The 57,671-nt window shown below is 41.7% G+C and carries 52 protein-coding genes, 2 tRNA genes and 2 pseudogenes (1 of these 56 running past the window's edge); 45 read left to right on the forward strand and 11 right to left on the reverse strand.

Annotated elements, in window-relative coordinates; all coding sequences use genetic code 11:
• Positions 1–4 precede the first annotated feature (4 nt).
• Together NE671_RS03410 and NE671_RS03415 are read right to left on the reverse strand one after the other, a co-directional pair.
• Positions 5–77: transfer RNA gene (locus tag NE671_RS03410), tRNA-Gly, on the reverse strand.
• Positions 78–243: 166 nt separating this feature from the next.
• Positions 244–933, reverse strand: coding sequence for a lysozyme family protein (locus tag NE671_RS03415; RefSeq protein ID WP_044961647.1), 690 nt, complete (start codon positions 931–933; stop codon positions 244–246).
• Positions 934–1,095: 162 nt separating this feature from the next.
• Here NE671_RS03415 and NE671_RS03420 point away from each other — a divergent pair, with 162 nt between their 5' ends.
• Complete coding sequence (locus tag NE671_RS03420; RefSeq protein WP_015524358.1) at positions 1,096–2,175, forward strand: 3D domain-containing protein; 1,080 nt, start codon at positions 1,096–1,098, stop codon at positions 2,173–2,175.
• A gap of 104 nt (positions 2,176–2,279) precedes the next feature.
• On the opposite strand, the gene NE671_RS03425 is transcribed toward NE671_RS03420, so the two are convergent.
• Positions 2,280–2,352: transfer RNA gene (locus tag NE671_RS03425), tRNA-Phe, on the reverse strand.
• A gap of 130 nt (positions 2,353–2,482) precedes the next feature.
• Positions 2,483–3,667 (reverse strand): iron-containing alcohol dehydrogenase, encoded by a 1,185-nt coding sequence (locus tag NE671_RS03430; protein ID WP_256163679.1) that lies wholly within the window; start codon positions 3,665–3,667, stop codon positions 2,483–2,485.
• 311 nt (positions 3,668–3,978) lie between these two features.
• Between NE671_RS03430 and NE671_RS03435 the strand changes: the two genes are divergently transcribed.
• The 3 genes from NE671_RS03435 (at position 3,979) to NE671_RS03445 (ending at position 7,156) form a co-directional block, all read left to right on the forward strand.
• A complete protein-coding gene (locus NE671_RS03435) occupies positions 3,979–4,881 on the forward strand; it encodes an NAD(P)/FAD-dependent oxidoreductase (protein ID WP_173740236.1) in 903 nt (300 codons plus the stop codon).
• Between the two features lie 49 nt (positions 4,882–4,930).
• The gene (trxA, locus tag NE671_RS03440) at positions 4,931–5,230 is read left to right on the forward strand and encodes a thioredoxin (protein WP_021651804.1); all 300 of its coding nucleotides are present in this window, start codon (positions 4,931–4,933) and stop codon (positions 5,228–5,230) included.
• 102 nt (positions 5,231–5,332) lie between these two features.
• Positions 5,333–7,156: a DUF6020 family protein gene (locus NE671_RS03445; protein ID WP_173740235.1), complete on the forward strand. Its 1,824-nt coding sequence runs from the start codon at positions 5,333–5,335 to the stop codon at positions 7,154–7,156.
• Here the strand turns inward: NE671_RS03445 and NE671_RS03450 are convergent.
• Positions 7,153–7,833, reverse strand: a complete 681-nt coding sequence (locus NE671_RS03450; protein WP_021651802.1) for a Crp/Fnr family transcriptional regulator — start codon at positions 7,831–7,833, stop codon at positions 7,153–7,155. The two genes, NE671_RS03445 and NE671_RS03450, sit on opposite strands and share 4 nt — an antisense overlap.
• A gap of 376 nt (positions 7,834–8,209) precedes the next feature.
• On the opposite strand from NE671_RS03450, the gene NE671_RS03455 reads away from it, so the two are divergent.
• The 3 genes from NE671_RS03455 (at position 8,210) to trmL (ending at position 11,184) form a co-directional block, all read left to right on the forward strand.
• On the forward strand, positions 8,210–9,895 hold the full coding sequence (locus NE671_RS03455; RefSeq protein WP_110103448.1) for a B12-binding domain-containing radical SAM protein: 1,686 nt from the start codon (positions 8,210–8,212) through the stop codon (positions 9,893–9,895).
• A 104-nt stretch (positions 9,896–9,999) separates the two neighbouring features.
• Positions 10,000–10,611 (forward strand): AIR synthase-related protein, encoded by a 612-nt coding sequence (locus tag NE671_RS03460; protein ID WP_110103447.1) that lies wholly within the window; start codon positions 10,000–10,002, stop codon positions 10,609–10,611.
• A gap of 72 nt (positions 10,612–10,683) precedes the next feature.
• Positions 10,684–11,184, forward strand: a complete 501-nt coding sequence (gene trmL, locus NE671_RS03465; RefSeq protein WP_015524365.1) for a tRNA (uridine(34)/cytosine(34)/5-carboxymethylaminomethyluridine(34)-2'-O)-methyltransferase TrmL — start codon at positions 10,684–10,686, stop codon at positions 11,182–11,184.
• Positions 11,185–11,285: 101 nt separating this feature from the next.
• On the opposite strand, the gene NE671_RS03470 is transcribed toward trmL, so the two are convergent.
• From NE671_RS03470 to NE671_RS03480, 3 genes are read right to left on the reverse strand one after another with little or no spacing between them, the layout of a single operon-like run.
• The gene (locus NE671_RS03470; protein ID WP_173740049.1) at positions 11,286–12,695 is read right to left on the reverse strand and encodes a sensor histidine kinase; all 1,410 of its coding nucleotides are present in this window, start codon (positions 12,693–12,695) and stop codon (positions 11,286–11,288) included.
• Positions 12,692–13,393, reverse strand: a complete 702-nt coding sequence (locus NE671_RS03475; RefSeq protein ID WP_173740233.1) for a response regulator transcription factor — start codon at positions 13,391–13,393, stop codon at positions 12,692–12,694. Before NE671_RS03475 ends, NE671_RS03470 begins: the two co-directional genes overlap by 4 nt.
• Before the next feature lie 15 nt (positions 13,394–13,408).
• A complete protein-coding gene (locus tag NE671_RS03480) occupies positions 13,409–15,790 on the reverse strand; it encodes an endonuclease MutS2 (protein ID WP_092071449.1) in 2,382 nt (793 codons plus the stop codon).
• A gap of 307 nt (positions 15,791–16,097) precedes the next feature.
• Here NE671_RS03480 and NE671_RS03485 point away from each other — a divergent pair, with 307 nt between their 5' ends.
• The 11 genes from NE671_RS03485 to NE671_RS03535 all read left to right on the forward strand — a co-directional run bounded on the left by NE671_RS03485 (position 16,098) and on the right by NE671_RS03535 (position 27,029).
• Positions 16,098–17,045: a 3'-5' exoribonuclease YhaM family protein gene (locus NE671_RS03485; RefSeq protein ID WP_092071451.1), complete on the forward strand. Its 948-nt coding sequence runs from the start codon at positions 16,098–16,100 to the stop codon at positions 17,043–17,045.
• A 3-nt stretch (positions 17,046–17,048) separates the two neighbouring features.
• Positions 17,049–18,419 carry a 23S rRNA (uracil(1939)-C(5))-methyltransferase RlmD gene (gene rlmD, locus NE671_RS03490; RefSeq protein ID WP_173740232.1) on the forward strand — a complete coding sequence of 457 codons (1,371 nt, stop codon included), beginning with the start codon at positions 17,049–17,051 and terminating at the stop codon, positions 18,417–18,419.
• A gap of 238 nt (positions 18,420–18,657) precedes the next feature.
• Positions 18,658–18,858 carry a helix-turn-helix domain-containing protein gene (locus NE671_RS03495; RefSeq protein WP_117557952.1) on the forward strand — a complete coding sequence of 67 codons (201 nt, stop codon included), beginning with the start codon at positions 18,658–18,660 and terminating at the stop codon, positions 18,856–18,858.
• The gene (locus NE671_RS03500; RefSeq protein WP_117557950.1) at positions 18,855–19,853 is read left to right on the forward strand and encodes a ParB/RepB/Spo0J family partition protein; all 999 of its coding nucleotides are present in this window, start codon (positions 18,855–18,857) and stop codon (positions 19,851–19,853) included. The genes NE671_RS03495 and NE671_RS03500 overlap by 4 nt, the downstream gene beginning before the upstream one ends.
• Complete coding sequence (locus NE671_RS03505) at positions 19,834–20,253, forward strand: hypothetical protein (protein ID WP_117598315.1); 420 nt, start codon at positions 19,834–19,836, stop codon at positions 20,251–20,253. The genes NE671_RS03500 and NE671_RS03505 overlap by 20 nt, the downstream gene beginning before the upstream one ends.
• Before the next feature lie 2 nt (positions 20,254–20,255).
• Positions 20,256–21,734: a DEAD/DEAH box helicase gene (locus NE671_RS03510; protein WP_173740231.1), complete on the forward strand. Its 1,479-nt coding sequence runs from the start codon at positions 20,256–20,258 to the stop codon at positions 21,732–21,734.
• Positions 21,735–21,743: 9 nt separating this feature from the next.
• Positions 21,744–22,748, forward strand: a complete 1,005-nt coding sequence (locus tag NE671_RS03515) for a ParB N-terminal domain-containing protein (protein ID WP_117557944.1) — start codon at positions 21,744–21,746, stop codon at positions 22,746–22,748.
• Positions 22,749–22,849: 101 nt separating this feature from the next.
• Positions 22,850–24,868 (forward strand): radical SAM protein, encoded by a 2,019-nt coding sequence (locus tag NE671_RS03520; RefSeq protein ID WP_117557942.1) that lies wholly within the window; start codon positions 22,850–22,852, stop codon positions 24,866–24,868.
• A gap of 11 nt (positions 24,869–24,879) precedes the next feature.
• Positions 24,880–26,328 carry an ATP-binding protein gene (locus NE671_RS03525; protein WP_173740230.1) on the forward strand — a complete coding sequence of 483 codons (1,449 nt, stop codon included), beginning with the start codon at positions 24,880–24,882 and terminating at the stop codon, positions 26,326–26,328.
• Positions 26,329–26,450: 122 nt separating this feature from the next.
• Positions 26,451–26,711 carry a DUF6809 family protein gene (locus NE671_RS03530; protein ID WP_117598312.1) on the forward strand — a complete coding sequence of 87 codons (261 nt, stop codon included), beginning with the start codon at positions 26,451–26,453 and terminating at the stop codon, positions 26,709–26,711.
• 63 nt (positions 26,712–26,774) lie between these two features.
• The gene (locus NE671_RS03535) at positions 26,775–27,029 is read left to right on the forward strand and encodes a hypothetical protein (protein WP_118071690.1); all 255 of its coding nucleotides are present in this window, start codon (positions 26,775–26,777) and stop codon (positions 27,027–27,029) included.
• Positions 27,030–27,084: 55 nt separating this feature from the next.
• Here the strand turns inward: NE671_RS03535 and NE671_RS03540 are convergent, their stop codons facing one another.
• Positions 27,085–27,207, reverse strand: coding sequence for a hypothetical protein (locus tag NE671_RS03540; RefSeq protein WP_255820990.1), 123 nt, complete (start codon positions 27,205–27,207; stop codon positions 27,085–27,087).
• On the opposite strand from NE671_RS03540, the gene NE671_RS16000 reads away from it, so the two are divergent.
• Positions 27,175–27,603, forward strand: a complete 429-nt coding sequence (locus NE671_RS16000; RefSeq protein ID WP_242997051.1) for a DUF6040 family protein — start codon at positions 27,175–27,177, stop codon at positions 27,601–27,603. The genes NE671_RS03540 and NE671_RS16000 overlap by 33 nt on opposite strands.
• Positions 27,604–27,771: 168 nt before the next feature.
• Here the strand turns inward: NE671_RS16000 and NE671_RS03550 are convergent, their stop codons facing one another.
• Positions 27,772–28,554 carry a DegV family protein gene (locus tag NE671_RS03550; RefSeq protein WP_334292217.1) on the reverse strand — a complete coding sequence of 261 codons (783 nt, stop codon included), beginning with the start codon at positions 28,552–28,554 and terminating at the stop codon, positions 27,772–27,774.
• Between the two features lie 156 nt (positions 28,555–28,710).
• Between NE671_RS03550 and NE671_RS15905 the strand changes: the two genes are divergently transcribed.
• From NE671_RS15905 to NE671_RS03585, 7 genes are all read left to right on the forward strand, one after another.
• The gene (locus tag NE671_RS15905; protein WP_173740229.1) at positions 28,711–29,481 is read left to right on the forward strand and encodes a TetR/AcrR family transcriptional regulator; all 771 of its coding nucleotides are present in this window, start codon (positions 28,711–28,713) and stop codon (positions 29,479–29,481) included.
• A 170-nt stretch (positions 29,482–29,651) separates the two neighbouring features.
• Positions 29,652–30,059 (forward strand): IS200/IS605 family transposase, encoded by a 408-nt coding sequence (gene tnpA, locus NE671_RS03560; protein WP_118071958.1) that lies wholly within the window; start codon positions 29,652–29,654, stop codon positions 30,057–30,059.
• Positions 30,056–31,159, forward strand: a complete 1,104-nt coding sequence (locus NE671_RS03565) for an RNA-guided endonuclease TnpB family protein (protein ID WP_118071957.1) — start codon at positions 30,056–30,058, stop codon at positions 31,157–31,159. Before tnpA ends, NE671_RS03565 begins: the two co-directional genes overlap by 4 nt.
• Before the next feature lie 197 nt (positions 31,160–31,356).
• On the forward strand, positions 31,357–32,046 hold the full coding sequence (locus tag NE671_RS03570) for a response regulator transcription factor (RefSeq protein ID WP_118071956.1): 690 nt from the start codon (positions 31,357–31,359) through the stop codon (positions 32,044–32,046).
• Entirely contained in the window at positions 32,022–33,287 is a 1,266-nt protein-coding gene (locus NE671_RS03575; RefSeq protein WP_118071955.1) for a sensor histidine kinase, read from the forward strand. Before NE671_RS03570 ends, NE671_RS03575 begins: the two co-directional genes overlap by 25 nt.
• A 177-nt stretch (positions 33,288–33,464) precedes the next feature.
• Positions 33,465–34,139, forward strand: a complete 675-nt coding sequence (locus tag NE671_RS03580; RefSeq protein WP_118071954.1) for an ABC transporter ATP-binding protein — start codon at positions 33,465–33,467, stop codon at positions 34,137–34,139.
• Positions 34,136–36,580 (forward strand): ABC transporter permease, encoded by a 2,445-nt coding sequence (locus NE671_RS03585; protein ID WP_118752509.1) that lies wholly within the window; start codon positions 34,136–34,138, stop codon positions 36,578–36,580. Before NE671_RS03580 ends, NE671_RS03585 begins: the two co-directional genes overlap by 4 nt.
• On the opposite strand, the gene NE671_RS03590 is transcribed toward NE671_RS03585, so the two are convergent.
• Complete coding sequence (locus NE671_RS03590; protein ID WP_243269365.1) at positions 36,524–37,003, reverse strand: transposase; 480 nt, start codon at positions 37,001–37,003, stop codon at positions 36,524–36,526. The genes NE671_RS03585 and NE671_RS03590 overlap by 57 nt on opposite strands.
• Before the next feature lie 153 nt (positions 37,004–37,156).
• Between NE671_RS03590 and NE671_RS03595 the strand changes: the two genes are divergently transcribed.
• From NE671_RS03595 to NE671_RS03685, 19 genes and pseudogenes are all read left to right on the forward strand, one after another.
• Positions 37,157–38,839 (forward strand): recombinase family protein, encoded by a 1,683-nt coding sequence (locus NE671_RS03595; RefSeq protein WP_256163680.1) that lies wholly within the window; start codon positions 37,157–37,159, stop codon positions 38,837–38,839.
• 281 nt (positions 38,840–39,120) lie between these two features.
• Complete coding sequence (locus NE671_RS03600) at positions 39,121–39,834, forward strand: pentapeptide repeat-containing protein (RefSeq protein ID WP_243269331.1); 714 nt, start codon at positions 39,121–39,123, stop codon at positions 39,832–39,834.
• Positions 39,835–40,162: 328 nt separating this feature from the next.
• On the forward strand, positions 40,163–41,008 hold the full coding sequence (locus NE671_RS03605; RefSeq protein WP_173740228.1) for a MerR family transcriptional regulator: 846 nt from the start codon (positions 40,163–40,165) through the stop codon (positions 41,006–41,008).
• Positions 41,009–41,025: 17 nt separating this feature from the next.
• Complete coding sequence (locus tag NE671_RS03610; RefSeq protein ID WP_118752513.1) at positions 41,026–41,235, forward strand: hypothetical protein; 210 nt, start codon at positions 41,026–41,028, stop codon at positions 41,233–41,235.
• A gap of 221 nt (positions 41,236–41,456) precedes the next feature.
• A complete protein-coding gene (locus NE671_RS03615; protein WP_256163681.1) occupies positions 41,457–41,591 on the forward strand; it encodes a hypothetical protein in 135 nt (44 codons plus the stop codon).
• A 20-nt stretch (positions 41,592–41,611) separates the two neighbouring features.
• A complete protein-coding gene (locus NE671_RS03620) occupies positions 41,612–41,788 on the forward strand; it encodes a hypothetical protein (protein WP_173740227.1) in 177 nt (58 codons plus the stop codon).
• Between the two features lie 2 nt (positions 41,789–41,790).
• Positions 41,791–42,081: pseudogene (rhuM, locus tag NE671_RS03625) on the forward strand (RhuM family protein); the annotation flags it as partial.
• 359 nt (positions 42,082–42,440) lie between these two features.
• Positions 42,441–43,541: a glycerol dehydrogenase gene (locus NE671_RS03630; RefSeq protein ID WP_118752515.1), complete on the forward strand. Its 1,101-nt coding sequence runs from the start codon at positions 42,441–42,443 to the stop codon at positions 43,539–43,541.
• A 157-nt stretch (positions 43,542–43,698) separates the two neighbouring features.
• The gene (locus NE671_RS03635; protein ID WP_256163682.1) at positions 43,699–44,634 is read left to right on the forward strand and encodes a helix-turn-helix domain-containing protein; all 936 of its coding nucleotides are present in this window, start codon (positions 43,699–43,701) and stop codon (positions 44,632–44,634) included.
• A gap of 87 nt (positions 44,635–44,721) precedes the next feature.
• The gene (locus NE671_RS03640) at positions 44,722–45,234 is read left to right on the forward strand and encodes a hypothetical protein (protein ID WP_173739546.1); all 513 of its coding nucleotides are present in this window, start codon (positions 44,722–44,724) and stop codon (positions 45,232–45,234) included.
• A 319-nt stretch (positions 45,235–45,553) separates the two neighbouring features.
• Positions 45,554–46,843: an ABC transporter substrate-binding protein gene (locus NE671_RS03645; protein WP_015524390.1), complete on the forward strand. Its 1,290-nt coding sequence runs from the start codon at positions 45,554–45,556 to the stop codon at positions 46,841–46,843.
• A gap of 90 nt (positions 46,844–46,933) precedes the next feature.
• Positions 46,934–47,833: a carbohydrate ABC transporter permease gene (locus NE671_RS03650; RefSeq protein ID WP_173739121.1), complete on the forward strand. Its 900-nt coding sequence runs from the start codon at positions 46,934–46,936 to the stop codon at positions 47,831–47,833.
• Complete coding sequence (locus NE671_RS03655) at positions 47,826–48,656, forward strand: carbohydrate ABC transporter permease (protein WP_021651760.1); 831 nt, start codon at positions 47,826–47,828, stop codon at positions 48,654–48,656. The genes NE671_RS03650 and NE671_RS03655 overlap by 8 nt, the downstream gene beginning before the upstream one ends.
• Before the next feature lie 172 nt (positions 48,657–48,828).
• Positions 48,829–50,853 (forward strand): beta-galactosidase, encoded by a 2,025-nt coding sequence (locus NE671_RS03660; RefSeq protein ID WP_256163683.1) that lies wholly within the window; start codon positions 48,829–48,831, stop codon positions 50,851–50,853.
• An 89-nt stretch (positions 50,854–50,942) separates the two neighbouring features.
• Complete coding sequence (locus NE671_RS03665) at positions 50,943–52,058, forward strand: phosphotransferase enzyme family protein (RefSeq protein WP_015524392.1); 1,116 nt, start codon at positions 50,943–50,945, stop codon at positions 52,056–52,058.
• Positions 52,059–52,090: 32 nt separating this feature from the next.
• Complete coding sequence (gene gnpA, locus NE671_RS03670; protein ID WP_059085458.1) at positions 52,091–54,253, forward strand: 1,3-beta-galactosyl-N-acetylhexosamine phosphorylase; 2,163 nt, start codon at positions 52,091–52,093, stop codon at positions 54,251–54,253.
• A 336-nt stretch (positions 54,254–54,589) separates the two neighbouring features.
• A complete protein-coding gene (locus tag NE671_RS03675; RefSeq protein WP_173740221.1) occupies positions 54,590–55,450 on the forward strand; it encodes an alpha/beta hydrolase in 861 nt (286 codons plus the stop codon).
• A gap of 83 nt (positions 55,451–55,533) precedes the next feature.
• Positions 55,534–56,522: pseudogene (locus tag NE671_RS03680) on the forward strand (guanosine polyphosphate pyrophosphohydrolase).
• An 11-nt stretch (positions 56,523–56,533) separates the two neighbouring features.
• Positions 56,534–57,671, forward strand: partial view of an MATE family efflux transporter gene (locus NE671_RS03685; RefSeq protein ID WP_118752516.1) — the 5' portion only. 152 nt of this gene lie beyond the right edge of the window; only the first 1,138 of its 1,290 coding nucleotides appear in the window; it begins with the start codon at positions 56,534–56,536; its stop codon lies beyond the right edge, outside the window.

Genomic DNA, 57,671 nt, shown 5'->3' on the forward strand with positions numbered 1-57,671 from the left:
GAAGAGCGATAGACGGGGCTCGAACCCGCGGTCTCGACCTTGGCAAGGTCGCGCGTTACCAACTACGCCACTATCGCATATGTCTTATCGTTTCAAGTGTTTCCCTCAGCGACAAGACATATATTAGCATAGATTTTATATTCTGTCAAATGTTTTTTGGAATTTTTTTGAAATTATACACAACATATAAAGTTTATTCCAGACGTCTGAAATAGAACTTGTATATGACAATATTTCGGTGGTTTATGAGTTATTGTCTAAGTGGTAATAGCGCAAAACATGATCCGGATAGTATTGGTCACCATAGTCCCATGGACCGGCAGGATCATGAAGGGGATCATCTTCATCACGTTGTGTGCCGCCGCTTGCCATCTGAGCAAAGGCCTGAGCACTTTGGGCCGTCCACACAGTCTGACCGTTTTCTTCCAGATAAGCAAAATAGGAATCGGCTCCGAAATTGTATGCCTGCAGAGCCAGACGGATTTTGGAAAGATCAGTCGGACCGGTACAGACGGCCTTTTCCAGAGCATATTTCAGTTCCTGGATGCCACAGGAAATAGAGTAAGAAGGATCTGTGATACCATTGGGCTGCTGAGGATATCTGGTGTTGTAGGCTCCTTCTGAGGACTGCATGGGATCGGTACCCTGTCCGGAGCTTTCCTGCATCATCACAGCCAGGATCAGGTCTACATAGTCGGACATATCATATTGTGCTGCTTCGCTGGAAACCTCATCGCGATAAGCTTCACAGGCTGCATTGATCTGATGGGTTTCCTTCTGCCTGCCGGAAAATTTGGAAAAACGCAGAAGGATACAGCCCACGATCAGCAGAAAAAGACATGTCAGAAAGATCTTCTGCCTTCGCACCTGCTGTACACGGAGTTTGTGGCGCTGTTTTTTAGTAAGGGTTGGTTTCTTGTGTTTTGTATTCATATAAGTATTGTATCCGTTACGGATAGATTTGACCAGTTAAAAAATATGATCTTTTTGTTAAAAATTTCTGAAGACTGTCCTGTGAAATTGCAAAATATGATCTGATATGCTATGATAGTCGGGACAAACCGTAGAATGCCGGAATAAAGGAGGCAAGATTTCATGCGAAAAAAGCTTCTGGCAGTTATTTTATGTGCTTCTATGCTTTTCCCTGCATCCGTATCAGCAGAGGTACTGGGATATGAAGCAACATTGGATACATATACAAAGGAGAAAAAAACACCTCAGCAGTTTCAGATCGATGATGGGGCGGGAAATACAGTAAATGCTCTGGCGAAGAGTGATACGCTTTATGTTACAGCGAAAAATACGGAAATCCGGTCCAATCCGGGAGACAGTGGTACAGAGCTGCGTTCTGTGATCCTGGGAACGAAGCTTGAAAGAGTTGCAGTCTGTGACAATGGCTGGAGCAAGGTGACCTTCCAAAAGAAAGGTGAGGACAAGATCATCGGTTATGTTTCGGACAGCGTGCTCAGTGATACGGAGATCGTAAATAAATTTACAGATACAGTTACAGCGGCACAGGACAGTGATATCCTGGATTATCCCGGCAAGAAGGACGGAGAGGTTGTAGGAGAGGTCCTTCAGGATGATGAGCTGAAAAGAACAGGTACGGTAGATGCTATCTGGAGCAGGATCGTTTACACAGATGACAGTGGTTCAGATCACGTCGGCTATATTCCGACCAGCTGTCTGGAAGGTTATCAGGCTACGGAAGTGGCCAAGGCAGAGCAGGAAAAGAATACAAAAGCAGGATCCCTTACTAAGAGTTCCGGGGAGGGCGTTTTTGCGGATGCGGTGGATGGTGTAACTTCCACAGGTGGTTCCGGAAGTACCGCAGCTGGCGTACAGATCGGAACGCCGGTATCAGTATCTTCGGACGCGACATTGAAACCACTGGGAACATTCCGGATCACGCATTATTGTCCGTGTAGCATCTGCTGCGGACCATGGGCGAATGGAATTACTTCCACAGGAGTAACGGCCACTACCAACCGTACGATCGCAGTGGATCCGAGTCAGATCCCATACGGTTCCAAAGTAGTGATCAATGGACAGGTTTATGTTGCAGAGGACTGCGGAGGAGCGATCCGGACCAATTGCATTGATGTATATGTGGCAACACACTCCGAAGCAGAGCAGAAGGGCGTGTTTTATACAGAAGTTTATTTGCTTCAGTGATCAGAAAAAGACTGCTGTAGATTCCACAAGGGATTTGCAGCAGTTTTTTGTATAAAAAAACTCTGACCAGCAGAGGCTATTCTGCGATCAGAGTAAAAAAATAATGCCCAGAGCCGGAATCGAACCAGCGACACGAGGATTTTCAGTCCTCTGCTCTACCAACTGAGCTATCTGGGCATGTCTCTTTCGAGTACTTTGTTACTTTAACACATTTATGTAGAGAATGCAAGGAAAAAATAAAAAAAGCAGATGTTTTTCTGAAAAATCTGATTTTCAAAAAAACATCTGCAATATTATGGCTACAGATTTATCTGGCAGCAAGATAGATTTTTTCCATATCTTTCATGTTCAGCTGTTTGAACACACCGATGGTACGGGTGTCTTCAAAGCTGCATTTAAACGCTAGATCATGGATCTCCTTTTCTGTAAGATCAAGACCAAGCTCATGAAGGCTGGTAGGCATCTGGATGGAACGGAAATAATCTTCCATGGCTTCTATGCCGGCAAGAGCAGTTTTGTTGAAGTCGGTACTGCAGGGAATGTCAAAGATATTGACTGCAAACTGGGCAAAGCGTTCCGGATTTGCATCATAAACGTAACGTGCCCAGCTTCCCCACAAAGCGGCAAGACCGGCTCCGTGAGCCACATCGTAGGTGCCGCCCAGTTCATGCTCCAGCTGGTGACAGGCCCAGTCACCACCGCCGGTTCCGCAGCCGGTAAGTCCATTGTGGGAAAGACTGCCGGCCCACATGATCTCTGCCCGTGCAGTATAATTATCCGTCTCCTTCATCAGGATCCGGGAGTTATAGATCATGGTCTGCATCAGAGATTCGCTGATACTGTCGGTGATCTCCATGGTTTCGATATTTACAAAGTACCGTTCCATAGTATGCATCAGGATATCCACACAGCCGCTTTCGGTCTGATATTGCGGCAGGGTATAGGTGAGGCGGGGATTTAAAATAGCAAAACGTGGGCGGCACAGATCGTTGCGGGCACTACTTCGTTTCAGCCAGCCCTCTTCATTGGTGATCACACAGGATCCGCTCATTTCACTTCCGGAAGCTGCGATCGTCAGGATAACGCCTACAGGAAGACAGGCTTTTGGGGTTTCGGTGCGGAGAAAAAAATTCCATACATCTGTATCCGGATTGGCAAGTCCATAGCCGATGGCCTTGCAGGAATCAATAACGCTGCCACCGCCAACAGCCAAAAGAAAATCAACCTGTTCTTTGCGGCAAAGCTCAATACCCTCACGTACCTTGGAGAGACGGGGATTGGGAACCACACCGCCAAGAGTGACATAGGAAATTCCAGCTTCATCCAGAGAAGATCGGATCTCATCGATCAGACCGGAGCTTACTGCACTGTGGCTGCCATAATGGATCAGTACTTTGTTGCAGTTCTGCTCTTTTAGAACAGTGCCGATCTTAAGGTGTGTATCTTTTCCGAAAATAACCCGGGTAGGGGTAAAATATTCAAAATTTCTCATAGAGATTAGGCTCCTTTTTATGATTCATGATCTATTGATAAATATAACGAATCTGTTTCCTTACAGGTCAAGCAGATATTTATGATCCCGCAGGGGTATCATCTTGATTCATTTAATTGGTTAAAGTCGTTATAATAATAGCATAGAAGAGAAACAGACGCAAATAAAAGCTATTGAAAAAAAGGTGTAATTTTGGGGGAATGTGATATAATGACTTCTGTGAAGGAAAAGTGACCTGATCACAGAAACAGACTAATGCGAAGCGTATATTATAGAACAGATCCAAACGAAGAAGAAAGCAGGTGTCTGAAATGGAGAATATCATTATCATAGGAGCAGGTCCGGCTGGGATCTCGGCAGCACTTTATGCGGCAAGAGGAAATATGGATCCGCTGATCATAAATACAGGGATCGGTTCACTGGAAAAAGCGGAGAAGATCGAGAACTATTACGGACTGGAGCAGCCGCTGTCCGGCAGAGAGCTTTTCGAAAGAGGTCTTGCCCAGGCAAGAGCACTTGGAGTACGGATCCTGGATGACCAGGTTGTGGGAATGGGTGGTTTTGATACTTTTGAGGTGAAAACTACCGCAGGAGATTTTGAGGCACGCAGCGTGATCCTGGCAACCGGAAGCAGGAGAGCTTCTGCCAGGATTCCGGGAGTAAAGGAATTTGAGGGAAAAGGTGTCAGTTACTGCGCAGTATGTGACGCATTTTTTTACAGAGGAAAAGAAGTGGCAGTGCTTGGAAACAGTGATTTTGCTCTTCATGAAGCAGAAGAACTTTCCCATACCGCTTCCCGTGTGACGATCTTTACAGATGGAAAGAAACCGGAATTTTCAAGAGAAAATCCGCTTCCGGTTAACACCATGAAGATCCAGGCGATCGAAGGGGATGAGCGTGTTTCCGGCATCCGCCTAAAAAGTGATGTGTCCATGCAGGAAGCAGGTACCGGAGCAGATTCTTTTGTGCCGGCAGAGGGAGTCTTTGTAGCACTTGGTACAGCCGGAAGCTCGGAGATGGCCCGCCAGATCGGAGCGGAACTGAATGAAAAAGGAAATATTCGGGTCAATGAAGAGATGGAGACTACAGTTCCGGGACTGTATGCAGCGGGTGATTGCACCGGTGGACTTCTCCAGGTGGCAAAAGCTGTTCATGACGGTGCCCAGGCAGGACTTTCCGCCTGTCAGTATGTGCGGAAGCTTCTGAAGGCGTAAGCATAAGCTGATACTAAAAATAAATACAGGATCAAGGAGGAATTTTATCATGGCAAAAGTTTTTACAACAGACAATTTTGAAACAGAGGTATTAAAGGCAGAAAAGCCGGTACTGGTAGATTTTTGGGCAACCTGGTGCGGACCATGCAGACGTCAGGCTCCGGTCGTGGAAGAGCTTGCAGAAGCCGGATATGAGGTTGGCAAGGTTGACGTAGACAAAGAGCCATCACTGGCACAGCAGTACAAGATCATGAGTATCCCCACACTGTTGGTATTCAAAGAAGGAAAAGAGACCGCACGTTTTGTGGGACTGACATCAAAGACAGAGCTTGAGGCAGCGCTTCAGTAACCAAAACAGAAAACAGAAAAAACAGATACAGCTCTGGGAACCGAAACGGTTTCCGGAGCATTGTTGGTTTACTGAAAATTTTAGACAAGGGTTAATAAAAATATGGATGAGAAAATAATAAAAAAGAATGCAGTGCCTGTGATCGCGGCAATGATCACAGCGCTGGCCTTTTCTTTTACGGGCCTTCCAATGGATGGAAATACTTCTGTAGAAAAAATGAGCGATGTTTATAATGGATTGGGATGCACGAGCTTGCTTGCATGGATCCTGCTTCTTATTTTATACGTGAAAGGATGGGAGGGCTACCGGAAATACAGAAACTGGCAGGCACATGTTTTGGCAGTGATCTTTTCGGCGGGAATGCTTCTTGGAACTTCTTATTTTACAAATGGAAACTGGGATTTTCTGTTTGGCGCAAAGAAACAGATCCTGATCTCAGCCGGATGCTTTATAGGATTTTATATTATCTGTGATATGGGAATCACTTATTTCTGGAGGATTCCTGAGATGGAGTTTTTCCGAAAGGCCTGCGGGCGTATCCCGGCCAGAGAGGAAGAAGTAATGTGGTTCCGCCTGGCAAAGATATCTATGATCATTGGATGGACACCGTTTATCCTGGCATTTCTCCCAGGTTCGATCCCGGCAGATGGATTTCGGCAGCTGGATGTATTTTTGGGAGCTATGCCGCTGGACAATCATCATCCATGGGTCCTGACGATGATCATGGGTGGACTGCTGACACTTGGAAAAACTATCTGGTGTTATAATTTTGGAGTGTTTCTGATCATCATTGTGTTTACTTCTGTGGAAATCTGGTGTTACAGTGCGGTAGTCCGCTATCTGTACAGATGGAAGGCTCCAAAATGGATACTTTTTGGTACTGTTCTGCTGTTTGCATTTGTTCCCATATTTGGAAGCTATGCGCAGGCAGTGATCAAAGATGGATTATATACGGCAGTCATTACTTTGTATTTTGCAGTGTATATAGATATTTGTCATTCCTTTTCCAAGAGAAAGGCAGTATATTTATTTCTTCTGGGAATCAGTGTTTGTCTTACCCGAAATAATGGCATTCATCTAGTCCTGCCTTCTTTGATCCTTTTGTTTTTCTTCCTGGTAAAGGGCGCGAGGAAATATGCATTTATTGTGGCTGTCTGTGTTTTTGCCTGTTATCTGGGCGTAGAAAAGGGGGTAGCACCTGCCCTTGGCGTGGCACCTGGATCCCGATGTGAAATGCTTTCGGTACCGTTTCAGCAGACTGCCCGATATCTGAGAGAATATCCGGATGATGTAACCGCAAGTGAGAAGAAAGCGATCAACAGGATCCTGGATTATGATGTTCTTGCCGAGAAGTATAATCCGGAACTGTCGGATCCTGTGAAAATTACATTTAGGTTCAGAGATGATGATAATGATCCTAAATTGGATGGATACATGAAAGATTATTTTAAAGCCTGGTTTGCCATGTTCCGTCGTCATCCGGGAGTATATATCCAGGCGACATTGAATAATATCTACAGTTATAATGATCCGTTCCATATGGGAAGAGGACAGCAGGGCGTGTACCGGTTTTACATAGATAAACTGTATCAGAAAAAATCCGGGATCGATGTCAGCTATGTGGGCCCAAAAAAGATCCAGTATCTATTCAGGCTTTATGATGAATTATGGATGCGTGCACCTGGGCTGGGACTTATCTTAAGTGCAGGAACGTATACCTGGCTTACTCTGTTGCTGATGGGATATCTTCTGGTGAAGAAGCAATGGAAAAAACTCCTGATCTTTGCCATACCGGTGCTGAATATACTGATATGTCTTGTGTCTCCTGTAAATGGGATGATCCGTTATATGTGGCCGGTAATGACTATTATGCCGATGCTGTTCTGGTGGATCTTGCAGCCGGCACCTAAAACATCTTCAAATTAAAAAGTATTCATCATTTCATAAAGACGTCTTTTATCCAGAATGCGGATCGATCCCCGTGAGATCTGGATAGAGCCGTCTTTATTCATTTTTTTAAGGCTGCGGCTGACAGCTTCTCTGGCACTTCCGATGGAGCGGGCGATGGCTTCCTGTGTGAGAGCGAGCTCATCGGAACCGGTATCTGCAGCTTCATCCAGAAGAAAGGCTGCGATTCTCTGAGTCAGGGTCATAAAAAATGTCCGTTCGATTCCTGCGATCACATCTGAGAAATGTTCAGTTGTCCGTTTGTAGATGAAATTTTCCAGATAGATATTGTTTTTCATCAGCCGGGAAAAAGGAACTGCCGGAAGCAGAAGCAGATCACAGTCTGTTTCTGCATCGATCTGTACATCAAATGTAATGGCAGAAAGCATGCAGGAGGCGGAAAGAGTGCAGATGTCACTGTCCCTTAAACGGTAAAGGGTTGCTTCTTTTCCCTGAGCGGACAGTAGATAAACACGGAGAACTCCCTTCAGAAGAAAAAGAGTTCCCAGGCACTGGCGCTCTTCAGACTGTATGGCAGCACCTGCCGGGTAATGAAGCTCGCGAATGTTATCAAGAAGAAAATTCCGATCTTCTTCCGTCATATGTTCCCAGAAGGGAAACGCCTGAAAATAATTCAGACAGCTGTTTCGATCCATAAAAAGATTACTCCTTTATAAAAATATATAGTACTCATTTTAACGCTGTTTGGATGGAAATACAACAAAAACGGCATTTTTGCGGCAGGAGGGAAATCCCTGTTTGTTACTGTTCACTCCGTTCTCAGCAACACGCTTCGCGATGCACAGAATTTATGCTGATCGCATAAATTCGCGCGGTATGTCTCGGGTTTTCTGTGATCTTCGCTCACAAAAAACACCTCGCGGAATATTACCAGTGAACAGTAACCCCTGTTTTTCTATTTACATCCGGTGGCGGGAACGTTATAATCATAAAGCGAAAAGGATCAACAGAGAAATAATGAAAACTGCCGGGGAAAGAAATTATCCGACAGAAGTTAGGAGAATATAAAATTTGAAAATCTTACTTGCAGCATGCAATGCAAAATATATCCATTCCAATCTTGCGGTATATAACCTGAAATCCTGTTCCGGAGAATACAGCTCCAGGGTTGTGGTCAAAGAGTATACGATCAATCAGATCAGGGATGACATTTTAAAAGATATTTATCTGGAGCAGCCGGATGTGGTCTGCTTTTCCTGCTATATCTGGAATATTTCCTTTGTCAGGGAGCTGGTGCCGGATCTTAAGAAAATCCTTCCACAGGTGGAGTTTTGGGCAGGAGGCCCGGAGGTATCCTACGATGCGGTGGAATTTCTGAAAAAGAATCCTGCGTTTTTTGGAGTGATGGTGGGAGAAGGAGAGGAAACCTTCCATGAACTGGCAGGTTATTATATAGAAAGAAAACCGGAAACTTTGAGCGGGATCCGCGGAGTAGCTTTTCGTGATGAAAACAAAGGCAGGGATATTGTACACACGGGCTGGCGGGAATTGATGGATTTAAGTAAAGTTCCGTTTGCATACAGCAATCTTACAGAGTTTAAAAACCGCATTATTTATTATGAGAGCAGCAGGGGATGCCCCTTTTCCTGCAGCTACTGCCTTTCTTCCATAGATAAGAAGCTTCGGTTCCGTGATATTGAGCTTGTAAAAAAGGAATTGCAGTTTTTTATTGATAATAAAGTTCCTCAGGTCAAATTTGTGGATCGTACCTTCAACTGCAAGCATGACCATGCCATGGAGATCTGGAGGTATATTACGGAGAATGATAACGGGATCACCAATTTTCATTTTGAGATTTCAGCAGATCTTCTCCGTGCGGAGGAGCTGGCGCTGATGAAAACCATGCGTCCGGGCCTGATCCAGCTGGAGATTGGTGTACAGTCCACCAATCCTCAGACCATCAAAGCCATTCGTAGAACCATGGATTTTGAAAAGCTGAAAGGGATTGTAGAGCAGATCCACAGCTTTGGAAATATCCACCAGCATCTGGATCTGATCGCAGGACTTCCCTATGAGGGATACGACAGCTTCCACAAGTCCTTCTGCGATGTTTACGCACTGCGTCCGGAACAGTTTCAGCTTGGTTTTCTGAAGGTGCTGAAGGGCTCACACATGATGGAAATGACAGGGGAATATCAGATTCTTTACAAGGATCGGGAACCCTATGAGGTACTTTCCACAGCCTGGCTGACCTACGGGGAGATTTTAAGGCTGAAAATGGTGGAAAGTATGGTGGAAGTGTATTATAATAGTGGGCAGTTCAAAAATACCCTTGTATTTCTGGAGAAGTATTTTGACGATCCTTTCCGGATGTATGAGGCACTTGGCAGATTTTATGAGAAAAAAGGATACTCGGAGATCTCTCATTCCAGGATGAGGCGCTATGAGATCCTTATGGAGTTTGCCGGAGAACAGAAAGAGATCCCGTCGGAAGCACTTTCCGATGTAATGCTCCTGGATCTTTATCTTCGAGAGAATTTAAAGAGCAGGCCATCCTTTGCTTCAGACCAGAAGCCGTATGAGCGGCTGATCTGGGATTACCGGAAAGCGAAAAAAATCCCGAAAACCGCCCATATCGAGGTGTTCCGGGATGGAAAGAAGCTTCTTTTTGATTATACAGACAGGGATCCTTTGACCAACAATGCGCAATTAACGGATATTACAGATGAGGTGAATGATAATTATGGGAATGTTTGATCCGAAAAAAAGAAAAGTGATCACAGCGATCATCGCAGTTATTCTGGTACTGGCAATGGTAGTTCCGACTGTGCTTTCGCTGATCATTTATTAAGGCGGCAGTTATGAAACTTGGAAAAAAAGCACTGGAGGCGCTTCAGGCAGAGATAGACGGACGGCTTATGCCGGGAGACGAGCTGATCGTGGCAGGCCCTGTGGCAGCAGAAGGAACTGCATGGATCACAAAGAATTATCATGACAGGCTGCGGGAGTTTTTTGCAGAACGGTTTCTCGAGGATGCTGTAAAGCTTCCTGAGGTTTACGGAACAGGAACAGAGAATGATAAAATTTGGAAAATGGCGGAAGAATCCGGAGCCAGTGCCCGATATCGGATGGGAGAAGGCGGCTTTCTTGCTGCCCTCTGGAAAATGGCGGAGGCATCCGGAGTAGGTCTTAGTGCAGATCTTCGAAGTGTGCCCATCCGACAGGAAACCATAGAGATCTGTGAGATCCTTGATGTGAATCCGTACAAGCTGCTTTCCGGCGGAAGTATTCTTATGGGAATCCATGGCGGTGATGCGTTTGTGCAGCAGTTGCGGCGAGAGGGGATTATGGCAGCAGTGATCGGGCAGACCGATTCCGGAAATAACAGGCTTCTTTACAGCGGCGGAAATGCCAGATATCTGGAACGCCCGGCAGAAGATGAGACCAAAAAGCTTGGCTTTTTGATTTCATGAGCAAGCAGCGAAGCGGATTGCGAATGCATATTTTGTATATTTAATGCTATGTAGAAAAGAGGAAAAAAATAAATGGGAGTTTTGAATATTGTGCTCCATGAGCCGGAAATTCCGGCAAATACAGGAAATATCGGAAGAACCTGTGTGGCAACAGGAACCAGGCTGCATCTGATCGAACCGCTTGGTTTTCGCCTGAATGAAAAGGCCATCAAGCGTGCAGGTATGGATTATTGGGAACATCTGGATGTGACCAGATATCTAGACTATGAGGATTTTCTCAAAAAGAATCCGGGAGCAAAGATTTATTACGCAACCACCAAGGCACCTCAGACTTATACAGATGTGCAGTATGAGGATGACTGTTTCATTATGTTTGGCAAGGAGAGTGCGGGAATCCCGGAGGATATCCTGGTAAACAATCAGGAAACCTGCGTGCGGATTCCGATGATCGGAGATATCCGTTCCCTGAATTTAAGCAATTCAGTTGCCATTGTGCTTTATGAGGCGCTGCGACAGCATAATTTTACGCATATGAATCTGGAAGGCCATCTGAGAAATTACGATTGGAAATAAGCCTGCAAAGAGTAAATAAAAACCTCTGATCCGGAAATACTGTAGGAGATATTGAGAGATATTTCTTTTACAGCCTTCCGGATCAGAGGTTTTTTGATGTTTTATTTTGCTTTTTCCAGTGTAAAGATAAATTCTGTTCCAACACCTACGGTGCTGATCACATTGATATTCTGCTTATGAGCGTTGATAATCTCTTTTACAATGGCAAGGCCAAGCCCGGTACCCTTGCGGTCTTTTCCACGGGAGGCATCGATCTTATAGAAACGATCCCAGATCCTGGAAAGACTTTCCTTTGGAATTCCGCTTCCATGGTCTTTGACTGAGACAAAAACCTTGCCATGATTGACTGTGGTTTCCAGTGTGATAGAAGAATTGTCGCTGCTGAATTTTACCGCATTGTCCAATAAATTGTACAGTACCTGCTGGATCTGTTCCATATCTGCACGGACAAAAAGCTCTTTTCCCGCAAGGAGGAGCTCCAGACGGATGTTTCGTTCCGAACAGGTTCCCTCAAAGGTGGCGGCTGTGGTACGGATCGTTTCATTGATATCAAAACGTCGCATATGCATCATACGCTTTTTGACATCCAGTTCGTTTAAGGTAAGGAGACTTCGAGTAAGCTTCTCCAGACGGGTGGATTCAAAAGCAATGACTTTCAGATAACGTTCCTGCATTTCCGGTGGGATGGTACCGTCCAGCATGGCTTCCACATAGCCTTTGATGGAGGTCAGAGGCGAGCGGAAATCATGGGACACATTGGAAATGAATTGTCGTTGATACTCTCCGTTTTTGTTCAGCTTGTCTGCCATGTAATTCAGGGAGTGGGAAAGATATCCCATCTCATCTTCAGAATCTACGGGGATCGTGTAGGTAAGATTTCCGTTGGCAAATTCCAGGGCACCCTTTAAGATTTCTTTCAGAGGTTTGTGGACCCTGTAAAAATAGATCAGAAGAAAACTGAAAAACAGTGCATAGATCACAATAAAGATCAGGACCATAACCTCTACGATATTGCTGCGGCTTTCGTAGAGGTTTTTCATAGGGTAGTGGATCACCAGATAACCAGTCACCAGATCCGTATCTTTTATGGGAACGACTGTGCTTAGCTGTGTGGTTTTTAATGTCCCGTAAAACGTACCGGAGGAATAGCAGGTATCTTCGTAATCTTCCGGTCGGAAGTTCCTGACGGTGATATCACCGGAATCAGAGGACTGCTGGTTTGTGTTTATCAGAACGTTCCCATCTGTATCCATAACCCAGAAATCTGCATTTTGAAAGGCTGCTGCAGAGGAAAGAGCCAGGGTGAGGGATTCGTTTTTGGGGCTTTTTACAGCCTGACGAAGTTCATTTTTGGAAACCAGCTGGCTGGCAGTGCGGTAAAGGGACTCTCCGGTAGAGCGCTCCAGCCTTTTTTCTACCAGGTAGGAGCCACCGGAGGAAAGCAGCAGAAAGCAGATTCCGCCCAGCATAAAGTACAGGATCAGCAGTTTAGTATAAAGATGCTGTTTCATGAATCCTTTACCTCAAATTTGTAACCGATCCCCCAGACTGTGGAAAGAGCCCAGTTTGGGTTATCCTTGATCTTCTCACGTAGACGTTTGATGTGAACGTCTACGGTTCTGGTATCGCCAATGTATTCATAGCCCCAGATGTGATCCAGAAGCTGTTCTCTTGTGAAAACCTGATTGGGAGAAGCTGCCAGGAAATAGAGAAGCTCCAGCTCCTTTGGCGGCATATCGATCTGGTGTCCCATATAAGTTACAGAATAGTTGGTCAGGTTGATCACCAGATCCGGATAGGAAACACATTTTTCCTTTGGCGCGGTAGACGGAGATTTTACATGAAATCTGCGCAGTACCGCACGGACACGTGCCACCAGCTCTTTGGAGTCAAAAGGCTTGATGATGTAATCATCCGCTCCAAGTTCCAGTCCCAGGACTTTGTCAAAGGTTTCTCCCTTGGCGGAAAGCATAATGATCGGTACATCGGAGGTGTGACGGATCTCACGGCATACCTGGTATCCGTCAATGCCCGGAAGCATGAGATCCAGAAGGATCAGATCCGGGTGAAAAATATGGAACTGCTTCAGGGCTTCCTCGCCGTCATTTACGATCTTAGTCTCAAAGCATTCTTTTGTGAGATAGAGAGCAACCAGCTCTGCAATGTTGTTGTCATCGTCAACAATGAGGATTTTCTGTTTTGTAGCCATGGCTTCAGCTCCTTTTTATTTCTTGAATTCTACAATGGTCACGCCGGCATCGCCTTCTCCGAATTCGCCGAGACGGAAGGAAGCTACGTGCTTTTGGCGCTTCAGGTAATTGTGGACACCTTTGCGGAGGGCGCCGGTACCTTTTCCGTGAACGATACGGACGGATTTCATGTGTGCGATATAGGCGTCATCCAGATATTTATCCAGCTCTGCAACTGCCTCATCTACGGTTTTTCCCAGAAGATTGATCTCTGTGGAAATGCTGGCTGCCTTGGACATACGGATCTTTCCGGCGCCGGTACGCTGCATGGACGGAGTGGTGATCACCGGCTCGTCCACAAGCTCCAGATCGGAGATATGAACCTTGGAACGGATGATACCCATCTGCACAAAGAGATATCCTTTGGAATCCGGATGACTGGAAACTGTTCCTTTCAGATTCAGGCTGAGCACCTTTACGGTATCGCCAAGAGAAAGATCGGATGGCTTCAGCTGTTTCTTTGGCTTTTGCTTCTGCTGTCTGGAAGACATTCCATTTTCGGCTTTTGACATACGTTTTTTCAGGTTCTGGCGCTCTTTTTCCACGGAAGCGGTATCTACGTGATCCTTCTGGAATTTATGGAAAAGCTTCATGGTCTGATCTGCGTATTCCTTGGTATCGCGGAGGATCGCATGTGCCTGTTCATTGGCTTCTCTGAGAATCCGCTCTTTACGTTCATCCAGTTTTTCTTCTTTTTCCTGAAGGGATTTTTTCAGCTCTTCTACCTGCTCTTTGTAACGGGCAATTTCAGCACGCTCGTTTTCGATGGTGACACGGCTCTGCTCCAGGGATGTCAGAACATCTTCAAAAGATTCATCCTGCTCGCTGATCTGTTCCTTTGCTTTGTCGATGATGAAATCCGGAAGCCCCAGCTTGGAAGAAATGGCAAATGCGTTACTTTTTCCCGGAACACCGATCAGAAGGCGATAGGTCGGACGTAAGGTTTCCACATCGAATTCACAGCAGGCATTTTCCACACCTGGAGTGGAGAGGGCATAGATCTTCAGTTCGCTGTAATGGGTGGTTGCCATGGTACGGATACCCTGCTCGTGAAGATGTGACAGGATCGCAATGGCAAGAGCGGCACCCTCGGTAGGGTCCGTACCTGCACCAAGCTCATCGAAGAGGACCAGGGAATCCTGATCTGCGGATTTCAGGAAGGAAACCACGTTTGTCATATGAGAGGAGAAGGTACTTAAGGACTGTTCAATGCTCTGCTCATCTCCGATATCAGCATAAACCTCGCGGAAAAGTGCAAGTTCGGAACGATCCAGCGCCGGGATATGGAGACCCGACTGTCCCATCATGGTAAGAAGACCTACGGTTTTCAGAGAAACAGTTTTACCACCGGTGTTTGGTCCGGTGACAACCAGGAGGTCAAAATCATCCCCGAGACGGATGTCAATAGGAACGGCTTTTTTCTTATCGATCAGTGGATGACGGGCCTGGCGAAGCCGGATCCGGCCTTCTGTGTTGAAAACAGGTTCACTGGCGTTCATGTCCATGGCAAGTGCGGCACGGGCAAAAATAAAGTCCAGCTGTACCATGATGGAAAGATCTGCGTGAATAGCCTCCAGCTCAGCAGCTACCTGCTGGCTTAAGGATGCAAGGATCACTTCGATCTCTTTCTGCTCTTTCAGCTCCAGCTCGCGGATGTCGTTGTTCAGCTTGACAACAGCCATAGGCTCAATGAAAAGAGTGGAACCTGTGGCGGACTGGTCGTGGATCATACCGGGAACCTGGCCTTTATATTCAGCTTTTACCGGGATACAGTAGCGACCGTCGCGCATGGTGATAACGGAATCCTGAAGATAATTCCTGGCACTTCCTGCAACCAGAGAAGAAAGCTGGGTGTGTATCCGGTCGTTGGTGGCTTTGATGCTGCGGCGGATCTGACGAAGCGTGCTGCTGGCATCGTCACTGATCTCATCCTCAGAAAGGATACAGCGGCGGATCTCTGTGCTAAGGGGTGTCAGAGGTTCCAGTGCCGCAAACATTCCGTCAAGGGAATCGGTCATTCCGTCATCACGGTCACTTCTGGAATAGGCCTTTACACGACCGGTATTCTCAAGAAGACTGCAGACAGAAAGCAGCTCCGGTGCATTCAGGGCGCTGCCAACAGTAAGACGTTTTAATGTGCCACGGATGTCCTTGACACTGCCGAAGGAAATGCCGCCTTTTTTGAACAGGCGTGCAAGGGCATCGTGTGTCTGCAGCTGCATGGACCGGATCTCTTCAATGTCTGTGGAAGGGGTAAGCTTCCGACAGAGATCCTTTCCCATGGGGGAGGAGGCCTTGTCTGTGAGCAGATCTATGATTTTATAGTATTCAAGTGCTTTGTATGCTTTTTTGTTCATTGTTGCTGTAGTTACTCCTTTTTGTTACTTCTGTTGATTCCGTGTTTTTCTGCGTAACACAGGATATGCAAAAAAACACTTCGTTTCCTATTTTACATGATTTCCATAGCAAAGGAAAGTAAAATGTGTTATGATACTGAATAAAGCCCGGAAGTAAGTGGAAACTGTGCAGAAATGCCAGAAAGCCTGGACCGGGATGCGGCCAAAGATCATAAAGAAAGTCTGGCTATGAATGCAAAGTGTGAAGCGGATGTGTTCGTGAGTATGTCTGCTTTGAAAGTAAAAAGAACAGAAAGGCAAGAATTTTATGCGTTTTTTAAATGAATTACATGAGGGAGACAGAGTAAACGGGATCTATCTCTGCAAACAGAAACAGGCAGCTACAACGAAGAATGGCAAGCCCTATGAGAATCTGATCCTTCAGGATAAAACAGGTGTGATCGATGGTAAGATCTGGGATCCCAATTCTCTGGGAATTGATGAGTTTGATGCGTTGGATTACATTGAGATCATGGGAGATGTGACAAGCTTTGCAGGCGCCATGCAGCTGAATATCAAGAGAGCACGCAAGGCAGGAGAAGGGGAGTATGATCCGGCAGATTATCTTCCTACCAGTGAGAACAGTGTGGATGATATGCAGAGCCAGCTGCGAGAGCTTATCAACAGTGTGAAGAATCCCTATCTTTCCCAGCTTCTGAAGAAGCTTTTTGTAGAAGATCAGGAATTTATGAAGATATTTGAGGGACATTCTGCAGCCAAGACCGTACATCACGGCTTTATCGGCGGACTGATGGAACACACTCTTGGAGTGACACGTCTCTGTGATTACATGGCAAATGCATATCCGGTTTTAAACCGTGATCTTCTGATCACAACCGCACTTCTTCATGATGTGGGCAAAACGAAGGAGCTTTCTGCTTTTCCGATGAATGATTATACAGATGAGGGACAGCTTCTGGGACATATTGTGATCGGGGCACAGATGGTACATGATCTTGCAAAAGAGATCCCTGATTTTCCGGAGAAGCTTGAAAATCAGGTGATCCACTGTATTCTTGCACATCATGGTGAGCTGGAGTACGGTTCTCCCAAGAAACCGGCACTTGCGGAGGCAGTTGCCCTGAATCTGGCAGATAATACAGATGCAAGGATGGAGACACTGACAGAAATTTTCCACGCAGACAAAGGCAAAAAAGAATGGCTTGGTTTCAACCGGCTTTTTGAGTCCAATTTAAGAAGAACAGGAGATATTTAATACATGGAATTCCGTAAAAACGATATACTCACTTTAGATATAGAGGATTGCGGAGTTGACGGTGAAGGTATCGGGAAAGCCGATGGCTTCACCGTTTTTGTGAAAGACGCCGTGATCGGAGACCGGATCAAAGCCAAGATCATCAAGGCAAAAAAGAACTATGGCTATGGCCGCCTGATGGAGGTGATCACACCGTCTCCATACCGTGTGAAACCTGCCTGCTCTATTGCCCGCCAGTGCGGAGGATGCCAGCTTCAGGCATTATCCTACGAGCAGCAGCTGAAATTTAAAGAGAAAAAGGTTCGTGGACATCTGGAAAGAATCGGAGGTTTTCAGAATCTTGATATGGAATCGATCATGGGGATGGAAGACCCCTATCATTATCGAAACAAGGCACAGTTTCCGGTAGGAAAAAATAAAGACGGAAAGATCATCACAGGCTTTTATGCAGGAAGAACCCACTCCATCATTGATAACCGAGAATGTATTCTGGGAGTGAAACAGAATAAAGAGGTTTTGGACCGTGTGATCGGACACATGGAAAAATATCATGTACAGCCCTACGATGAGGCCACGGGAAAAGGTCTTGTACGTCATATTATGATTCGTTATGGCTTCCATACAGATGAGATGATGGTCTGTCTGATCTTAAATGGAGATAAGATCCCTGCAGAAAAGGCTCTTGTGGAATCACTCTGTGAAATTCCGGAAATGACCAGCATCACCATCAATGTCAATAAAAAACGAAACAATGTGATCCTGGGCGACCAGCTTCGCCTCCTTTGGGGACAGTCCTATATAACGGACAGCATCGGAGATATTTCCTATCAGATCTCTCCCCTGTCCTTTTTCCAGGTCAATCCCATCCAGACTGAAAAACTTTATGGAAAGGCTCTGGAGTACGCCGGCCTTACGGGAAATGAAACTGTCTGGGATCTGTACTGCGGAATCGGAACTATCTCCCTGTTCCTGGCCCAGAAAGCAAAATTCGTCCGCGGCGTGGAGATCGTACCACAGGCCATTGACAATGCAAGAGAGAATGCGAAGCTCAATGGCATTGAGAATGTAGAGTTTTTTGTCGGAAAAGCAGAGGAAGTGCTGCCGAGAGAGTATGAGAAGAATGGCGTTTATGCAGACGTTATCGTGGTAGACCCGCCACGGAAGGGCTGTGATGAGGTACTTCTGAATACGATCCTTAAGATGAAACCGGAGAGGGTTGTTTATGTGAGCTGTGATAGTGCTACGTTAGCCAGGGATCTGAAGGTGCTTTGTGCGGAGGATTATGAGTTGATGCGGGTTTCTACTACGGATATGTTTCCGCAGAGTACGCATGTCGAGACGGTCTGTTTACTCTCGAGAAAAGCCCCAGTTTAAGTGGGTTTCCGGCGATTATCGCAGGATATGAACCTGTGTTTTTAGCGAAAAATTATGAGAATATAGAATTTCCCCACAAGGGGTGTAAGTAAAATCCGCGGACAACTGCTTGTGCGCCGAAACTTTATCGGCATAAAGCGTGTCCGCGGATTTTACCATTTGTACAAGATATTCCATTGAAAGTGTTCCTCTAAAGGATTATAATAAATATGTTGTCATTGTAATATGGAGGAAGTATATGGAACTTTTAACAACAACCGAAATGGCAAAAAAGTGGGGGCTCTCCAGACGAAGAGTAACAACATACTGTACAAATGGGCGGATCGAAGGAGCGATTATGAAGGGAAATACATGGCTAATACCTGATAATGCGATAAAGCCTGAAGATCCCAGGCGTACAAGAAAAAATAGTGATGAGATAGAGGAGGGCGCTAAATGAGTTCATATACTGAGATTGATACAGCTTTATTAGATTTGGATTTTACAAATCCGCGTATACAAAATTATTTACAAAACTATCCGGAAGAAAGCAGATCAGGAGAATTACTTGCTATGCTGCTAGGAACTGGAACTGACAGTTGTGCAAGTTTAAAGGAGTCTATCAAGGAGCATGGTGGAATCATTAATCCAATTATTGTAAATCACTTTCCGGATGGCAGATACGTAGTTATCGAGGGTAACACTCGTCTGCAAATATATAGAGATTTTATTAGGGACAATGTGCCAGGAAATTGGAATAAAATCAGGGCTATCATCTATGAGAATCTCGAAAATAATGAAATGCACTCAATTCGGTTACAGGCACATTTGGTTGGACCAAGAGATTGGGATGCTTATGCCAAGGCGAAATATTTAACCTTTCTTTCGGACGAAGAGAAAATGCCTATGAAAGAACTTTTGGCGTATTGTGGTGGATCCTCAAAAGCATCAGAAATTCGCTACATGATTCAAGCATATAAAGATATGAGAGATATATATGCTCCACTATGTGAGGATGACACACAGTTCGATCAAAAGAAATTTTCCGGCTTTGTTGAATTACAAAAAAAGAATGTTGTGGAAAGTCTTCAGCTACATGGATATGACAAAACTGATTTTGCACAATGGATGGTAGATGAAAAATTCTCTCGATTAGAAGACGTGAGACGATTACCACAGATTCTGAATAGTAAAAGAGCAAGGCAGGCTTTTTTAAAGCATGACACGGCTGCGGCTAAGAAAATTTTAGAAGCTGAGGATATCACACCGGATTCTCTGAAAAATGTTACCTACGAGATGTTGGCCAATGAACTTTCAAAGAGAATGTTTGACATTACACATGTGGAGGTCCTTAAGCTAAAAACAGATGCTGAGTATGAGGAAAAATTAAACGCACTACGAAAAGTAGTTGAGACAGTGCAGAGCATAGTCTTAGATGAAATTGATGGTAACTGATATGGGAGAATCAAATAAGCATAAGGTTTTAGTTGAATACGCCTTAAGATTTATTAAAGATAGCGTTGGGGAGGAGTTGAGTTATTTTATCGAAACCGATATTAATGATGGACGACCGCTTCCTCAATTGACAATGGAAGGATACAGACCAGACGTATTTTTTGAATACAACGGTGTTATGTTTATAGGAGAGGCAAAAACAAGTGATGACATTTTGAGAGAACATAGTATAAATCAATATTACTCATACTTGAAAAAATGTTCATTAAACCAGGGACATGCAACATTTGTTTTGGCAGTTCCTCTTGAAGACCGGGCCAGGGCAAATAATATTCTTGGAAAAATCAAGAAAGAAATACCTGGGGATTATGAAGTAAAAGCGATTGGAATGATTGTATAGTTATGAAAAGTAACAAGTTAAAACGAGAGCCTAAATATATAGCCAAATTTAAGGCTTTTCCGTATCAGCAAGAAGCTGTAGATGCGGTGAAAGATTTAGAATATGCTGCGATTTTTCATGAGCAAGGATTGGGTAAAACTAAAATTGCCATTGATGTGCTTTTATATTGGCTGTCAGAGTGTTCGATGGATACTGCTTTAATTGTTACCAAAAAACAGCTGGTTGCAAACTGGGTTAACGAGTTTAAAGACCATACTTCGATAAAACCTGCAGTGTTAAATACAGATAAAAATAATAACTACCGAATTTTTTGTGGACCATACAGAGTGGTGTTGACAAATTTTGAGACTCTAGAAACAGAAAAACAACAATTCGAATTGTATTTGAAAGTTAGAAATGTCGGGATAATTATTGATGAGTCTGCAAAATTGAAGAATCCTAATTCAAAATTAACAAAGACCTATTTTGAGTTGGCTCCGTTGTTTCAGCGAAGAATTATAATGACAGGTACACCTGTAGCCAATAGACCATATGATATCTGGGCACAGATATATTTTTTGGACTTTGGAGAAAGTCTGGGGGCTGATTTTAACGAGTTTAAAAAGGAAACAGACCTTAGCAATAAACTTAGTAGAAATACTGATTTACAGGAAGAGTTTGAAGATAATATTTCCCAGATTTTTAATAGTATAAGTTCTTTTACAGTTCGCGAAACAAAAAATAGTGGAATCATTACACTGCCGGATAAAGTATATATACAGGAAGTTACAGAATTCAATCGTATGCAAGAGGAGTTGTACGAGCGGATAAGAACTGAATTATATGCTGAAGTGGTAAGAGATGGTGAAAGATATATTGATGATTCCTCTGCAATTGTCAAGCGTCTACTTCGCTTAATACAGGTTACATCAAATCCCAAATTGGTAGACGAGGAATGCGAAGCATCTGCAAAGGAGCCTTTGTTGGATGAACTTATTCAAAAAATATTGGCAAATGGTGAAAAATGTATTGTATGGAGTAATTTTATTGAGAATATAGATTACTTCACTAAAAAGTATCAGGATTTAGGTGCTGTAAAAATACATGGGAAAATGAATATGGATGCTAGAAATCGTTCTGTCCAAAAATTTCATGATGATGATATTCGTATTCTCTTTGCAACTCCAGCATCTGCAAAAGAAGGTCTGACACTAACAATGGCTAATCATGTTATTTTCTATGATAGAGGTTTCAGCCTAGATGATTATTTGCAGGCACAGGATAGAATACACCGCATTTCACAGAAAAAAACATGCTATGTTCATAATATTATTATTAAGGACAGTATAGATGAATGGGTTGACTTATTATTGAAAGCTAAGCAAAATGCAGCGGAATTATCACAGGGAGATATCAGCTTAGGAGATTATCAAGGCGTGGCTGATTATAGTTTTGGAGATATTGTAAAAAGCATTTTGGGATTTGAAGAAGTAGATGAATAAGGTGGCAGTATGGGAATAAGAGTTATTGGACAGAAAAAGTTTGAAGTTACCGAAACAGAATTATTACAACAAGATTTATTGTTTTACCTTGATAATCCTAGAGTATATTCGGTATTGCATGAAAATGGACACGATAATCCGACTCAGACAGAAATTGAAGAGATAATGTGTTCACTGGACCATGTTAAGAGTTTGAAGTCACAAATCATGCAAAATGGTGGCCTTATTGAGCCGCTGATAGTGGTCAAACGAAAAGATAGATATGTTGTGTTGGAGGGAAATAGCCGCCTGGCAGCATACAGAATCTTAGCAAAAAATGACCCGCTTAAATGGTCTAGAGTCTTGGTGCAGATATTACCAGAGGATATTTCTGACTCAGATATATTTACACTTCTCGGTACATTCCATTTAAATCCTAAAAAGGATTGGAGTAAATTTGAACAAGCCGCCTATATTTATAGACAAAAGAAGGAATTGGGATGTTCGGATTCCGCCTTGGGAAAACAAGTGGGTATTTCAGCGATAACTGTAAAAAAATACTGTGAGATATATGGCTTGATGGTAGAGCATAATGATACTCATCAATCTCATTGGAATATGTATGAGCAGTATGTACAGAACAAAGGCATTAAACAATATCGAAACACTTATCCAGAGATGGATTCGTTTTTCGCAAAGCAGGTAAAGACAGGGGAAATTGTCAGAGCTCAGGACGTAAGAGATATACTGGGAAAAATTGCTTCTGATGAGGGTAAAAGTTCAACGCATATAATGCAGGATTATATTAAAGGTGATATCGACTTAGAAGAGGCCCATGCACGTTTTGAGGCCACCGGAAGAAGCGGTGACAACTATGAAAAAGTAAAAAAATTTCAGAGATTAATTTCAGAAAAAGATTTTTGCGATGAGTTAAAAAAAGAGGCTGTTGGCAATAGTAAAGACATATTATTTTCATTGAGAAAAATTAATACAGCAGTAACTCAGTTAATGAAAGAAATTGATAAGAAAAAATAGTAGAGAAGTCAGGGATCGACAAATCAAAAGAAAATGGTTATAATGAAACCGTTCTGGTGATAGCGCTCCAGGACGGTTTCACTATGCGTAGGAGTTTAATCGTGGAAGATATATTGTTAATTGAACCGGCATACAAAAATAAATACCCACCAATCGGGCTAATGAAAATTGCGTATTTTCATCGTTATATCATGCACGATTATGTAAGATTCGCAAAGGGAAGATTACCGGAGGGACTAGAAAATAAAAAATGGGATAGAGTATATGTAACTACTCTTTTTACCTTCGAGTGGGAAAATACAAAAAAAGCATTACAATATGCGCTGTCTGTAGTAAAACCAGGCGGAAAGGTTTTTACGGGAGGTATCCTGGCAACACTGCGGCCGGAGTGGATTGCAAAGGAATTTCCTACTGTAATAAATAATACCGGACTTCTTAATCACGAAGGTACCCTTGGATTAAAAGGGGAGGAGTGTATCGACACACTTCCTTTGGATTACGGGATATTGGACGATATAAAGGATGAGTATAAATATCCTGCGGAGGATGCATACTTTACATATATGACTAGGGGCTGTGGTATGAACTGTACTTTTTGTGCGGTTAAAACATTGGAACCTACATATGAGCCATATGTATCTATTTCAGATAGTATTAAGAGAATTGATAAAGAGTTTGGACCAAAACGAGACCTTTTGTTGATGGATAATAATGTTTTGAGATCTCCCAAATTTGATCAAATAATTGATGAGATAAAAGCATTAGGATTTGAAAAAGGTGCAACATTTGTAAATCCGAAAACAGGAAAAACTGTTGTAAGACATGTTGATTTCAACCAGGGGTTAGATGCATTTTTACTTAATGAGCATAAAGCACAAAGGTTAGGAGAATTAGCAATAAAACCAGCACGTATCGCCTTTGATCATATTGAAGATGAAGATGTATATGTGCGCGCGATTACATTGTGTGCAAGGGCAGGGATTGATCATATGTCCAATTACCTTTTATACAATGGAGAGGATTTCACTGGTAAAGGGCACTCTTATCATGCGGATACACCAGAGGACTTATTCTATCGCATGCACCTGACTATGGAGCTTGGCGAAAATTTAACCGAGGAGCTGGGAAGAAAAATTGCTATTTTTTCGTTCCCTATGAGATATATTCCGCTAGATAATGATCAAAGAGGATTTATTGGTGCTAATTGGAATGCAAAATATCTTCGAGCTCTACAGTGCATGTTGATACCAACACAGGGAAAAGGTATCCAGGGAAGATCCTTCTTTGAGGCAGATTTTGGTAAGACAGCCGAAGACTTCGTGATGTATCTTGCAATGCCTGAAAGATTGTTAAATAAACGTGGTCATTTTGTAGAAAGAAAAGATGAGCCGAAATTTGAAAGAGAGATTCGGTATACACAGTGGTCTGAAAATAGACATCTTATCGACACCTGGATGAAGTATTATTCGATGTTCGAGAAGGATACAGTTCTGGAATATATTGGGTGTAATAGATTTAGCGTGGAAACGTTAGACAAAATTGAAAATGAAGAACTGAAAAAATTGTATTTTCTTTATCTTACGCCAAGTGCAACAATTCGAGTATTCTCGGATTGCACGGAGGATACAAAAAGAATAATTAGCACATTTATTTTAGAAGAACTCCCGTTTATGTATTCTCGTATCGTTGAAACGATACTGAGTTCGAAACCGGGATACAAAGTAATCGCCGGTATACTTGAAAATTTTGGGGAAAAAGTATGTACAGATTTGTTGAAAAAAATCGATCTGTTCAGCGGGCATGATAATGATAAATTAACGATGCTAATAAAGGCAAACAAATCCAAACGCTTAGTTGATTTTGATTTCTCATTATTACAGTTCATTCCATATTTTCACGTGAGTAATTTGCTTTCAAAACAAGAGGAGCAGATTATTATGAACAGCGCATACGAATTAAAAGAGGCGCCAATAAGAAAAATTCTATTATTACATTTGGATGAATTGAAAGATGTATTAATAAAGACAAATGGCGCTCAGCCTGGTGATACACAAATAATTTCTGTAATAGAAGAACAGATTAAAGAACTGTATCATCAGATAAGTATATTTGAATTATAGGAGACAGAATAGTGGAGCATCAGTTATTAATTGGAAAGTTCACACTAGAGTCCCTTACAAGCGGATTGTATGTATCTCCGTTAGACTTATATAGGGAGTATGTACAAAACGCAGCCGATTCAATTGACGAGGCTCTTGAGCAGGGGATTCTAAAGAAAGGAGAAGAAAAGATCTCAATTACGGTTTCAGAATCTGAAAGGATAATAAAGATTTCAGATAATGGAACTGGCGTTGGAGCAAATGATATTTACTCAAATCTTATAGATATAGGAAATTCCAAGAAAAGACATTCTAATAGTCGAGGCTTTAGGGGAATTGGAAGATTATCAGGATTAGGATATTGTCAGAAGTTGAAATTTTTGACATCTATCCATGGAGAAGAAAAGGCATCCTGTATTATATATGATGCTGAAAAATTAAAGTACTTACTCTCTCCACAAGTGGACAGTCGTGATTCGATTGATCAAGTTTTATCAAGTGTTCTCACAATTGAAGAAATACCCGAGCGTATTAATAAGCATTACTTTTCAGTTGAGCTTTACGGAGTAGTCCCAGAAAGTGATTTGCTGAATGATTCCGAGGTGGTCCCGTATTTACAACAGAATCTTCCGGTTCCGTTTTCTAGAGACTTTGTATGGGGCTCAATGATAAAACAAAAGTTGGTCCAGATGGAGGTTGAACTTGCGGAATATAATGTGGAGTTGAGAACAGACCGTACGGTAATAGATATTTGCAAACCGTACAAGAATAAAATACTTGCTGATAGGATAAGAAAAATAAATGATTCTATATCAGATATTAACTTCGTGCCCTTTTATTCTGGCGAAAAAGTTACGGCTATGCTTTGGTATGCGGAGACAAACTTTTTAGGAACCGTTTTGGATAAAGATATAAAGGGAATTAGGATCAGGCAAGGAAATATTCTTATTGGTGACGAGAATACATTAAGGAAATGTTATAAAGAGGAACGATTTAATAGCTGGATGGTTGGAGAGTTGCTTGTCTTTAATGAAGATATCATTCCGAATACAAGACGAGATGACTATGAAAAAAATAGTGCCTATAAAGAACTGCTTAGTCAGTTCACGGAATGGGCTAATGAAATGTCAAGGCAGATACGTCACCGATCTTACGAAAGAAGTTTAACTCAGAGCGATAAGAAATTTTTGTCTGATGAAAGTGTTACGGATGTAGATGGAGTGGACATTTCTCTTGGGACAGAATTAGATAGTTATGATATGGATGATTCTGATTCGGTTGCCAATACAGATCTGCTCAGTAAGTTATCACTGCTTATGGATATGGGAAAAAAGAAAACAAAATATAATGTTTTGAATCTTAATAGTAAGTTTACAGTCGACCAGAAGCAGACGCTAGAGCATGTTTTTGATGCATTGTATGCAAAATATACTAATGCCAAAGCTAATGATATTATCCAGACAATAATCGATTCGTTTTAATTCTAAAATTGACAAAAGAACATATGTTTGACCTAATAACATTAGGTTCGCTACCTAGGGTTTTTTATATTTTGTTAAACAGGCCGATCAATATTTATCCCGGTATTGGAGGTGTGATTGACATGGAATTGGAAGAATGCATCAAAGATAATTTTGATGAGTCACTTCGTGTGTATATTCAGTCTCAAGAATATACCCGACTTAAGCAGCAGGAAGATAGGCTGTTATCATATTTGCAAGCAGGGTTAAGTGATATGCAGAAGCAGCAACTTGGAGCATACATGGACGCAACTACGGAAGTACATAGTGCATTAGCGTCTCAGGATTACGTGAATGGAGTTGTTGATGGTATCGCTTTACGAGAGAAGGTAACAGCAAAATAGGTTGTAAGGATGACCAGCTTTGATTTCCCTTTGAGCTGGCCTTTTCTTTTGTAGGAGGCATTTATGGCAGCAGGATATAAAGCAGGCGATAAAGCCTATATTGTAGAAAGTAATAGGATAGTCCGGGAGTGTACGGTGGTGCGCCCGGCTGGAAATTTGATTATTATAAGATTTGAAAATGGCGGTGGGATCCAGGTAAACAAGAATAGGTTGTTTGCCACAAAAGAAGCTGCAGAGGAGAGCATATCAAAGGCCGAGCCAAAGCCGGTGGTAGCACAGCAGCGAGGGTATCGTTCACCTTATGATTATTGGCATTAAAATAAGCTAGTGAATTCCAGTTTGGTTTTCACTAGCTTTCTGTCTTTTCTGTATTCTATTTTTCATAGGCTTCTTCTCTGGAATAGCCTCGTTCAATACCAGCATCGTAAGATGCCTCGGCAAGACAGGCATATTCATCTGATAAATGATTGAGGAGACGGGTAAAGTATGCCTTCATGTGGTCCGGCAACTGCTCAATTTCTTCAAAATTCCATATATATGGTATGTGCGATTTTGTGACTGGCTGGTATATCCGACTTATGATAACGGATTCAATCAGAAAATAGCATATACAGGAAAAGAGGCATGGATTAACAGAATTCTGGCAATCGTAGCTGTACTTTTTATATTGGCAATTATGATAGTGATAATCGTGGAAGTAATAAAACGATACAAAAGAATGTGGGATGAAATTTCGCAAATGTTTTTAGTTGGAAGTCTTTCTGGGATAGCAGTACTTGGAGATATAATCAGAGGATATTTGCCTGTGAATTTGATATTGTTATTTGGATTTATCAATGTAGGAATCATGCTGCTACGAGTATATCTTCAAAAGAAATTTGATTATCTGTAAAATGAAATAAGGTGAAAAGGGGAAATCGGCTAATGCCGATTTCTACCTTATCTTTACCGAGGAAAAAAAGTGTGATTGTATTAGGTCCGACATGACTTCCGGTGCAGAAACCATAGGAAGTGTTGATAAAATCTTGTATTTTGATTTTTTATGTATTTGATTTGTTTTTTATCTGAAACTGATACCAATACCTACTGCACCGGGACCAGTATGAACACTGATACTGGCAGAAAGCGGACTGTAAAAAACGTCAGCTTCCGGAAATTTATTGTGGAGCAGAGTCAGCCATTCTTTCTGCTGTGTAGTTGTAAGTCCGGCACCGGCGGCTCCAATATGCAATTTCGACATATCTTGATGGACAAATCTTTTTTCAAGATCAGACTGAATTGCAAGAATCATTTTTTCTTCAGCTCTTTTCATAGAACCACGTGCTTTGGCATAAGAATCCAGCTTTTCGCCCTGGATTGTTAAAATCGGTTTTATGGATAGTACTGTTCCAATCAGAGCTGCCGCAGGGGTGATACGTCCTCCCTTTTTCAGGTATTCTAATGTATTTACAGTAATATAGATGCTTGAATTATAGGCATCAGATTCTAAGGCTGCTTTTATTTCCTTTGCAGAAGCTCCATTCAGGGACATTTCTCTTGCATGGAGCACTGATTCGTACATGGTAACGGAAATTCGATGATTATCAACAACTTCAATTTTTCCCTCATAATCCAGTGAATATCCTGTAGCAGCAGCACAAGAATTGGATAGACCACTTGACATTGGAATGTATACAAGCTCATCATATCCTTCGTCTAAGATTTGACTCCATAAATCCATTACATCACCAGGGGAGGGTTGAGAAGTGGTAATGTGTTTGCTGCTGGAAAGCGCATGGAAAAATTCGGCTTCTGTGATAGTGTCATTTTCATAAAAAGTTGTTTCATCAATAATTATAGGCATATGTACAACATATATTCCAAGTTTTTCGGCGATATTTTAGTAATACCACTGTTTGTGTCAGTCATGATGGCTGTTTTCATAGTGCTTTTCTCCTGATTATTAAAAATACTGTAACTGTTCAGAGCCAGCCTCCAAAATGCTACGCATTTCGTCGGTGTGGCGTATCCGCCAAATAAAATTTCAAAAACAGTTTTAAAAATGCAAGCATTTTATACCTGTTTTTTGAAATTTTGCTTGGCTCTGAACAGTTACAAAATACTAATAGTAAAATATTGGATTGTAAAAAAGAATAAAATACCTTATAATGATGTTACAGATTGTAACATTAAAAGAGAAACATTTCAATATCTACAAGAGAAATATTTCATCAGGAATGGAGTTATAGCGATGAAGAAAAGAATAAGTCAGACCAATATTCAGGTAAAACAGGATATGTACAAAGCACTGCTGCGGCTGATGGGAGATAAAGCATTTTCTTCCATTTCTGTTTCAGATATCACTTCAGAGGCGAATGTTTCCAGAATGTCGTTTTATAGAAATTATAATGCGATAGAGGATATCCTGACGGAACATTTAGTTGAGGTGGTGGAAGAATATAGAGCAAAAGAATCCGATACAGAAAGCAAAACGGTATTCTATGAGAAAAAATATATGCTGCGCTGCTTCAGATTCTTCTATTTGCATCGTGAATTTATAGACGCTCTGATTACAGCCGGAATGGGGGATTTATTTTTAGCAAAAATTACAGAGTATCTTATCCAGAAATGGATTGATGTAGAAAAAGGAACAAGAGAAGAAAATCTGAGAATCAGTGCGTTTGCCGGTGCTATTTATAATATGTATCGGGAATGGAGTAAGGGGGATTTTCTTGAATTGCCAGAGGATGTTGCAACAATTTTATATGATTTAAGAAAACAGACGGGCTAAACCCAGAATAGAGGCGATTATATGTTTAACATAATATAGCAAGAATTCTCCTTCCTCTACAGGTGGGGGATGAATTGCGCAAAAACAAAAAGAACACTTGTTCGATAAAACGATCTATGGTATAATAGAATCAGTCGAAAAGATAATTATTGGAGAAATGGCTGATTTGCATGAAAAAAATAGATCATAATGCGCATTCAGTATATCTGATGTATTATCATCTGATCATGGTGGTGAAATATCGAAGAAAAGTGATTGATAATCCGATTTCAGAAAGAGCAAAAGAGATATGGGAACATATTGCTCCAAGGTATGGGATAGTTCTGGAAGAATGGAATCATGACATTGATCATGTGCATGTAATGTTCCGTGCGCAGCCGAGAACAGAATTTAGTAAATTTATCAATGCTTATAAAAGTGCAAGTAGCAGACTGTTGAAAAAGGAGTATCCAGAGATCAGAGAAAAACTTTGGAAAGAAGCCTTTTGGAGTCAGAGTTTTTGCTTACTGACAGCTGGAGGCGCTCCGGTAGAAGTAATCCGTCAATATATTGAAAGCCAGGGAGAGAAAAAGTATTGAACATAGCATATCGTTTCCAAATTTATCCGACAGAAGAACAGAAGATACTTCTGGGCAAAACATTTGGCTGTTGTCGTTTCCTGTACAATCAAATGCTTAATGATAAGATCCAGGAGTATGAAAAGACGAAGAAAATGTTAAAAAATACACCGGCCATGTATAAAAAGGAATATCCATTTTTGAAAGAAGTAGATTCGCTGGCGCTGGCAAATGTCCAGCTTCATCTGGAAAAGGCATATAAGAATTTTTTTCGAGAACCCAAGATTGGATTTCCAAGGTTCAAATCAAAGCATCATTCCAGAAACAGCTATACAACGAATGTGGTCAATGGAAATATCCTGGTGGAAAGTAAGCGGATCAGACTTCCGAAATTAAAATGGGTTGCCATGAAAAAACACAGAGAGCCAGCAGAAGATTTTCGTCTGAAATCAGTGACAGTCAGTATGGAACCATCCGGAAAATACTTTGCAAGCCTGTTGTATGAAGGATACAGCTGTGAAAACCAAGCAGCTGAACCAGATTACAGTACTGCAACGATACTTGGAATAGATTATGCAATGCAGGGGATGGCAGTATTTTCAGAAAAGATTGAGATGGAAGAAGCAGGGTTTTTCAGAAAAAATGAAAAGAGGCTGGCGAGGGAGCAACGAAAGTTGTCAAGATGCGTACGGGGAAGTCATAATTACGAACTGCAGAAAAAGAAAGTTGCCAGATGTCATGAAAAGATACGGAATCAGCGAAGAGATTATCTGCACAAACTTAGTCGAAAGATTGCAGATAGTTTTGATGCAGTTGCAGTGGAAGATATCGATATGAAAGCGATGGGACAGTGCCTGCATTTCGGAAAAAGCGTACAGGATAATGGATATGGAATGTTCAGGGAAATGTTAGACTATAAACTGGCATGGAAAGGAAAGAAAATGGTAAAAGTAGACCGTTTTTTTCCTTCCAGTAAAAAATGCTGTAAATGTGGTAGGATAAAGAAAGAGCTGAAATTATCCGAAAGAGTCTATCACTGTGAGTGTGGAAATAAGATGGACAGAGATCGTAATGCAGCAATCAACATCCGTGAAGAGGCAAGAAGGATGTTGACAGCATAAACTGTCCGTATCCGGACAATAGAAAAACAAGAAAATATGCCCGTGTCCGGGCAAAAGAATCGTGGGGCACGCGAGGATAGCTTGTAGATACTTGGCTCAGTAGAGCCATTGAGCAAGAAGCCCCCACTTCAAAATCAGGGATTTAAGTGGTGGGAGCATGTCACGATGAATAGTTAATAAAGAGAGGTGCATATGCTATGCCAGGTATACTCGTGGTTGAAGATGATGAAAATCTAAATCGTGGAATTACATTTTCACTGAAAAAATCCGGATATGAGGTTTTTTCAGCAGAATCAGTGAAAAAAGCGAAAAGAATTGCAAGTGATAATAATGTGGATGTTACCATTTGTGATGTGAATCTTCCGGATGGGAATGGACTGGAATTTGTAAGGTGGATGAGATGCAATTATAATACATACATTATTTGTCTTACAGCACTAGATCAGGAGATGGATCAGGTTATGGGATATGAAGCAGGGGCAGATGATTATATTACAAAGCCGTTTAGTCTTTCGGTACTTCTTTTGAAAATAGAAGCATATTTCCGCCGCAGACAGGAGAAACCGGAAGCCGGAAAGATGATTTCAGGAGATATCGTATTTATCGCAGGAGAAATGAAAGTCCTGATAAAGAGTCGTGAAATCAGTCTGACAAAAACGGAGTTGAAAATGCTGACTTTTTTTCTTCAGAATCCGAAACAGATTCTTTCAAAAACACAAATATTGGAAAATGTGTTTGATCTGGAAGGGGATTTTGTGGATGAAAATACAATCGCTGTCAATATCAGAAGACTCCGTGAGAAAATCGAAGACAATCCGGCTGCACCGGTCTATATAAAGAATATCAGAGGTCTTGGGTATATATGGAATCAGGAGGTAAGGCAGTGACAAAGAGATATCGCAAGAAGATTACAGTAGTGCTCTCCTTGGTATTACCTGTCATATTATTGTTTGCAATATTAAATTGCTTTACCACGTATGTGTTTTATGAAGATTATAAATATAAAATGAATCTTATGACAGAGATTGCTGCAAAGGAAGAATTTTCCGGGCTGGATGCTGTTTCGGAATTGCTTAAGGATAAGGATATTGAAACTAACGAACAGGGAAGGCGATTATTGGAGCAATATGGATACTGGGGGAATAAAGGGAATGCATTTTATTCGCAATTCCGGCATCAGGTTATGGTGACCGGTGCTGTAAGCACTGTGATATGCGTGCTTCTTTTGACTTTTTTACTTTATTGGAAGAAAAAAGAAGATGCGTGTCATCAGAAAATTTTAGACCAGTTGGAAGAAATTCTGATCAGATTCCGTGAAAATAAATTTGATGATTTACTGAAAACGGAAAATCATGCAGAACTGGAAAAATTGAATGACCAGCTTGAAGCAATCGGACATCATATTCAGTTGATAAAGGAAGAAGCAAGGGCAGAAAAGGAGAACACGAAAGAAATGGTTTCTGATATTTCTCACCAGTTAAAGACACCGGTTGCAGCTTTGGATACATGTTTTAGTGTGCTGATGCAGAATGACTTAAGTGCCACAGAACAGGAGGAGTTTCGTATCCGTTGTCGGAGTGCTCTGGATGGACTGGAGACATTATTGCAGTCGCTTCTTGAAATATCCAAGATGGAAACTGGACTGATTCAGATTAATAAGAAAAAACTTCCGCTTATGGATACTGTCATATCTGCTGTGAACCGCACTTATCCTAAAGCGGATGAGAAAGAAATTGAATTCGTTTTTGACTATGAAAAAGAGCTGGAAACATGCACGATTATGCAGGATAAAAGGTGGCTTGGTGAAGCTGTGATCAACGTTCTGGATAATGCGGTCAAGTACAGTCCGGATGGTTCAAAAATATTTATCCGGTTACAAAAAAGAAACGATCTTGTAAGAATGGAAATTGAGGATCAGGGAATTGGTATTCCGCAGAATGAGTATCACAAAATTTTTCAACGATTTTACAGAGGAAGTTCCAAGGAGGTCATGGAAAAGAGTGGTACAGGAATCGGACTTTTTCTATCGAGAGAAATTATCGAAAAACACGCAGGTACGATTACGGTAACCTCCGGCAAAAAGAAAAAAGGAAGCACGTTTGTGATTCAATTACCATATGTTGGTTAAATTTTAAGTGAGCAGAAATCTTACAATTCTGTAAGATTTCTGCTCGTTTTTTGAAAGTGAAATGAAAGATTGTCCTGATACAATTTGGATGTAGGTTGAAAAATGACCAAATATATAAACAGGCAAAGAAAGCGTGCTGAAAAGGTACGCTTTACAGAATTAAAAAGGAGGCAACACATGAGTGTGATATTAGAAACCAAGCAGCTTTGTAAGTTTTATGGCGCAGGTGAGAATCAGGTCAAAGCGGTCAATCAGGTGGACATTCAGATTGGGCAGGGAGAATTTGTCGCAATTGTTGGAAAGTCAGGTTCCGGTAAAAGTACATTACTTCATATGCTTGGAGGGCTTGATACCCCGACAAAAGGCAGTGTTACTTTAGCAGGGAAAGATTTATACAGGATGAAGGAAGATGCCCTTGCTGTTTTCCGCAGAAGAAAAATCGGATTTGTTTTTCAGGCATTTAATCTGGTTTCATCTGTTAATGTCTGGGAAAATATTGTACTGCCACTGGGGCTGGATGGAAGAAAAGTGGATGAAGCGTATGTAAATGATATTATTGCAACTCTGGGGATTGAAAACCGGATTTATAATCTGCCAAATCAGTTATCCGGAGGACAGCAGCAGAGAGTAGCAATTGCAAGAGCACTGGTGAATCGTCCGGAAATTATATTTGCAGATGAGCCGACAGGAAATCTTGATTCTAAGACCAGTGATGAGGTAATCGCTCTGCTTAAGATGACAGCAAAAAAATATGGACAGACAATTGTAATGATTACCCATGATGACGAAATTGCACAGGTCGCTGACCGTATTCTGGTGATTGAGGACGGACAGGTGGTGGATTTCAGATGAAGACAATAAGCAGGATTGCATATAGCAATGACAAAAGGAACAGGACAAGAAGTATACTGATCATGATGGCAATCTGTCTGACCACGATGCTGCTTGTTATCATCAGTACTGTGGGAAATGGGGTAATTCATTTACAGAAAAGTCAGGCGGCAGGATCATATGGAAGCAATTATGGTCTGTTTGTTTCCGCAGACGGATCGCAGTTAAAAGAAGTAAACCGCCGTGCGGAAATAGATGCTACAGGCACTATGTGCACCGAAGGTATCATAAAAGGCAATGAAAAAGGCGGGTTTGTCTGCATGGATGAGACTGCAAGAAAAATGCTTCCTTATAATAAAGAATATGAGTTGAAGGAAGGAAAGTATCCGGAAAAAATGCAGGAAATTGCCGCAGGAAGAGCATTTTTTCGTGCAATGGGGTATGGTGATGTAAAGATCGGAGATACGGTTACACTGGATTACCGCGCAGGGATGCAGTCAGAATATAAGCCGGAAGAATTTGTTGTCAGCGGAATCCTATATGATCGGGATGAGTATACCATCGAGGCATCTTATGTTGCTTTCGGATCACAGGAGTTTTATGATGAGCACGCCGCAGAGAATGACAGACAGTATAATATTTATTTTACTTTAAATGATTCTGCAAATGTATCTATGAATAATATTGAGTCGGTTATAAAGCAGATTGCAGCAGCTTGTGGGATCGAAGAAAAAAACGTTATAGTCAATGATCTCTATTTGCAATGGGTCTTGCAGCCGAGTTATGAAACGATTGCGGTATGCGGGGTTTTGATTCTTGCAATTGTACTTTTCTCTGTTGTGGTCATTTATAATATTTTTCAGGTCGGTATTGCCAACAAGATACAGGAGTATGGAAAAATCAAGGCTCTGGGAGCGACAAAAAAGCAGATGAAACAACTGATCTTCAGAGAGGGTATGTTTTTGACAATTTCTTCAATACCAGTTGGATTGCTTCTTGGTTTTCTGATTGCAAAATGCGGTTTTAACTGGCTGGTAGAACAGGGAAACCTTGTATCAACCGGAACTGGCTCTATGGGAGTCCAAAATCAGCAGATGCCACTGTTTTCCCTGCCTGTTATGCTTCTATGTATTTTCGTGTCATTTTTTACCGTTGCTTTGGCGCTGCGTAAACCAATGAAAATTGTTTCACGGATTTCACCTATCGAAGCAACACGGTATTTAGAAAATGCAGAAACACACAAAAAAGGAAAACGAAATGGCAGAAAAAATGTCACCGTGTTTTCTATGGCAATGGCAAATATAACGGGTAATCCAAAAAGAACCATTGGTACCATCCTCACACTGGGGCTTTCCTGCGCATTGTTTGTGATTATCTCTAATTATGTAGGAAATATTGATACGGAGCATGAAGCACGTCTTTCCGTTAATCATGGACAATTTGAACTGCAGCTTGACTATTCTGCTGAGTACGATGAAAGATATCCGGAGAATAATCTGGATACGATTCTGACGGATAATCCATTGAATGATTCAATGATTGAAGAAATCAAAAGCATTCCAGGAGTGACAGATGTCATGACGAGAGAGATTGTCTCTGTAAATCTGAACGGAACAAGATTTCCGGCTGATATTGTGAGTAAAAATGATTTTGATTTTATGCGCCAAGACGGGGATATTGGCTCTATGGACTATGATCAGGCGGTAAAGAATGGTGAAATTTTCTTTGGTTGGTTGATGTGGATGGAACAAGATGGATATGCTCCGGGTGAATCCATTGCATTTGACTTTGAGAATGGAAGTGAAACCTATACCTATCAGGGAAAGATTGCAGGATCCTTTGTAAGCGCGGACACTTATCTTGTCATTCCGGAAGGTGTATACCGTTCCATGAATCCGAGGGGAACAGCCTATGGCTATCTGTGGGTGGACTGTGATAAAAAAGATGTTGCATCTGTGGAACAGAGTCTGAATACTTTGATTTCTAATACTTCGCATATAAAAATGGATACCTATCATGCACAGTTACAATCTGCAGAATTCACAGCTCGCATGATGAAGCTTGGCTGTTATCTGTTTATGGCGGTTGTAGGACTCATCGGTTTTATGAATATGGCAAACACCATAATCATGAATATTACGACAAAAAAGCAGGAATATGGTGTATTACAGGCTGTGGGTATGACAAATAAACAATTAAATTTATGTCTGCAGTTACAGGGAATGATGTTTACGGTTGGTACCATATGCGTAGCTTTGATCATTGGTCTGCCGCTCGGCTATGCACTTTTTTCCTATGCAAAACATAATGGAATATTTGGAATGAATATCTATCATGTTCCAATCGTACCAATTTTTATTATGATTTTTTTGGTCGGTCTGTTGCAGATTGTACTTTCCTGCGTTTTAAGCAGTAATCTGAAAAAGGAAACGCTGGTAGAAAGAATAAGGTATCAGGGATAGCAAATCCTCCAGTTCTTTCTGGGAGATTTCAAAGGGAAGATTTGTCATAAGTGCCAATTCTTTTCCGGAAGGAAGTATGGAGGTCATAATTCGCGTATGTGTACTTACTTTTTCTTTCATATGTTCGAAACGATCAGGATGTCTTTTCCTTATTTTCTCTAATTGCTGATGGGTATGCCGCAAAATAACGGCTTCGTCAGTGGATACCATATTGTTGCGCTCAAATTTATAATCATTGGAGGATAGACGGAATAAGTAATTGATCTTTTCCGTTTCCAGAAAGTCAACAAATTCTATGGATGGATACCCCCTGTCAAAAATGACTAATACCGGCTGTTTGATATTCATGCGCTTTAAATGATTCAGGTTTTTCTTGGCAAGCTCTGTCTCATTGGTAGAAATATGTGAAATCTCGATATCCAAGTAAAATTGATTCAAAATGTCGTACATGGCATGGCGGGATGAATCTACTTGGAAAAGCTGATGTCTGGGATAACTTAATGCGTATCAGAAATTCACAAGTTGCAACGGAATTGTTGGAAATTGCTTTGGGATGTTCTGAGGAGAGGAGGAAAAGTGAATAAAAAGATAAAATGTGATATCTATACCAGAGTATCCACAACCATGCAGGTAGATGGCTACAGTCTGGATGCTCAGAAAGAAAAACTCAAGAGATATGCGGAATTTCAGAACATGGAAATCGTAAATGAGTATTCCGATGAAGGTAAGTCTGGAAAAAGCGTAGAGGGCAGACCGGAATTTCAGAGAATGTTGGATAATATTGAGAATGGAACAGATGAGGTGCAGTTTGTACTGGTGTTCAAGCTTTCCAGATTTGGTCGTAATGCGGCAGATGTTTTAAATTCTTTGCAGAGGATGCAGGATTTTGGAGTGAATCTGATCTGTGTAGAAGATGGAATTGACAGCTCAAAAGATAGTGGAAAGCTGATGATTTCTGTTCTGTCTGCGGTGGCAGAGATCGAACGAGAGAATATCCTTGTTCAGACAATGGAAGGACGTAAGCAGAAAGCCAGGGAAGGAAAATGGAATGGTGGATTTGCTCCGTATGGTTATGAATTAGTAAATGGAGAATTGCAGATTGCAGAGGACGAAGCAGAGATTATTCGTCTGATCTATGACAAATTTATTCATACCAATATGGGAATCTCTGCGATTGCTGCATGGCTGAACCAGCATGGATACAAAAAGAAAAAACGACAGAATAATACACTGGACGCATTTGCCGCTTCATTTATAAAGGGCGTTCTGGATAATCCGGTATACTGTGGAAAGCTGGCTTATGGACGAAGGAAAAACGAGAAAGTTTCTGGTACAAGAAATGAATACCGCATTGTAAAGCAGGAAAATTATATGCTGCACGATGGTATCCATGAAGGGATTGTTTCAGAAACAGACTGGGAGCTGGCACATCAAAAACGGGAAAAAACAGGTGTGAAATATGAAAAGACACATAGTCTCGATCATGAGCATATTTTATCCGGAATATTGAGATGCCCATTATGTGGAAGTGGTATGTATGGAAACGTGAACCGAAAGAAAAAGAAAGACGGAACTTTATATAAGGATTATTTCTATTATGCCTGCAAACATCGTCGCCTGGTAGATGGTCATAAATGTGGATATCGTAAACAATGGAGTGAGGAGAAGATTAACAATGCAGTGGAAGAAGTTATTCGGAAGCTGGTGAAGAATCCTAAATTTGAAGAAGCAATTCTGAATAAAATCGGTTCAAGAATAGATACAGAAGAAATAGAAAAAGAGATTGAAAGACTGGAAAAACAGCACAGGCAGCTGACCGGAGCAAAAGCAAGACTTGGACAGCAGATGGACAGTCTGGATATTATGGATAAATTTTATGAAAAGAAATATCAGGATATGGAGACACGCTTATATCGTCTATATGATGAAATTGAAGGCGTGGAGAACAGTATAGAAGAAGTCAAGAATCGCCTGCTGAATATCCGGCAACAGAAAATATCAGAAGAAAACGTCTATCAATTTCTTTTATATTTTGATAAACTATATGATAAGTTCACCGACCTGGAGAAGAAAGAATTTCTTAACAGCTTTGTGGAACAGGTGGACATTTATGAGCAGGAGCAGCCAGATGGCAGATTCCTGAAGCACATAAAGTTCCGTTTTCCGGTGTATTTTGGAGACAGGGAAACACAGGAACTTTGTTGGGACAACAAAAGTACCGTTGAGACGGTCTGTTTGCTGTCAAGAAAAGATAAATAAAGGCTAAAAAGTGGCGTATTTCCGGGCTTTTTGTAAGGTTAGTATCATCGTAAGAAGCCTTGCGGAAAGCTCGGTTTTCTTGTATGGAAACATATCTACTTTTCGGTCTGACTGGAGAGAAATTGAGTAACCGGAGAATAGCGGTAGGGTTTAGGCTGTGGATTAGATGTCAGAGGTTGTGGCACCGGGATTGTTGCCAGAGCCGACCGCAGTTTAAGCCACTCGATACTAAGAGGCAGACTTGGCAGTGGAATAGATGATATGGAAGGAGGAAGATACCGTTGGGGAGAGCAAAGAAAAAAAGAGTAGCAAAAAGAAGAAAGCGTATGTTTAACAGAAACTCTATAAGAGCAAAAATGGGGAAACCTGTATTTTTCACTTTGACTCACTGCAATAAAAAGATGAGTGGTATCTCGAATAAATACAATTATAAAGCGAATATGCATAAGCTTTGCTTTGTAAGTGCACGTTTTTATAATGTAAAGTATCAGGCCTCTATTATGACTGATTGTAATTATCGAGATGCAAATATCATTGGAGTGGATTATTTCAATTGCAACATGCGTGAAACATCATTTAAAAATGCACGATTAAAGAATGTAGTATTTTTTAATTGTAATCTCAAAGGCGTGGATTTTGCAGGAACTCAATTTGATGATGTTACATTTATTAGTACAAATCTGCAGGAGCCAAAAAACCTTAATCTTGATAATCCGGGAATCAGAATTTTACGTACTTATAGGACGATTAATATTGATAGATTAGTTGAGGACAGATTATTAGTATTGGCGAAGAATAAGTCGATATTTAATGCTAAGGTACTTCATGTGAATAAGAATAAATTAAATCAATGGACGATTGGCTTAATTTATGACAAGTATGGTATCGATGGAATAGACACACTTAGTCGGATTCTATGCAAGAAAGAAAAGTGGAATAATATGTACACTGTCTTTTCGTATATGTTGCTAATTGAAAATTGGAATAAAAAATGATATAATAATTAAGTCCTGCTCCGGAACCAGTGATGGTGTATGCTAACTTGTATAAATGAGGACACATAACATTAGCAAGTATTCGAGGAGGGATGTCTATGATTAGTAATATCTTAACGGTTTTATCTTTTGTTGTATTATTGTTGAGCTCTATAATTGATTGTAACTTCCTATCCCGATTACTCGGGGTTTCGAGCAAATAATAAGTATTTTCACCCTCTTAGGCAGTTTTGTCTCGGAGGGATTTTTTTTACAAATAATTCACAAAAAAGTATTGCTTTGCCATCAGGGCAATGTTTTATAATGGATTGTGTCAGGAGGTGGTGTAGTGGGATACAAAGTTAAATGGGTAGAAGACCATCTTGGAATTTCGCGTAAGGCATTACGTAACTATGAAAGACTTGGTTTAATGCCACCAAATAAAGGTGGAAAATATCGAGATTATTCGGATGAAGATATTGACCGTATATGGAGTATAAAACTTCTTCAAGGTGTAGGGTACTCGTTAGCAGAAATTCGCGAGCTCATGGATAATCCAGAAGCAGATTTTTATAAATCAATCTCAGAGAAAGTTGTTGAGCTTGAAAGAAAACGAGATGACATTACAAATTTCATAGAATTTGCGAAAACCATCAAGCTTACAGGTCGAGTTCCAACCACTAAAGAAGTGGGTAGCATTAGGTATTCCGAGTTCATGGAGTATTCAAGGGAAAATTGGAACTTTTATATTGAACCAAAAGCGGCTTCCTATTTAGATGCAATGGAATTAACACAGAATGCTAATGAACAGGAACTTTCTGAAATTGATATTGACAGATTAGAGTCTCTTGCAAATTTGATGAGGGATTATAAGGAAATGCAATACACATATACGATAAATGCCTACTATCAAATATTATCAAGAATGAAGTCACTTGACTTTAACAGTGAAGCAGTACAGACTGTGGTTGAACAGTTGTTCTGTTTTCTTTCAGAGTGTGATACAGCTAAGGAAATTGGAGAAAAATACATACCTGTTTTCTTTTCAAAATTTACAGCACCATTTTTCTTAGAGGGAAGTGATATTGGAGAAATAAACATTGCTACATATGGAAGAGAAGGGGCTGAATTTATTGCAAGGGCTATAGCTTTCTTTGGAGGCTTTGATTCTCTAGATGATTTATACGAACTGTAAGGAATGGAGGAAAAGAAATGCTTGTTTTAGGAATTAACAAAATTTTGAATTGGTGTCAAATTATTTCCGGAGGCAGAACATATACTTGTCCGACGAAGCTGATTGACGGAAAGTTGGTTTTTCATTTCAAGAAAGAATGGCATAGTGTGGCAGAGTTTGTTTCTGACCATGCGGAGGAACTTGTTTCAGAAGGCGGTAAGATTTTCTCTCGCCCATTCAAAAAGTAGGAGGTAATTGTTATGAGATGTGCAAATTGTGGAAATGAAGATGAGAATACTCTATGGGACGAGGGAGGTACAATTTATTGTTCTCGCTGTACTCATAGAACGAGAACCTCTGATGGAGAAGAGGACTTGGTTGAATGCCCTCATTGTCATGAGATGAGAGATAGCAAGGCATATTATTGCAGACATTGTAATATGCCGTTCTAACAGAGGAAGGTGAAAAAATGACCAGAGATGAACTTAAAGAACAGATTGATGAGTTGATGAGAGAGTATGCTGATGAAGAAATTGATGGTGCTACATACTCACAAAGAATGAAGGAGTTAACCACAACAGCTCAGAATGAAAACGATGATTGATAGAAGGGAGAAAGTGTATTATGACAAAAAGTGAAGCAGAAATTTTTATTGATGAAATGGAATCAATAGGTGATGTTTGGACAGTGGAGCAGGTTATGGATGTGTATGGGAATGTCACATTAGAAATGGCTTTAAAAGATCGTAAGGCATCAGTGGGAACATTTATGAATATTATAAGTGCTGTAATTCAGAAATAACTCTTGATGTTATTATTTCTGTTGGCTATCGTGTAAAATCAAAACGAGGAATACAGTTCAGAATCTGGGTAACCGGGATTCTAAAAGAATACATGAGAAAAGGTTTTGTCTTAGATGACGATCGTTTGAAAAATCTGGGTGGTGGTGGATATTTCAAGGAATTATTGGAGAGAATCCGTGATATTCGTGATATTCGTGCATCCGAGAAAGTGTTTTATCGTCAGGTACTGGAAAGTTATGCAACGAGCATAGATTATGATCCGAAAGCGGAAATATCCATTGTATTTTTCAAAATGTAGTTGCCAAGAATTATGGAGCGATCTGCTTGATCAGTATGCCAAATATCATAAAACACTGCACTTTGATCAAATCAATTAAGTCCCCTGAAACATACCATGTTCCTTATACAGAAGTCGTAAGCTGTAAATTCCAAAACGATGCAAATTTGGGTGGGCACTGCAATGTTTTCTGACATATGCAGGATAGTAGATTGACTGGGAGAAAAAGAAAATTGCTTAACAGCTTTTCAGATCAGGTGATGCTGCATAAATCCTCAAATACTCCTTGCAATAAAAAAATACAGCAATTATAATATAAATACAAAAGCCGGATGCGGAGGCTGACTTCTGAAAACAAAGAAAGGAAGTATAAAATGGCGAAAATTTTAATCAGTCCGTCCAAATATTTACAGGGTGCGGGAGAAATGAAGAATCTTGGAACTTATGCTGCAAAGAGCGGAAAAAAAGCGTTGGTTCTGATCAGTAAAGGCGGATATAAAAGAATCGGTAAAACGATCGAAGAGAGCTTTGCTGAGAGTACCTGTGAGGTGGTTTTTGATTATTTTAACGGAGAATGCTGTAACAGTGAGATTGATCGTCTGGTAAAGATCGTAAAAGATGAGCAGTGTGATCTTACCATTGGTATTGGTGGAGGAAAGATCTTTGATACAGCGAAGGCAGTTGCATACTATGCGGGAACACCGGTATTTATCTGTCCGACGATCGCATCTACAGATGCCCCTTGCAGTGCTTTGTCTGTTATTTATACAGAAGAAGGAGTTTTTGAAAAATATCTGTTTCTTCCGGCGAATCCGAATCTTGTTCTGATGGATACAGATATCATCACCAAATCGCCGGTTCGTCTTACTGTGGCTGGTATGGGAGATGCACTGGCAACATATTTTGAGGCAAGGGCATGCAAGAGAAGCGGAGCAACTTCCTGTGCAGGAGGTAAGACAACAGAGGCTGCCATGGCACTGGCTGAACTTTGTTTTAATACCTTGATGGATGAGGGCGTAAAAGCTAAGATAGCTCTGGAAGCAGGCGTATGCACACCGGCAGTTGAGAAAGTGATTGAGTCTAATACACTTCTTTCTGGAATTGGTTTTGAAAGTGCAGGACTTGCAGGTGCACATGCGATCCATAACGGATTTACTGTACTGGAAGAATGCCATCATATGTATCATGGAGAAAAAGTTGCATTCGGAACCATCACACAGCTGGTACTGGAGAATATTCCCCAGGAAGATCTGGAAGAGATCATCTTATGGTGCATTGAAGTAGGACTTCCTGTTACTCTGGCAGAGCTTGGAGCTGGGAAGGTAACTGATGAGCAGCTTATGGAAGTTGCCACAACTGCATGTGCGGAGAATGATACACTTCACAACATGCCATTTGAAGTTACACCGGAAACTGTATTTGCAGCAATCAAAGCGGCAGATGCATATGGAAGATATTACCTGGATGAGGAATAAACAGATAAAAAGTAAATAGCTGATATAAAAATTGCAATCTGCAGAAACAAGAGTTATCAAGTATTGTTATCCTGCAGGTTGCTTTTTTTTATGTATGGCTGTAATATAACAGAAAGATCAGTAAATATTGGAACAGAAAACATACGGAGGAATATTTGTGGCAAAAAAACGAAAACCCAAAATGGAGCTTCGATATTATAAGATGCCGGAGGGGAGCCCCATCCTTGCATTGCTTGGACAGAAGTGGGTTCAGAATTATGGGAACGATATCGATTATCTCCATTTTCATAATTATCTGGAAATCGGATTCTGCTATGAAGGACAGGGATTTATGATACTTGGAGAGGATAAGGTACAGTTTCATGACCGGGAATTTACGGTGATCCCATCCAATTATCCACATACCACAAACAGTGATATTGGAACTATCAGCCGCTGGGAGTATCTTTTTATTGATGTAGAAGGATTCCTGGATAAATTTATTAATAATTCGGTAAAAAAAGAAAAAATCGTTCAGCGGATCAACTCCAGATCGCTTTTTCTGAATGAAAAAGAAAACCGATCCATGGCAGGTAAGATCCTTAAGATCCTGGATATCATGCGGGATGGAGAGGAATTTTATCTGGAAGAAGCTAAGGGAGTTTTGGCATCGCTTCTTGTGGAAATCGCAAGGATAAACCGGGATTCAAGCGAAGAACGTTACAGCGAAGGCAGAGGAAAAGTCATGGATATGATCTCCAGGTTCCAGGATTATATTTCTGATCATTACATGGAGGATCTTCGTATTGACGAACTGGCAGAATACTGTCATATCAGTGAAACTCATTTGCGCCGGATATTTACGACTTATATGAAGATGAGCCCGCTGGAATACATCAATACGATCCGTATCCAGGCGGCCTGTGATTATCTGAAAAAAACAGATCAGCCAATTGCAGATATAGCACATAAGTGTGGTTTTACCACCAATTCCACATTTAACCGGAATTTTCGCCAGGTTACGGGAATGACACCTCTGGAGTGGAGAAAACGTCCGGAGAACTATGAACAGCAGCTTCTTAAGTTTGACATCCATTCAGAGGAAGGCTGGTAAAACAACAAAACCAGATCTGTGGATCTGTCACGACAGAATAGAAATATCAGACTGTATGCGGATCAGGCAGATAGAAAGAGGTAAGAAATGTACGATTACAGGATTGTGGAGCAGGTCTCCAGAAAAAAGAAACATATGTCAGGAGCTCTCAGAAAAGTAATGGTGATCTTTGCGGCAATTTTTGTACTGATGGGTATCACGATCTCTCAGGCATTCATGCTTCCGGGATTTCTTCTGGCGCTGCTTTACTTTGTTTATGACATATTTAGCCAGAGAGACTATGAATATATCATGGAAAACGGACAACTGACCATAGATGTAATCTATGGCAAAAAATATCGTAAAACAGCTCACGTGCTGAATCTTGAGGAGATGGAAGTGACTGCACCTCACTATCATGAAAAGGTGGCAAAATATAAAAAGAATGCCGGAACGGAGAAACTGAAAAAATACGATTATACCTCTTATGAAGATGATGTGCCTTACTATACCATGATCATTCAGGAAGATGGACGTAAAATAAAACTTCTTCTGGATCTGACAGAGGAAATGCTGCATACGATGAAAACGCAGTTTCCTGAAAGGGTTTATTTTGCATAATATACAGAAATGTTTGTGAAATATATATAAAAAACAATATGAAATTTTATGAAATAGAAACAAAAGCCTTCTTTTTTGACAAAAAATGTTCGCATAATGCCAAAAAAGAAGGCTTTTTTTGAAATTTTGACGAACGTAAAAAGAGAAAATCCTCAAAGTGCATATTTTTTGTAAAAATATAGCTGGATAATAGCGCACAATCAATAAAATGGTTGAAATTGCACATTATATGAACAATTCTGCAAACTATAGAGGAAATACGGATGCTATAATCTATTCATAAGCAAACGGGAAATGCTTAATAAAGGAGGAAAAGTAAATGAAGAAAAAATTACTCGCAGTATTAATGACAGGTATCATGGCAATGTCTTTTGCTGCAACTACTACAGCAGTATATGCAAAAGGTGATGACGATAACACCCTGACTGTATGGGCATGGGATCAGAACTTCAACATCAAGGCTATGAATATTGCAGGTGAGCAGTATGCAAAGGATCACGAAGGATTCAAGGTTGATGTAGTTGAGACATCTTCTGATGACTGCCAGACCAAACTTACAACAGCAGCAAACGCCGGAGATTACAGCACACTTCCGGACATCGTTCTGATGCAGGACAACAGCTATCAGAAATATCTGAAGAGTTATCCGGATGCTTTTACAGATCTGAAGGATATGGATATCAACTGGGATGATTTCGGAAAACTGAAACAGTCCTACTCCATGGTAGATGACACACATTACGGAGTTCCGTTTGATAACGGTGCAACAATTGCCTGCTATCGTACAGATATCCTGGAAGAAGCAGGATATACCATTGATGATCTTACAGATATCACATGGAGCAAATTCATGGAGATCGGAAAAGACGTTCACGAAAAAACAGGTAAATATCTCCTTACAAGTGAAGCAACAGGTGGCGATACTCTGATGATGATGATCCAGTCCTGTGGAGCAAACTTCGTAAATGATGACGGAGAGGCTTATATCGTTGGCAACGATGTAGCAGAGAAATGCGTAGATCTTTATGTGGATCTTGTAAAGAACAATGTTGTTAAATTAGTAAATAACTGGGATGAGTACATCTCCACAATCACAGGCGGAGAGGCTGCCGGTATCGTTAACGGTAACTGGATCACAGCTACACTGATGGGAACAGAGGATCAGAAGGGTCTGTGGCAGATCACAACAATGCCGAAAGTTGACGGCGTTGATACAGCTACAAACTATGCAAACAATGGCGGATCTTCCTGGTACATTACATCCAACTGCAAGAATGTAGAGCTTGCTGAGGACTTCCTTGCAAGCACATTTGGTTCCAGCACAGACTTCTATGATGCAATCCTTCCGGAAACAGGTGCAATTTCCTGCTACCTGCCGGCTGGTGAGTCTGAGGTTTACAATGAGCCAAGCGAGTTCTTCAATAACCAGCCGATCTTCTCAACAATTGTAGAGTACTCTTCACACATTCCGGAATTTACAAAAACTCCGTACCACTATGAGGCAAGAGAGTGCATCAACACAGCTGTTGTTAATATTGTAAACGGCGCAGATAAAGAATCTGCACTTCAGGAAGCACAGGATACACTGGCATTCAAGATGACAGAGTAAAGCTGAAATATTAATGAAATACAGGGCAGGGGACTGCATGCAGTCCCTTGTCTTATGTAAAGGTTTAGATGTTTGAAAGGAGGAGTTCCTGTGAATTCCAAAAAAAGTGGCATGTCTCTGGTAGCGAAACAAAGAGCGGCCGGCTGGATCTTTCTGGCACCGGCAACCATTATGATCGCTGTCATGAGTTTTTATCCGATGATCCGCGCATTTATCATTTCTTTACAGACAGGTGCCGGAGCAAACATGAGGTTTGCGGATCCGATCTTCAGTAACTATAAACGTATTATGATGGATAAGGTATTCCAGCAGTCCATTGTCAATACATTTCTGTATCTTATTATCCAGGTGCCGATCATGCTGATCCTTGCGATCCTGCTCGCACAGCTTCTGAATAACAAAGATCTGAAATTCAAAGGATTTTTCCGTACATGCGTATTCCTTCCATGTGCGACATCTCTTGTATCTTATTCCCTGATCTTCCGTTCCATGTTTGCAACAGATGGCCTGATCAACAGTATCCTGATCAAACTTGGAATTTTAACAACCGGTTATAACTTCCTTGGAAACTCCACAAGTGCAAAGATTGTTATTATCATCGCGCTGATCTGGAGATGGACTGGATATAACATGGTATTTTATCTTGCAGGACTTCAGAATATCGAATATTCCGTATATGAGGCAGCAAAGATTGATGGAGCCAACGGCTGGAAGACTTTCTGGAAAATTACAGTACCGCTTCTGAAACCGACAATTATCATGACATTTATTATGTCGATCAATGGTACACTGCAGTTGTTTGATGAGTCTGTCAACCTGACAAAAGGTGGCCCGGCGAACTCAACCATCACAATGTCCCATTATGTTTATAATACATGCTTCATCAACGTGCCAAACTTCGGATATGCGGCAGCAATGTCATTTATCATATTTATCATGGTAGCGATCCTGGCCTTTATCAATTTGAAAGTAGGTGATACACGTGACTGAGAAAAAGAATAAATCCGCAATTCAGAGAAGATTGATCCCTACATATATTTTTCTGATCATCGTATCATTTATCTCTGTATTTCCACTGTACTGGATGATCTCTGCGGCAACCAATACATCCACAGATGTATCCAGAGGCCGTATCCTTCCGGGTACATATTTTATGCAGAACTTTAAAAACCTGACTGCACAGCAGCCGCTGTGGAGAGCTCTTGGAAACTCTCTGTTTTATGCAGTTCTTACTACAGTGATCTGCCTTCTGATCTGTTCTATCGCAGGTTATGGCTTTGAGGTATATCATGACAGATGGAAAGACAGACTGTTTTCCACCCTGCTTCTTGCAATGATGGTTCCGCAGGTTGCAACGATGGTTCCTTTATTTAAGATGTTTTCAAAAGCCGGACTCTTAAATACAGCGGTAGGTTTTATCCTTCCGATCATTTCCACACCATTTATGATCATGATGTTCCGTCAGAATGCCAGAGCATTTCCTATCGATATCATTGAGGCAGCACGGATTGACGGATTAAGCGAGGTAAGGATCTTTTTCCAGATGTTTATCCCGACTATGAAATCTACTTATGCGGCGGCAGCAGTTATCACATTTATGAATGCATGGAATTCCTATCTGTGGCCGAAGGTAATCATGACAGATAATAAGGCGATGACCATGCCGATGTTGATCGCCAATCTGATCACAGGATATGTAACGGATTACGGCATGCTGATGTGCGGCGTATTATTCTGTTCCATTCCGACCATGATCGTATTCTTCGTATTACAGAAACAGTTCGCAGAGGGTATTACTGGAGCTGTAAAATAATTTTAAAACAAAAAGGATGCTGCTGAAATCTTTAGGTATATTGTATAATATGCTTTAACTGAATTATGCAGGATCCTTTTCTTGACCAGAGCAGTTGTCTGGTATAAAGCTTCGTAGCGAAGCGGATGCTTTTGTCCGCTTGATGCGAATCAAATCATAAGGAGATAAAAAAATGGCAGAGCAGATCAGATATGACCATTATCTGCACGGCGGCGATTACAACCCTGAGCAGTGGCTGGACAGACCGGATATTCTGAAAAAAGATATCGAATATTTCAAAAAAGCCCATATCAATACCGTTTCCATGGGAATGTTTTCCTGGGCGGTGCTGGAACCGGAAGAGGGAAGATATAACTTTGATTGGCTGGAAGAAGTGATCGATAATCTGTATAAAGAAGGAATTTATACGATACTTTCCACACCATCCGGAGCAAGACCGAAATGGATGGCAGATAAATATGAAGAAGTTCTTCGCATGGATCCGGATCGCACAAGAAGATTTTTCGGTGGAAGACATAATCACTGTTATACTTCTCCAGTATACAGGGAAAAAGTCTACAATATTAATAAGAAGCTTTCTGAACGTTTCGGAAAACATCCCGCAGTGCTTTTGTGGCATATTTCCAATGAATATGGCGGAGAATGCCACTGTCCTCTGTGCCGGGAAAAATTCCGGGAATGGCTGAAAGAAAAATACGGGACCATCGAAAATTTAAATTCCAGCTGGTGCACAACATTTTGGAGCCATACCTATAACAGCTTTGATCAGATCGAAAGTCCTTCGCCAAAGGGGGAAAATGCTCTTCATGCACTTACCTTGGACTGGAAACGTTTTGTTACAGACAGGACTGTGGATTTTATGAAGCATGAGATTTCTGCGATCCGTGCAGGTGGTTCCGAGCTTCCGGCAACTGCCAATCTGATGTATGACTACAACGGACTGGACTATAAAAAATTTAAGGATGTTATGGATATTGCATCCTGGGATAATTATCCAAGCTGGCATAAAAAAGACAATTATACCACAGCGTTGGACGGAGCCATGCAGCATGATCTTATGCGAAGCATCAAGAAAGCACCGTTTCTTCTGATGGAATCCTGTCCCTCTGCGACCAACTGGAAGCCTATCAACAAGCTGAAAAAACCAGGAATACATCTGGCTGCCTCTCTGCAGGCAGTTGCTCATGGTTCAGACAGTGTTCTGTATTTCCAGCTTCGTCAGAGCCAGGGAGCCTCTGAGAAATTCCATGGTGCGGTGATCGATCACTACGGTGGGGATGATACTCGTATTTTCCGCGAAGTGACAGAGGTAGGAGAAGCGTTGGAGCAGATCCGGGAAACTGCTGGAAGCGTGACGAAGTCTCCGGTGGCTGTACTCTATGACCGGGAAAATGACTGGGCGCTGAAGGATGCGCAGGGACCTCGAAACGAGGATATGCATTATCAGGAAAATGTACTGAAACAGTATCGTGCTCTCCGAAGAAAAGGCTATAATACAGATATCATCAATATGGAACATGATCTGTCCCGGTACCGTTTGGTAACGGCACCGATGGCCTACATGTTTTATCATGGATATGCCGAAAAGCTTCGCGTTTTTGCAAAAAACGGTGGTACTCTGGTAATTTCCTACTGGTCCGGACTTGTAGATGAAACAGATAAATGCTATCTGGAGGGAACCCCTCACGGGCTGATGGAAGCAGCCGGTATCCGTGCGGAAGAGATCGATGCACTTTATGACTGGGAAGAAAACGTAGGTATCCCGGAAACAGGAAATCATCTCAGAATTACAGAAAGCTATACCTGCAAAAATCTCTGTGAACTTGCAGAGGTTTCCGGTGCGGAAGTGCTGCTGCGTTATGGAAAAGATTTCTATCAGGGGTATCCGATGCTGACTCACAAGAAATATGGAAAAGGCCATGTTTACTATGTAGCGGCAGATATGGAAGCAGCCTTTTATGAGGATTTTCTGGGAAGGGCAGCAGAGGAAGCAGGCGTGAAGATGCCGCTTACATTTATACCGGAAGGTATTTCTGTGACAACCAGAGAAAATGAGGATACGGAATATCTGTTTATCCAGAACTTCGGAGAAAAGACAGAAACAGTTTCTGTCCCGGGGGATTACGAAGTTCTCTACGGATCAACGGATGAAAATATGGCTCCGCTTGCCACCAGGATCTTAAAGCGGAAAAAATAATCAAAGTAAAAAAATCACAGCAAAAGTATAAAGTATATTTGTTTTCGGACGGTATGCTTTTTACTGCTGTCTGGAAAAGAGAAGGTAAAATGGCAGGTACACCAAAAGAAGAGATAAAAAGAATAGCGGATCAGTTTGCATTTACCGGAGAACTGGTTTCCTGCGGCCCCTGCGGAAGCGGGCATATCAACGAAACCTATATGCTTAGATATCGGATCGGAGAGATGGGGTCCATTAAGGTGATCCTTCAGAAGATCAATCGGGAGATCTTTCAGAAACCGGAAGAACTGATGGAGAATATTGCCGGAGTCACCGGGCATCTGAAAAAGAAAGTTCTTCAGAAGGGAGGAGATCCGGAACGGGAGGTTCTGAACCTGATTCCGACAAAGGACGGGAAGGCATTCCTGACAGATGAAAACGGAGAATGCTGGAGAGCTTATATTTTTATTACCGATGCAGTAAGCTATGATCTGGCGGAAAAACCGGAGGATTTTTATGAAAGTGCAGTTGCATTTGGAAAATTCCAGGAAATGCTAGCAGATTACCCGGCAGAGACTCTGCATGAAACGATAAAGGATTTCCATGATACAAAGAAACGTTTTCAGACTTTGAAAAATGCCATAGAGAAGGACAGCCGCCATCGTGCCGCATCCGTAAAAGAAGAGATCGCATTTGCGTTTCAGCATGAGTATCTGGCAAATGTATTCGGTGAGCTTCTGGCAAAAGGTGAGGTGCCCCTTCGGGTAACACACAACGATACGAAGCTGAATAACGTTATGATCGACCTGGAAACAGGAAGGGGAATCTGTGTAGTGGACCTGGACACGGTTATGCCGGGACTTGCCATGAATGATTTTGGAGATTCCATTCGTTTCGGGGCCAGCACTGCATTGGAGGATGAGAAAGATTTAAGCAAAGTTTCCTGTGATATGGAGCTCTATGAAATCTATGTAAAAGGCTTTCTGGAAAGCTGTGGAGATAAGCTCAGTGCAAAAGAGATCGAGATGCTTCCCATGGGAGCTAAGGTGATGACTTATGAATGCGGCATTCGCTTTCTTACCGATTATCTGGAAGGAGATCATTATTTTAAGATCGACCGGGAAGAACATAATCTGGACCGCTGCCGCACACAGTTTAAGCTGGTGGCAGATATGGAACAGAAATGGGATACTATGCAGACGATCGTGAAAAAATATCAGAAATAAAAAACAGGGGTTTTTACAATGGAGGTAAAGCGATGAGCGAAACAAAAGGAAGAGTGACTATTCCGACAGATCTGGATGTGATTCCGGAGACACTGAAAATGCTGGACGAGTGGGGTGCAGATGCCATCCGTGACTGTGACGGAACGGAATTTCCGGCAGAGTTGAAGAAAACCGGTGCAAAGATTTATGCAACTTATTATACCACCAGAAAGGATAATGCCTGGGCAAAGGCCCATCCGGAAGAAATCCAGCAGATGTATATCATGACATCCTTTCACACGGCAGTGTCGGATACTCTGGAAATCCATCTGATGGATCATCTGTATCCGGATATGCTGGCGGTGAATACAAGAGATGATATCAGAAGATGGTGGGAAGTCATTGACCGGACTACAGGGGAAGCTGTCAGTACAGAGGAATGGTCATACGATGAAAAAAACGGAAATGTTGTGATCAGGCCGGCGAAAGAGTTTCATGAGTATACGGTAAGTTTTCTTGCATATATCATGTGGGATCCGGTACATATGTACAATGCAGTTGTCAATGACTGGAAGGATGTAGAGCCTCAGATCACTTTTGATGTGCGTCAGCCCGCAACACGTGCACATTCCATGGATCGCCTCCGCAGATTTCTGGATTCCCATGATTATGTGAATGTAGTACGATTTACTACCTTTTTTCACCAGTTCACACTGATCTTTGATGAGATGGCACGGGAAAAATATGTAGACTGGTTCGGGTATTCCGCTTCCGTGAGCCCCTATATCCTGGAACAGTTTGAGCAGGAAGTGGGATATAAGTTCCGTCCGGAGTTTATCATTGATCAGGGATATATGAACAACACTTATCGGATCCCATCAAAAGAGTTTAAAGATTTCCAGGCCTTCCAGAGACGGGAAGTGGCGAAGCTTGCAAAGGAAATGGTAGACATTGTCCATGAATACGGAAAAGAGGCCATGATGTTCATGGGCGATCACTGGATCGGTATGGAGCCCTTTATGGATGAGTTTGCTTCCATCGGGCTGGATGCGGTAGTGGGAAGCGTCGGAAACGGAGCGACCCTACGTTTGTTCAGTGATATTAAACATGTAAAATATACAGAGGGAAGATTTCTGCCGTACTTTTTCCCGGACACCTTCCATGAGGGCGGGGATCCTGTAAAAGAGGCAAAAGTAAACTGGGTGACTGCAAGAAGAGCTATCCTTCGAAGTCCGATCCAGAGAATTGGATACGGCGGTTATCTGAAACTGGCTCTGGAATTTCCGGATTTTGTACAGTATATCAAGGAAGTCTGCCAGGAATTCCGTGTGCTCTACGACAATATCCAGGGAACCACACCGTACTGCGTAAAACGTGTGGCTGTTTTAAATTGCTGGGGAAAAATGCGCTCCTGGGGCAACCATATGGTACATCATGCCATCTATTACAAGCAGAATTATTCCTATTTCGGAATTATCGAGGCATTAAGTGGTGCGCCTTTTGATGTGTCCTTTATCAGCTTTGATGATATCCGTCAGGATAAAGATCTGCTGAATGATTTTGATGTGATCATCAATGTAGGTGATGCGGACACTGCACAGTCCGGTGGTGAGAACTGGGCAGATCCGGAAATCCTTACAGCAGTGCGGAAATTTGTCTATAATGGCGGCGGATTTATTGGCGTCGGTGAACCGGCAGCTCATCAGTGGCAGGGAAAATTCTTCCAGCTGGATGACATCCTTGGTGTAGAGGAAGAAAGAGGATTTAATCTTAATACCGATAAATACAACTGGGAAGAGCATAAAGAGCATTTTATCCTGAAGGATACAGACGGAACCGTAGATTTCGGTGAGGGGAAAAAGAATATCTTCGCACTTCCGGATACGAAGATCCTTATCCAGAAGGACCAGGAAGTCCAGATGGCAGTAAAAACCTTCGGAAAAGGCAGAGGTGTTTACATCAGCGGACTTCCGTACAGCTTCTGCAACAGCCGTATCCTTTATCGTGCTGTGCTCTGGTCAGCAGCGGCAGAAAATGAGCTTTTCTGCTGGTTTTCTTCCAATTATAATGTGGAAGTACATGCTTATGTGAAAAATAAAAAGTATTGTGTGGTAAACAACACCTATGAGCCACAGGACACTACGGTTTACACAGGGGATGGAAAGAGCTTTGACCTTCATCTGGAAGCTAATGAGATCCGCTGGTATCAGATCTGAGAAAGCAGGATACAGGTTTACTGATAAAGAAAAGCTGTGAAATTGTCTGAGGGCGTTGACAGAGAAAAAACTTATAATATAATAAATCCATTCCAAAAGTAGGAAAACAAAGCTGTTGTAATAGAGAAAATCTATTATAACAGCTTTTTGTTATTGTTGACAAACAATTTTGCTTACAAAGAGGAGGGATTTATGAACAAAAAGATCAAAACCCTGTTTTGCAGAAAAAGAGTGCTTTTTCTCCGGAAAATAAAAGCAGAAAAAGCAGTATTGTGATAAAATAAAAGAAAAATATTTCAAAGATAAAATGATCAGAAGAAAAGAGGCAGATAGATTATGACAAAAGCAGAAAAAAAGACACTGAAGCTTTCAGTAGAGAAGCCTCAGTATATTACAGTAAATGATATTACTTACGCACAGGTGGATTCCTGGTTCGGACATTGCAGGCGGGATCTGAAACTGGATATAATCTACCCGGAAACAAAAGATGGAAAAATCTATCCCTGCATCCTCTGGATCTGCGGAGGCGCATGGCTGATGATGGATAAATCCGCACATAATCTTTATCTGAGCAGATTGGCATCCAGTGGCTTTGTAGTGGCAAGTGTGGAGTATCGTACTTCTAATCAGGGCCCGTATCCCATGCCGCTGCAGGATGTAAAGGCAGCTATCCGTTATCTGAAAGCCCATGCAGACCGGTTCCGCATCAACAAAGAGCAGATAGGAGTTATGGGAGAGTCTGCCGGAGGATATCTTACCTGTATGGCTGCGCTGGACAATGATCCGGCTCTGGATGTGGGAGAGTATCTGGAAGAATCCAGTAAGGTACAGGCTGCCTGCCCATGGTATCCGCCTACGGATCTTTCCGCATTTCCATGTGAATCTGCAGAAAAATGTGCTTCTTCCGCAGAATCCCTTCTGCTTGGATTTAATTCCATGTTAAATAAAGAAAAGGCATACCAGAGCAGTCCGGTTTCCAAGGTTACGAAGGATGCACCGCCATTTCTGATCATCCATGGAAACTGCGATCAGGTCGTTCCTTATGTTCAGTCGGAAACTTTATACGGACTTCTGGAGAAAAAAGACTGTGATGTCACTTTGCTGACACTGGATGGCGCAGACCATGCAGATATCCAGTTTTTCCAGGATGAGGTATGGAACCGGATCGCAGAGTTTTTCCATGAAAAACTGAAATAAATAAAAGACAGGAACACAGATCATCCAGCAGTTGTTGTAAATATGTGATCCTGAAAAGACCAAAATAGAAAAGAGAAACACAAATGATAACATTAAACGATTATCTGTATTCCGGAGATACTCTTCTCCGGATACTGAAGAAATACATTCGGGATCTTAGGACAGAGGCGAAGGAAAAACATAATGAGATCGATCTGGTACCTGTAATTTTTTGATCCAGATCCAGGAGCTTCTGGAGCATAATGATTTCCTCACTGCCCAGTCTCAGAAGATCCGGGAATTTTATAAATATATGGCAGGGGAATATCCGTTTCTGGCGTTTACCTTCAAGGGAAGAATCAAATCCCTGATCCGTGCGGAGGAAAAATTTAACGGATATGTAGTAGAATTTATTTATGACTACTATAAAGAATATGGGGAATATCCTTCCGTATCCCAGATCAAGGAACGGTTAAGCTGTTTCCGCGATTTTATTGCCTACAGGATCGTTATCGCCATGCCCAGATGTCATCTGAAAAATGGTGAGAATGTCAGAGAAGAAGAGCTTCGTTATCTTTATGAGATCGCCAATATACTTCCGGGATTTCTGGAAGAAAGAGGATTTACCGCAGAGCCGGCCAGAGGAGTGCAGGAAAGTACATCGCCACTGCTCAGCAGGGAAGCAAAGCCTTACTATAGGGATTACATCTGTAATAACAGTGAGGATGATTATCAGTCCCTGCATATCACGTTTTATGATAACAGTTCCCGAAGCTATATGGAAGTACAGCTGCGGACCAAAGACATGGATGATGTTGCGGAGATTGGTTCCGCCAACCATTTAAGCTATGAGAAAAAACAGGAAAGTGAACGCAGGAGAAGGGACGCGATTCCCCAGGGGGAATGTATCTATTTTGATGAGGCTTATGAGCGGGGTATGCGACTTCTTGGACTGGATCTTGCTGCGCTGGACGTTAATATGTTTGGTGCGGTAAACAACAGCCTGATCAATGATGGCTGCGGACTGTTCCGCGGAAGGATGATCCTTCCTTATGAGCATCTTTCCCGTTTTCAGAATGATATCGTTGACTGAGGGAGGATGACATGAAAGACTTGACAAAAGGGAAGCCTTCCGCATTGATCCTGTCCTTTGCGCTTCCTGTATTTCTGGGAAATATCTTGCAGTTGACGTACAGCCTGGCAGATACCCGGATCGTGGGAAGCTTTCTTAAAGAAGATGCGTTGGCGGCAGTAGGGGCCACCAGTCCTTTAAGCGGGCTGATCATCGGTTTTCTGATGGGCCTTGCAAATGGATTTGCCATTGTCACCGCACAGAAATTCGGTGCCGGAAACCGGGAAGAAGTACGAAAATCTTTTGCACTGTCTCTTGTAATGGGCAGCGTGATTTCTCTGATCCTGACTGTTTTAGGACTTTTGTTTCTGCATCCGATCCTGAGGTTCCTGAATGTTCCGGATCATTTGACGGGAACCGCCAGGCAGTATATCTTTATTATTATCGCAGGTATGCTGGCAACGTTTCTTTATGATACCTGCGCGGCATCTCTGCGCGCACTTGGGGATACGGTGACGCCTCTTGTGATCCTGGCAGTGTCTGTAACTTTAAATATCGCAGGAGATCTGTTTTTTATTCTGGTAGTAAAAGCAGGAGTTCAGGGAGCAGCCATTGCCACGGTACTTTCACAGACGCTGGCATTTTTTATATGCTGGTTTTACATGATCCGCAGGTATGAGATCCTGCGGCTGAAAAAAGAGGATTTTTTCGGTCTCGAAAGAAATATGATGAAAAATATGCTGAGTGCCGGACTTTCTATGGGACTTGTAAGCTCTCTTGTAAATCTTGGTACACTGGCACTGCAGACTTCCATCAACCGGCTTGGAAGAGATATCATCGTGGCACATACAGCAGCCCGTAAGATCACAGAGATGTTTATGATCATGTTTGGCGTGTTCGGGCAGACTATGGCAATCTTCTGCGGCCAGAACGCAGGAGCAGGGAGGATGGACCGGGTACGTCATGGAATCGGTCTTGCAGTTCTGTATACCTGTATCTGGTCCGTGATGACAGTGATCTTCAGCTTTACCATTGGAAAACAGCTGATCTATCTGGTCACAGGAAGCTATAATGAAACGGTGATCCGCAATGCCGCCAATTATCTTAAATTTGATACGATCTTTTATTTCGTAACGGCTGTGATCAGTGTCCTCAGAAATGCTATGCAGG

Origin of the sequence: Blautia sp. DFI.9.10 (genome assembly GCF_024461705.1) — a bacterium.
In the GTDB taxonomy this organism is placed as follows: domain Bacteria; phylum Bacillota; class Clostridia; order Lachnospirales; family Lachnospiraceae; genus Blautia_A; species Blautia_A fusiformis.

What these genes read in the sequence shown, in the direction of transcription:
- NE671_RS03645 (WP_015524390.1), top strand. Translation starts at nt 45,554, where the DNA reads ATGAAGAAAAAATTACTCGCAGTATTAATGACAGGTATCATGGCAATG.
- NE671_RS03415 (WP_044961647.1), bottom strand. Translation starts at nt 933, where the DNA reads ATGAATACAAAACACAAGAAACCAACCCTTACTAAAAAACAGCGCCAC.
- NE671_RS03500 (WP_117557950.1), top strand. Translation starts at nt 18,855, where the DNA reads ATGAGTTCATATACTGAGATTGATACAGCTTTATTAGATTTGGATTTT.
- trmL (WP_015524365.1), top strand. Translation starts at nt 10,684, where the DNA reads ATGGGAGTTTTGAATATTGTGCTCCATGAGCCGGAAATTCCGGCAAAT.
- NE671_RS03675 (WP_173740221.1), top strand. Translation starts at nt 54,590, where the DNA reads ATGACAAAAGCAGAAAAAAAGACACTGAAGCTTTCAGTAGAGAAGCCT.
- NE671_RS03435 (WP_173740236.1), top strand. Translation starts at nt 3,979, where the DNA reads ATGGAGAATATCATTATCATAGGAGCAGGTCCGGCTGGGATCTCGGCA.
- NE671_RS03530 (WP_117598312.1), top strand. Translation starts at nt 26,451, where the DNA reads ATGGAATTGGAAGAATGCATCAAAGATAATTTTGATGAGTCACTTCGT.
- NE671_RS03585 (WP_118752509.1), top strand. Translation starts at nt 34,136, where the DNA reads ATGAAGACAATAAGCAGGATTGCATATAGCAATGACAAAAGGAACAGG.
- NE671_RS03665 (WP_015524392.1), top strand. Translation starts at nt 50,943, where the DNA reads ATGGCAGGTACACCAAAAGAAGAGATAAAAAGAATAGCGGATCAGTTT.
- NE671_RS03615 (WP_256163681.1), top strand. Translation starts at nt 41,457, where the DNA reads ATGACCAGAGATGAACTTAAAGAACAGATTGATGAGTTGATGAGAGAG.
- NE671_RS03535 (WP_118071690.1), top strand. Translation starts at nt 26,775, where the DNA reads ATGGCAGCAGGATATAAAGCAGGCGATAAAGCCTATATTGTAGAAAGT.
- NE671_RS03430 (WP_256163679.1), bottom strand. Translation starts at nt 3,667, where the DNA reads ATGAGAAATTTTGAATATTTTACCCCTACCCGGGTTATTTTCGGAAAA.
- NE671_RS03575 (WP_118071955.1), top strand. Translation starts at nt 32,022, where the DNA reads ATGGAATCAGGAGGTAAGGCAGTGACAAAGAGATATCGCAAGAAGATT.
- trxA (WP_021651804.1), top strand. Translation starts at nt 4,931, where the DNA reads ATGGCAAAAGTTTTTACAACAGACAATTTTGAAACAGAGGTATTAAAG.
- NE671_RS03640 (WP_173739546.1), top strand. Translation starts at nt 44,722, where the DNA reads ATGTACGATTACAGGATTGTGGAGCAGGTCTCCAGAAAAAAGAAACAT.
- NE671_RS03485 (WP_092071451.1), top strand. Translation starts at nt 16,098, where the DNA reads ATGCGTTTTTTAAATGAATTACATGAGGGAGACAGAGTAAACGGGATC.
- NE671_RS03540 (WP_255820990.1), bottom strand. Translation starts at nt 27,207, where the DNA reads ATGAAGGCATACTTTACCCGTCTCCTCAATCATTTATCAGATGAATAT.
- NE671_RS03450 (WP_021651802.1), bottom strand. Translation starts at nt 7,833, where the DNA reads ATGGATCGAAACAGCTGTCTGAATTATTTTCAGGCGTTTCCCTTCTGG.
- tnpA (WP_118071958.1), top strand. Translation starts at nt 29,652, where the DNA reads ATGAAAAAAATAGATCATAATGCGCATTCAGTATATCTGATGTATTAT.
- NE671_RS03495 (WP_117557952.1), top strand. Translation starts at nt 18,658, where the DNA reads ATGGAACTTTTAACAACAACCGAAATGGCAAAAAAGTGGGGGCTCTCC.
- NE671_RS03505 (WP_117598315.1), top strand. Translation starts at nt 19,834, where the DNA reads ATGAAATTGATGGTAACTGATATGGGAGAATCAAATAAGCATAAGGTT.
- NE671_RS03475 (WP_173740233.1), bottom strand. Translation starts at nt 13,393, where the DNA reads ATGGCTACAAAACAGAAAATCCTCATTGTTGACGATGACAACAACATT.
- NE671_RS03660 (WP_256163683.1), top strand. Translation starts at nt 48,829, where the DNA reads ATGGCAGAGCAGATCAGATATGACCATTATCTGCACGGCGGCGATTAC.
- NE671_RS03620 (WP_173740227.1), top strand. Translation starts at nt 41,612, where the DNA reads ATGACAAAAAGTGAAGCAGAAATTTTTATTGATGAAATGGAATCAATA.
- NE671_RS03630 (WP_118752515.1), top strand. Translation starts at nt 42,441, where the DNA reads ATGGCGAAAATTTTAATCAGTCCGTCCAAATATTTACAGGGTGCGGGA.
- rlmD (WP_173740232.1), top strand. Translation starts at nt 17,049, where the DNA reads ATGGAATTCCGTAAAAACGATATACTCACTTTAGATATAGAGGATTGC.
- NE671_RS03550 (WP_334292217.1), bottom strand. Translation starts at nt 28,554, where the DNA reads ATGCCTATAATTATTGATGAAACAACTTTTTATGAAAATGACACTATC.
- NE671_RS03470 (WP_173740049.1), bottom strand. Translation starts at nt 12,695, where the DNA reads ATGAAACAGCATCTTTATACTAAACTGCTGATCCTGTACTTTATGCTG.
- NE671_RS16000 (WP_242997051.1), top strand. Translation starts at nt 27,175, where the DNA reads ATGATTGAGGAGACGGGTAAAGTATGCCTTCATGTGGTCCGGCAACTG.
- NE671_RS03570 (WP_118071956.1), top strand. Translation starts at nt 31,357, where the DNA reads ATGCCAGGTATACTCGTGGTTGAAGATGATGAAAATCTAAATCGTGGA.
- NE671_RS03420 (WP_015524358.1), top strand. Translation starts at nt 1,096, where the DNA reads ATGCGAAAAAAGCTTCTGGCAGTTATTTTATGTGCTTCTATGCTTTTC.
- gnpA (WP_059085458.1), top strand. Translation starts at nt 52,091, where the DNA reads ATGAGCGAAACAAAAGGAAGAGTGACTATTCCGACAGATCTGGATGTG.
- NE671_RS03580 (WP_118071954.1), top strand. Translation starts at nt 33,465, where the DNA reads ATGAGTGTGATATTAGAAACCAAGCAGCTTTGTAAGTTTTATGGCGCA.
- NE671_RS03445 (WP_173740235.1), top strand. Translation starts at nt 5,333, where the DNA reads ATGGATGAGAAAATAATAAAAAAGAATGCAGTGCCTGTGATCGCGGCA.
- NE671_RS03510 (WP_173740231.1), top strand. Translation starts at nt 20,256, where the DNA reads ATGAAAAGTAACAAGTTAAAACGAGAGCCTAAATATATAGCCAAATTT.
- NE671_RS03460 (WP_110103447.1), top strand. Translation starts at nt 10,000, where the DNA reads ATGAAACTTGGAAAAAAAGCACTGGAGGCGCTTCAGGCAGAGATAGAC.
- NE671_RS03480 (WP_092071449.1), bottom strand. Translation starts at nt 15,790, where the DNA reads ATGAACAAAAAAGCATACAAAGCACTTGAATACTATAAAATCATAGAT.
- NE671_RS03515 (WP_117557944.1), top strand. Translation starts at nt 21,744, where the DNA reads ATGGGAATAAGAGTTATTGGACAGAAAAAGTTTGAAGTTACCGAAACA.
- NE671_RS03610 (WP_118752513.1), top strand. Translation starts at nt 41,026, where the DNA reads ATGCTTGTTTTAGGAATTAACAAAATTTTGAATTGGTGTCAAATTATT.